The 57,317-nt window shown below is 74.5% G+C and carries 49 protein-coding genes (1 of these 49 running past the window's edge); 24 read left to right on the forward strand and 25 right to left on the reverse strand.

Annotated elements, in window-relative coordinates; all coding sequences use genetic code 11:
- The first annotated feature begins 91 nt into the window (after positions 1-91).
- Positions 92-736: a hypothetical protein gene (locus tag AC3ERT_RS29880; RefSeq protein ID WP_435177902.1), complete on the forward strand. Its 645-nt coding sequence runs from the start codon at positions 92-94 to the stop codon at positions 734-736.
- 11 nt (positions 737-747) lie between these two features.
- Here AC3ERT_RS29880 and AC3ERT_RS29885 read toward each other — a convergent pair whose 3' ends face one another.
- Positions 748-1,998, reverse strand: a complete 1,251-nt coding sequence (locus AC3ERT_RS29885; protein ID WP_435177904.1) for an MFS transporter — start codon at positions 1,996-1,998, stop codon at positions 748-750.
- 84 nt (positions 1,999-2,082) lie between these two features.
- Between AC3ERT_RS29885 and AC3ERT_RS29890 the strand changes: the two genes are divergently transcribed.
- Entirely contained in the window at positions 2,083-2,409 is a 327-nt protein-coding gene (locus tag AC3ERT_RS29890; protein ID WP_435133819.1) for an ArsR/SmtB family transcription factor, read from the forward strand.
- A gap of 82 nt (positions 2,410-2,491) precedes the next feature.
- On the opposite strand, the gene AC3ERT_RS29895 is transcribed toward AC3ERT_RS29890, so the two are convergent.
- The 4 genes from AC3ERT_RS29895 to AC3ERT_RS29910 all read right to left on the reverse strand — a co-directional run bounded on the left by AC3ERT_RS29895 (position 2,492) and on the right by AC3ERT_RS29910 (position 8,326).
- A complete protein-coding gene (locus AC3ERT_RS29895; protein WP_435177906.1) occupies positions 2,492-5,833 on the reverse strand; it encodes an AfsR/SARP family transcriptional regulator in 3,342 nt (1,113 codons plus the stop codon).
- A 315-nt stretch (positions 5,834-6,148) separates the two neighbouring features.
- Positions 6,149-6,550 carry an SH3 domain-containing protein gene (locus AC3ERT_RS29900; protein ID WP_435133825.1) on the reverse strand — a complete coding sequence of 134 codons (402 nt, stop codon included), beginning with the start codon at positions 6,548-6,550 and terminating at the stop codon, positions 6,149-6,151.
- Positions 6,551-6,695: 145 nt separating this feature from the next.
- Positions 6,696-7,316, reverse strand: a complete 621-nt coding sequence (locus AC3ERT_RS29905; protein ID WP_435177908.1) for a hypothetical protein — start codon at positions 7,314-7,316, stop codon at positions 6,696-6,698.
- A 113-nt stretch (positions 7,317-7,429) separates the two neighbouring features.
- Complete coding sequence (locus AC3ERT_RS29910) at positions 7,430-8,326, reverse strand: NADP-dependent oxidoreductase (protein ID WP_335977061.1); 897 nt, start codon at positions 8,324-8,326, stop codon at positions 7,430-7,432.
- A gap of 71 nt (positions 8,327-8,397) precedes the next feature.
- Here AC3ERT_RS29910 and AC3ERT_RS29915 point away from each other — a divergent pair, with 71 nt between their 5' ends.
- Positions 8,398-8,976 (forward strand): TetR/AcrR family transcriptional regulator, encoded by a 579-nt coding sequence (locus AC3ERT_RS29915; protein WP_435133833.1) that lies wholly within the window; start codon positions 8,398-8,400, stop codon positions 8,974-8,976.
- Positions 8,977-8,989: 13 nt separating this feature from the next.
- On the opposite strand, the gene AC3ERT_RS29920 is transcribed toward AC3ERT_RS29915, so the two are convergent.
- Together AC3ERT_RS29920 and AC3ERT_RS29925 are read right to left on the reverse strand one after the other, a co-directional pair.
- Positions 8,990-10,003, reverse strand: a complete 1,014-nt coding sequence (locus tag AC3ERT_RS29920; protein WP_335977056.1) for an SMP-30/gluconolactonase/LRE family protein — start codon at positions 10,001-10,003, stop codon at positions 8,990-8,992.
- Between the two features lie 198 nt (positions 10,004-10,201).
- Positions 10,202-11,056 (reverse strand): NmrA family NAD(P)-binding protein, encoded by an 855-nt coding sequence (locus tag AC3ERT_RS29925; protein WP_435177911.1) that lies wholly within the window; start codon positions 11,054-11,056, stop codon positions 10,202-10,204.
- A gap of 133 nt (positions 11,057-11,189) precedes the next feature.
- Here AC3ERT_RS29925 and AC3ERT_RS29930 point away from each other — a divergent pair, with 133 nt between their 5' ends.
- The 10 genes from AC3ERT_RS29930 to AC3ERT_RS29975 all read left to right on the forward strand — a co-directional run bounded on the left by AC3ERT_RS29930 (position 11,190) and on the right by AC3ERT_RS29975 (position 19,452).
- Entirely contained in the window at positions 11,190-11,588 is a 399-nt protein-coding gene (locus tag AC3ERT_RS29930) for a winged helix-turn-helix transcriptional regulator (RefSeq protein WP_335977563.1), read from the forward strand.
- A gap of 237 nt (positions 11,589-11,825) precedes the next feature.
- Positions 11,826-12,605, forward strand: coding sequence for a VOC family protein (locus tag AC3ERT_RS29935; RefSeq protein WP_335977052.1), 780 nt, complete (start codon positions 11,826-11,828; stop codon positions 12,603-12,605).
- A 159-nt stretch (positions 12,606-12,764) separates the two neighbouring features.
- The gene (locus tag AC3ERT_RS29940; RefSeq protein WP_335977047.1) at positions 12,765-13,646 is read left to right on the forward strand and encodes an ABC transporter ATP-binding protein; all 882 of its coding nucleotides are present in this window, start codon (positions 12,765-12,767) and stop codon (positions 13,644-13,646) included.
- Positions 13,643-14,647 carry an iron-siderophore ABC transporter substrate-binding protein gene (locus tag AC3ERT_RS29945; protein WP_335977044.1) on the forward strand — a complete coding sequence of 335 codons (1,005 nt, stop codon included), beginning with the start codon at positions 13,643-13,645 and terminating at the stop codon, positions 14,645-14,647. Before AC3ERT_RS29940 ends, AC3ERT_RS29945 begins: the two co-directional genes overlap by 4 nt.
- 4 nt (positions 14,648-14,651) lie before the next feature.
- Positions 14,652-16,727 carry an iron ABC transporter permease gene (locus tag AC3ERT_RS29950; RefSeq protein ID WP_435177913.1) on the forward strand — a complete coding sequence of 692 codons (2,076 nt, stop codon included), beginning with the start codon at positions 14,652-14,654 and terminating at the stop codon, positions 16,725-16,727.
- Positions 16,728-16,842: 115 nt separating this feature from the next.
- A complete protein-coding gene (locus AC3ERT_RS29955; RefSeq protein ID WP_435177915.1) occupies positions 16,843-17,325 on the forward strand; it encodes a GNAT family N-acetyltransferase in 483 nt (160 codons plus the stop codon).
- Positions 17,326-17,425: 100 nt separating this feature from the next.
- Positions 17,426-18,310, forward strand: a complete 885-nt coding sequence (locus tag AC3ERT_RS29960) for an FAD-dependent monooxygenase (protein WP_435177917.1) — start codon at positions 17,426-17,428, stop codon at positions 18,308-18,310.
- Positions 18,300-18,686 carry a type II toxin-antitoxin system RelE/ParE family toxin gene (locus AC3ERT_RS29965; protein ID WP_435177919.1) on the forward strand — a complete coding sequence of 129 codons (387 nt, stop codon included), beginning with the start codon at positions 18,300-18,302 and terminating at the stop codon, positions 18,684-18,686. The genes AC3ERT_RS29960 and AC3ERT_RS29965 overlap by 11 nt, the downstream gene beginning before the upstream one ends.
- The gene (locus AC3ERT_RS29970; RefSeq protein WP_435177921.1) at positions 18,683-18,997 is read left to right on the forward strand and encodes a helix-turn-helix domain-containing protein; all 315 of its coding nucleotides are present in this window, start codon (positions 18,683-18,685) and stop codon (positions 18,995-18,997) included. The genes AC3ERT_RS29965 and AC3ERT_RS29970 overlap by 4 nt, the downstream gene beginning before the upstream one ends.
- Positions 18,998-19,047: 50 nt before the next feature.
- A complete protein-coding gene (locus AC3ERT_RS29975) occupies positions 19,048-19,452 on the forward strand; it encodes a hypothetical protein (RefSeq protein ID WP_435177923.1) in 405 nt (134 codons plus the stop codon).
- Between the two features lie 71 nt (positions 19,453-19,523).
- Here AC3ERT_RS29975 and AC3ERT_RS29980 read toward each other — a convergent pair whose 3' ends face one another.
- On the reverse strand, positions 19,524-20,477 hold the full coding sequence (locus AC3ERT_RS29980) for a CPBP family intramembrane glutamic endopeptidase (protein WP_435177925.1): 954 nt from the start codon (positions 20,475-20,477) through the stop codon (positions 19,524-19,526).
- Positions 20,478-20,787: 310 nt separating this feature from the next.
- Between AC3ERT_RS29980 and AC3ERT_RS29985 the strand changes: the two genes are divergently transcribed.
- The 5 genes from AC3ERT_RS29985 (at position 20,788) to AC3ERT_RS30005 (ending at position 26,220) form a co-directional block, all read left to right on the forward strand.
- Complete coding sequence (locus tag AC3ERT_RS29985) at positions 20,788-22,086, forward strand: sensor histidine kinase (RefSeq protein WP_435177927.1); 1,299 nt, start codon at positions 20,788-20,790, stop codon at positions 22,084-22,086.
- On the forward strand, positions 22,083-22,790 hold the full coding sequence (locus tag AC3ERT_RS29990) for a response regulator (RefSeq protein WP_435177929.1): 708 nt from the start codon (positions 22,083-22,085) through the stop codon (positions 22,788-22,790). Before AC3ERT_RS29985 ends, AC3ERT_RS29990 begins: the two co-directional genes overlap by 4 nt.
- Positions 22,791-22,987: 197 nt before the next feature.
- Positions 22,988-24,538 (forward strand): alpha/beta hydrolase, encoded by a 1,551-nt coding sequence (locus AC3ERT_RS29995; protein ID WP_435177931.1) that lies wholly within the window; start codon positions 22,988-22,990, stop codon positions 24,536-24,538.
- Positions 24,539-24,712: 174 nt separating this feature from the next.
- Positions 24,713-25,450: a VOC family protein gene (locus AC3ERT_RS30000; protein ID WP_435177933.1), complete on the forward strand. Its 738-nt coding sequence runs from the start codon at positions 24,713-24,715 to the stop codon at positions 25,448-25,450.
- Positions 25,447-26,220, forward strand: coding sequence for an alpha/beta fold hydrolase (locus tag AC3ERT_RS30005; RefSeq protein WP_435177935.1), 774 nt, complete (start codon positions 25,447-25,449; stop codon positions 26,218-26,220). Before AC3ERT_RS30000 ends, AC3ERT_RS30005 begins: the two co-directional genes overlap by 4 nt.
- A gap of 15 nt (positions 26,221-26,235) precedes the next feature.
- Here the strand turns inward: AC3ERT_RS30005 and AC3ERT_RS30010 are convergent, their stop codons facing one another.
- The 5 genes from AC3ERT_RS30010 to AC3ERT_RS30030 all read right to left on the reverse strand — a co-directional run bounded on the left by AC3ERT_RS30010 (position 26,236) and on the right by AC3ERT_RS30030 (position 31,750).
- Positions 26,236-26,742, reverse strand: a complete 507-nt coding sequence (locus AC3ERT_RS30010; protein WP_435133878.1) for a DinB family protein — start codon at positions 26,740-26,742, stop codon at positions 26,236-26,238.
- 38 nt (positions 26,743-26,780) lie between these two features.
- Positions 26,781-27,359 (reverse strand): GTP-binding protein, encoded by a 579-nt coding sequence (locus AC3ERT_RS30015; RefSeq protein ID WP_435177937.1) that lies wholly within the window; start codon positions 27,357-27,359, stop codon positions 26,781-26,783.
- Positions 27,343-27,759: a DUF742 domain-containing protein gene (locus AC3ERT_RS30020; RefSeq protein WP_335977012.1), complete on the reverse strand. Its 417-nt coding sequence runs from the start codon at positions 27,757-27,759 to the stop codon at positions 27,343-27,345. Before AC3ERT_RS30020 ends, AC3ERT_RS30015 begins: the two co-directional genes overlap by 17 nt.
- A gap of 161 nt (positions 27,760-27,920) precedes the next feature.
- Positions 27,921-28,379 (reverse strand): roadblock/LC7 domain-containing protein, encoded by a 459-nt coding sequence (locus tag AC3ERT_RS30025; protein WP_335977009.1) that lies wholly within the window; start codon positions 28,377-28,379, stop codon positions 27,921-27,923.
- Positions 28,376-31,750 carry a sensor histidine kinase gene (locus AC3ERT_RS30030; RefSeq protein WP_435177939.1) on the reverse strand — a complete coding sequence of 1,125 codons (3,375 nt, stop codon included), beginning with the start codon at positions 31,748-31,750 and terminating at the stop codon, positions 28,376-28,378. The genes AC3ERT_RS30025 and AC3ERT_RS30030 overlap by 4 nt, the downstream gene beginning before the upstream one ends.
- Before the next feature lie 369 nt (positions 31,751-32,119).
- Between AC3ERT_RS30030 and AC3ERT_RS30035 the strand changes: the two genes are divergently transcribed.
- Positions 32,120-33,094, forward strand: coding sequence for an ABC transporter substrate-binding protein (locus AC3ERT_RS30035; RefSeq protein ID WP_435133886.1), 975 nt, complete (start codon positions 32,120-32,122; stop codon positions 33,092-33,094).
- A gap of 200 nt (positions 33,095-33,294) precedes the next feature.
- Positions 33,295-35,031: an aromatic amino acid lyase gene (locus AC3ERT_RS30040; RefSeq protein ID WP_435177941.1), complete on the forward strand. Its 1,737-nt coding sequence runs from the start codon at positions 33,295-33,297 to the stop codon at positions 35,029-35,031.
- A gap of 81 nt (positions 35,032-35,112) precedes the next feature.
- On the opposite strand, the gene AC3ERT_RS30045 is transcribed toward AC3ERT_RS30040, so the two are convergent.
- From AC3ERT_RS30045 to AC3ERT_RS30055, 3 genes are all read right to left on the reverse strand, one after another.
- Positions 35,113-37,167 carry a WD40 repeat domain-containing serine/threonine protein kinase gene (locus AC3ERT_RS30045; RefSeq protein ID WP_435177943.1) on the reverse strand — a complete coding sequence of 685 codons (2,055 nt, stop codon included), beginning with the start codon at positions 37,165-37,167 and terminating at the stop codon, positions 35,113-35,115.
- Between the two features lie 86 nt (positions 37,168-37,253).
- Entirely contained in the window at positions 37,254-38,108 is an 855-nt protein-coding gene (locus AC3ERT_RS30050; RefSeq protein WP_435177945.1) for an EamA family transporter, read from the reverse strand.
- On the reverse strand, positions 38,108-38,995 hold the full coding sequence (locus AC3ERT_RS30055) for a MurR/RpiR family transcriptional regulator (protein ID WP_435177947.1): 888 nt from the start codon (positions 38,993-38,995) through the stop codon (positions 38,108-38,110). The genes AC3ERT_RS30050 and AC3ERT_RS30055 overlap by 1 nt, the downstream gene beginning before the upstream one ends.
- A 24-nt stretch (positions 38,996-39,019) precedes the next feature.
- Between AC3ERT_RS30055 and AC3ERT_RS30060 the strand changes: the two genes are divergently transcribed.
- The gene (locus tag AC3ERT_RS30060) at positions 39,020-39,934 is read left to right on the forward strand and encodes an oxidoreductase (protein WP_435133901.1); all 915 of its coding nucleotides are present in this window, start codon (positions 39,020-39,022) and stop codon (positions 39,932-39,934) included.
- Positions 39,935-39,983: 49 nt separating this feature from the next.
- Here AC3ERT_RS30060 and AC3ERT_RS30065 read toward each other — a convergent pair whose 3' ends face one another.
- On the reverse strand, positions 39,984-41,435 hold the full coding sequence (locus AC3ERT_RS30065) for an MDR family MFS transporter (RefSeq protein ID WP_435177949.1): 1,452 nt from the start codon (positions 41,433-41,435) through the stop codon (positions 39,984-39,986).
- A 72-nt stretch (positions 41,436-41,507) separates the two neighbouring features.
- Between AC3ERT_RS30065 and AC3ERT_RS30070 the strand changes: the two genes are divergently transcribed.
- Both AC3ERT_RS30070 and AC3ERT_RS30075 read left to right on the forward strand, forming a co-directional pair.
- Complete coding sequence (locus AC3ERT_RS30070) at positions 41,508-41,981, forward strand: MarR family winged helix-turn-helix transcriptional regulator (RefSeq protein WP_435177951.1); 474 nt, start codon at positions 41,508-41,510, stop codon at positions 41,979-41,981.
- Positions 41,982-42,201: 220 nt separating this feature from the next.
- The gene (locus tag AC3ERT_RS30075; RefSeq protein ID WP_435177953.1) at positions 42,202-45,612 is read left to right on the forward strand and encodes a glycoside hydrolase family 3 C-terminal domain-containing protein; all 3,411 of its coding nucleotides are present in this window, start codon (positions 42,202-42,204) and stop codon (positions 45,610-45,612) included.
- Positions 45,613-45,727: 115 nt separating this feature from the next.
- On the opposite strand, the gene AC3ERT_RS30080 is transcribed toward AC3ERT_RS30075, so the two are convergent.
- From AC3ERT_RS30080 to murJ, 8 genes are all read right to left on the reverse strand, one after another.
- Complete coding sequence (locus tag AC3ERT_RS30080; RefSeq protein ID WP_435133911.1) at positions 45,728-46,972, reverse strand: cytochrome P450 family protein; 1,245 nt, start codon at positions 46,970-46,972, stop codon at positions 45,728-45,730.
- A gap of 13 nt (positions 46,973-46,985) precedes the next feature.
- Complete coding sequence (locus AC3ERT_RS30085; protein WP_335976979.1) at positions 46,986-48,203, reverse strand: cytochrome P450; 1,218 nt, start codon at positions 48,201-48,203, stop codon at positions 46,986-46,988.
- A 23-nt stretch (positions 48,204-48,226) separates the two neighbouring features.
- The gene (locus AC3ERT_RS30090) at positions 48,227-48,877 is read right to left on the reverse strand and encodes a GTP-binding protein (RefSeq protein WP_335976977.1); all 651 of its coding nucleotides are present in this window, start codon (positions 48,875-48,877) and stop codon (positions 48,227-48,229) included.
- Complete coding sequence (locus tag AC3ERT_RS30095; RefSeq protein ID WP_335976974.1) at positions 48,855-49,208, reverse strand: DUF742 domain-containing protein; 354 nt, start codon at positions 49,206-49,208, stop codon at positions 48,855-48,857. The genes AC3ERT_RS30090 and AC3ERT_RS30095 overlap by 23 nt, the downstream gene beginning before the upstream one ends.
- Positions 49,205-49,639: a roadblock/LC7 domain-containing protein gene (locus tag AC3ERT_RS30100; RefSeq protein ID WP_335976972.1), complete on the reverse strand. Its 435-nt coding sequence runs from the start codon at positions 49,637-49,639 to the stop codon at positions 49,205-49,207. Before AC3ERT_RS30100 ends, AC3ERT_RS30095 begins: the two co-directional genes overlap by 4 nt.
- Before the next feature lies 1 nt (position 49,640).
- Positions 49,641-51,191, reverse strand: a complete 1,551-nt coding sequence (locus AC3ERT_RS30105; protein WP_435177956.1) for an ATP-binding protein — start codon at positions 51,189-51,191, stop codon at positions 49,641-49,643.
- 1,006 nt (positions 51,192-52,197) lie between these two features.
- Positions 52,198-54,615 (reverse strand): phosphatidylglycerol lysyltransferase domain-containing protein, encoded by a 2,418-nt coding sequence (locus AC3ERT_RS30110; protein WP_435177958.1) that lies wholly within the window; start codon positions 54,613-54,615, stop codon positions 52,198-52,200.
- A 157-nt stretch (positions 54,616-54,772) separates the two neighbouring features.
- Complete coding sequence (murJ, locus tag AC3ERT_RS30115) at positions 54,773-56,881, reverse strand: murein biosynthesis integral membrane protein MurJ (protein WP_435177960.1); 2,109 nt, start codon at positions 56,879-56,881, stop codon at positions 54,773-54,775.
- A gap of 341 nt (positions 56,882-57,222) precedes the next feature.
- Between murJ and AC3ERT_RS30120 the strand changes: the two genes are divergently transcribed.
- Positions 57,223-57,317, forward strand: the start of a protein-coding gene (locus AC3ERT_RS30120) for an AfsR/SARP family transcriptional regulator (protein WP_435177962.1). Its footprint extends 907 nt past the window's final position; only the first 95 of its 1,002 coding nucleotides appear in the window; it begins with the start codon at positions 57,223-57,225; its stop codon lies beyond the right edge, outside the window.

A 57,317-nucleotide genomic window follows, 5' to 3' on the forward strand; every position in this document is an offset into this window, starting at 1 on the left:
TCGACCGTGGTAGGAATCCCCGGGCTTTAGCCCGGGGAGCGGAAGTCAATGGCAGCAGCGGCGCCTGCGCTCGTGGGAGCAGCGCACGTACATGGACCGGTACGGCGCCTCGCTGGTGTGGGCCGCGTACGACCTCCAGACCCGGCTGTACAACGTCCTGCACGGCCATGTGATCGACCTGGACCCGTCGCGGGGGAACGGTTTCCTGACGTCGTTCCTGACGCGGGGCAGCGACCGGGACGCGGAGTTCGTCCGGCGCAGCACCGTGTTCGTGCTCGCGGAGTACCTGGGCTGGGTGGAGATCCTGCGCCGGGACGTGCAGTTCCTGGACCTGGGCACCAGCCGGCTCAACTCGCAGGTGACGCTCCAGATCTCCCGGATCGGGTCGAGCCTGTCGAAGATCGACGTGGCGAGCAGCGAACTGCGGCTGTTCCGCGCCCAGCAGCGGGCGGTCGGCGAGCTGATGATCCACCCCGACGGCGAGCCGGGCCGTAGGCGCTGCCTGGGCTACGCCGAGTTCTGCGGGAAGCTGGACCAGGACGCCGCCTTCGCCGGCTGGTTCGGCGTGCTGCTGGCCGATGTGGACCGCCTCGCGGCGGACACCGCGCCCGCCGTGGCCCGACTCCAGGTCGTCCAGCAGCAGTTGGTCGAGCTGATCGACCTGCTCGACCCGAAGCGGATACGGCTGCCGCAGTTCCGGCTGACCTTCGACCGGGCCACCCACCGCATCCGGTGAGGCCCCGCGGGTCAGTCGACCTCGCTCATCCGCGCCGCCTCGGCCGCCGACGCCTGCGTGGGCGTGAGGCGGCCTGCTCGGCGCCCCGGCACGCGCTCGACGGCCACGGCGGACAGGCACAGCAGGGCCGCGAGCACGGAGAAGACCGGGAAGATCGCGGTGGCGCTCCAGACGGTCGCGCCGATGCCGACGAGCAGCGTGGGCGTGATGAGCGCACCGTACGCGAGCAGGTAGAACATGGACATGACGGCCCCGCGCCGTTCGGCGGGGATGCGTGCGGTCAGGTGGCGCAGGGAGCCGCCGAAGGCGAGCCCGTAGGCGCCGCCCTGGAGTGCGACCGTGGCGATGATGACGACGGCGTTGCCGGTCGCGAAGCCGCCCACCCCGGCCAGCATGAGCACGGCGAGCGCCGTGTCGCCGACAAGGGCGACGGTGCGGGCCGGGTGGCGGGCGCTGATGACCTGGGTGAGGGCCGCGGCGAGGGTCACGGCCGCGATGACGACACCGCCGAAGAACGGTCCGTGGACGTGCGCGGCGTCGGCGGCGATCGACGGCTCCAGCGAGAAGCAGACCCCGAGCACGGCCCAGGCGGCGCTGGCGCCGATCACGGCGAAGACGAAGCGCCCGCGGATCTCCCGGGGCACCTGCGGACGGGGGATTCCCAGTGGCGCGGCACCGGCCGAGGGGTGCGGTTCGCGCATCGCCAGGAGGAGGACGAGCAGGACGAGGGCGATGGCCGCGTCGGCGAGGTAGGGCAGGACCAGGGGGTGGAAGCCGGTCTGGGCCAGGCCCGCGGTGCCGAGCGCGGCGACGGCGATGCCGACGTTGAACGCGATGGCGGTGAGGGTCCCGCTGCGGGCGGCCCGCTCGGGGTCCACGTCCAGGAGCGCGGCCCCGCCGACGACGACGATCGTGCCGATCCCCAGGCCGTTGAGCATCCGCGCCACGACGAGGTACCCGGGCCCCGCGGCACCGACGAAGACGGCGAGCCCGGCGAGCAGCAGCAGGACGGCGGCGACGAGGACGGGCCGGCGGCCGTACCGGTCGGACAGGGGCCCGGAGACGAGGATCGCGACGACCGCCACGGCCCCGTACGCGGCGAAGATGACGGTGGTCAGGAAGGGCGGGTAGTGCCACTTGTCGGCGTACAGGGAGTAGAGCGGCGAGGGGATGGCGGAGGTCGCCTGCCCGAGCATGGGCAGGGCGAGGAGGGCCGCGTAGCGCCATGGCTGGGCGCGGCGGCCCGGGGAGAGTGCCTTCACGAGGACTCCAGGGAAGTATGATGTGGGTCGTACTTCGGGGATGCTAGGGAGAAGTACGATGAACGTCAAACTTGGAGCCGTCTGATGCCGTCCTGGGAGATCCCGCCCGACCAGTTGCCGCCCGTCGCCCCCGTCCAGAAACTCCTGCGCGCCCTCGCGGACCCGGTGCGCCTGGAGATGGTCCGCCGCCTGGCGACGCACCCCGCGGCCGAAGCCCCCTGCTCGGACCTCTACGACGGCCTGAACAAGTCCACCGCCACCCACCACTTCAAGGTCCTGGTCGAGGCGGGCGTCCTCCACCCGGTCATGGTCGGCCCGTCCCGCGGGCACCGGCTGCGCCGCTCCACCCTCCAGGAAGCGGCACCGGGCCTGCTGGACGCGCTGATGACCGCCATCGCGCGAGAGGGCTGACGGTCTCGGGACCCGGCGGTACGGCGGGTGCCGGCTGCCTCCCGGCGGCCGCCCGCAGCCTCGGGTGCGGCGGCCCGCGCGGTCAGTCGGCGGCGGGGCAGCCGAGGCGGGTCAGGGCCGCCTCGGCCTCGGCGAGGTCGGCGGGGGCCGCGAGCGCGCGGGCGCGCAGCAGGCGGGCGCGGGCCGCGCCGACGGGCCGGTCGGCCGACGCGTAGCCGCGGGCGGCCCGGTCGGCGATCTCGGCCGCCGCGGCAAGGTCGTCCTGGCGGAGCCGGACCCGGGCCAGCGCGAGGAGCGCGTCGGCGGCGCGGACGACGAACCCGTGCTCCTCGGCGAAGGCGGCGGCCGCCGACGCGTGCACGGAGGCGTCCTGGAGCCGCCCGGCGGCGGCCGCGACCTCCGACAGCCCGGTCCTGGCCCCGGCCTCCACGTACGGCAGGCCGTTCTCCCGGGCGACGGACAGCGCCTGGCGGTAGAAGGGCTCGGCGCCCGACGGCTCGCCGGCGGCGAACCGCACCCGCACCGCGCCCGCGGTGAGCAGGGACTCCGCCTGGACCAGCGGGTCCTGCGTGGTGCCCGCGACCCGCAGCGCGGCCTCCGCCGCCTCCCACGCCAGGTCCCGCGCCCCGCGGTCGCAGTGGATCGCCGCGAGGTGGGAGTGGCAGTCGGCCTGCCACGTCGTGTCGTGCGACGCGCGGACGGCCGGCAGCGCCATGTCCGCGTACCGCAGCGCCTCGTCCAGACGGCCCAACGCGTGTGTCGTACCGACCAGGTTGACCATCGCGCGGGCCCGCTCCTGCTGCCCGTCGGCCAACTCCAGGCTCTTCAATAGGTGTTCGTGCGCCTCCCGGGTGCGGCCGATCGGCAGGCACACCGCGGCGAGGTTCAGGTGCGCGCCGAACTCGCTGTGTGCACGCCCGAGTTCGCGGTTGAGCACCAGCACCTCCCGCAGGCACTCCGCGCTCTCGGCGAGCCGCCCGGCCCGCCACAGGGTCCCGGCGAGGTTGTTGAGCGCGGTCGCCGCGAGGTCCGGCCGTCCGGCCTCCCGCGCCAGCGCCCCCGCCCGCCGGTAGAGCGGCACCGCCTCGGCGGGCCGGCTGGTGTGCATGTGCATGTCGGCCGCGCTGAGAGCGGCCACCGCGCGGGCGCCCGCGTCGCCGTGCGCGGCCGACGCGGTGAGCGCCGCCTCGGCGACGGCCTGCCACTCCGTGACCCGCACGCTGCGCCAGAAGTACCCGCGCAGCCGGTCCGCGAGCAGCCACGCGAAGGCGTACGGCCCCTGGCGCGCGCTGTGTTCGACCGCGGCGACCAGCGCGCCGCGCCGCTCGTCGAGCCAGCCGCGCGCGCCGACCACGTCCCCGTCGTACGCGGGCAGCGGCGCCGCGGGGGTGCCGGCCGGCGCGCACAGGCTGTTCCAGCGCGGCGCGAGGACGCGGACGGTGGCGTCCACCGCGTGGTGGTACCAGGTGAGCAGCCGCTCCAGGGCCGCCGCGCGCTCCGCGGCCGGGTCCTGGTCGGTGGTGCGCTCGGCGGCGTACTCCCGCAGCAGGTCGTGCGCGCGGTAGCGGCCCGGGCCGTCCTCCTCCAGCAGGTGCAGCCCGGCGAGCCCGGTCAGGCAGGCGCGGGTCTCGGCGGCGGGGCGCCCGGCGAGCGCGGCGGCCGCCGCGACGTCCACGGTGCCGCCGGGCACCAGGCCCAGCAGCCGGAACAACCGGGCGGCGGCCGGGTCGAGTTGGTCGTAGGACCAGGACAGCACCGTGCGTACGTCGCTGAGCGGGTCGTCCGCGACGGCCAGCGCGTCCAGGCTGCCGCCCGGCCCGGTGCCGCCCGCCGCCGCGGCCTGCTCGAACTGGGCGGCGAACCCGGCGAGCGTCGCCCCGGGCTGCCGGGAGACCTGCTCCGCGACGATCCGCAGCGGCAGCGGCAGCCGCCCGCACACCCGGGCCAGCCGGGCCGCCGCCTCCGGCTCCGCGGCCGTACGGTCGCCGCCCACGGCGGTGGCCAGCACCGCCGCCGCCTCGCTGTCGGTCAACTCGCCCAGCGGCACCGAGCGGGCGCCGTCGCGGATGACCAGCCCGCTGAGCCGGTTGCGGCTGGTGACGACCGCGCAGCAGCCGGCCCCCGGCAGCAGCGGCCGCACCTGCTGCACGCTGTGCGCGTTGTCCAGGACGACCAGCGCGCGCCGCCCGGCCAGCGACGTCCGCCACAGGGCGCGCCGTTCGTCGGCGTCGGCGGGCATCCGGTCGGGGTCGACGCCGAGTTGGGCCAGCAGCAGGCCCAGCGCGTGGTGCGCGCCGACCGGGGTGTCCGGGCCGAAGCCGTGCAGGTCCACGTAGAGCCGGCCGCCCGGGAAGTGCCGCCCGGCGGTGTGCGCCCAGTGCACGGTGAGCGTGGTCTTGCCCGCGCCGCCGATGCCGTGCACGACGGCGACGGCGGCACGCCCGCTGCCGTCGCCCACGGCGGCCGGAAGCGCGTCGAGCAGGGCGAGTTCGGCCGTGCGGCCCACGAAGCCGTCGGTGCGGGCCGGCAGGAGCGAGGGCGGCGCGGGGGCAGGAGCGGTGGCGGGGCCGGACTCCGGCGCCTGCGGCGGGAGTCGGGTGGGCGAGCCGGTCGGCGCGATCCCCCGGGCGGACCGGGGTCCGGTGTCCTGGCGGAGCAACCGCTCATGGGCGGCGCGCAGTTCGGCCGACGGCAGCGTGCCGAGCTGGTCGTCCAGCAGCCGCCGCACCGCCTCGTACGTCTCCAACGCCTCCGCGAGGCGGCCCGCGGCACCCAGGGCGGTGAGCAGCCGCAGCCACAGGGACTCCCGCAACGGGTGGCGGGAGGTCAACTGCTGCAAGTCGGCGAGGAGTTCGGCCGACGGCTCGCGGTCCAGCCGCAGTTCCAGGTCGGCGCGGCGCTCCACCGCGCCGAGGTACTGCTCGACCAGCGCGGCGGCGTACGCGTCCTCGACGTGCGGGGAGCCGACGTCCGCGAGCGGGGCGCCGCGCCACAGCGCGAGCGCGTCGCACACCAGCCGGTGCGCCGCCGGGACGTCCGCGGCGGGCGAGGCAGGCGAGGCGGCGCCGGGTGCGGGGAGGCCGGGGCACGCGGCCCGGGACGCGTCGAGCAGCCGCTCGAACCGCAGCGCGTCCACCCGGTCCGGCGGCACGTCCAGCCGGTAGCCCGCGGGCGCGGTCCGCACCGACTCCTCACCGAGCAGCGTCCGCAGCCGGTTGACCAGCGTGTACAGGCTGGAGGCCACATGCCGGGGCGGCTGCTGCGCCCAGACGCACTCCACGAGTTCGCCCTTCGCCACGGTACGGCCGGCCCGCAGCGCGAGCGCGGCGAGCAGTGCGCGCTGGCGCATGCTGGGCAGTTCCACCGGGTGGCCGTCCAGGCGCAGCAGGAAAGGGCCGAGTACGGCGATGTCCAACGTGGCCATGGATCTCCTGCCGTACCCCGGTGCGTAGCGCCATGCGGGGCGGACCGGAGCCACGGCGGGGCGGTGGACGCCCGCATGGGACGACCACCTTACGCGGAGCGGGCGCCCGGGCGGGCGCGGTCGGGCGGAGGGCACACGTGGTCGGGCCGAGGGCACGCGGCGAGCCCCCTCCTCCGTCCATGGCGGCGGAGAAGGGGGCGAGGGTCCGGCAGACCCGCCCGCATCGTCACCTGCGGGCGGAACGGGGTGATCGGCCGGGCCCGGCTCGTGCGCGGACCAGGTGCGGCCTCGGGCGCGTACGAGGGGCGCGGCCCGTCAGCAGCCCGGCGGGTTCGGCGACAGCGAGTCGATCAGGATGTTGTCCGGCCAGTACGACCAGCCGTTGACGCCGGTGGCGCGGTCCAGGATGTGGTACCAGTCGCCGGGAGCCTCGCAGTAGATGTACACCGCCTGGCCCTGCTGGCCCTGGCCGAGGATGGTGTAGGCGGTGCTGGGCCCGGAGCGGATGTTGACGCCGCCGGCGGTGAAGAACCCCGTGGTCGTGGTCATCGGCGCCGCCTGCGTCGCGGGCGCCGCGGTGGCGGCGGCCCGCGTCCCGGCGCTCTGCGGGGCGGCCTGCGCGGTGGCGGCGGACAGGCCGCCGAGCGCCAGGACCGCCGTCGCGACGGCCGCCACCGCTGTGGCGCGGCTGCGGAACCGGGTGGTGTGCCGGGTCATCGTTCTCCCTCAGCTTGACGCGGATTCGGACGCCCGGCGGCCCAGGACGACGCGGCAGCCATGACCGCACGACTGCCGTCCCCCGTCCGTCCTGCTCACCGCCGGGCATGCGACCACTCAAGCGGCACGTTCTCTCAGCAGCCTCTCAGGAACCTCTCAGCTCAGCCGTCAGCGCGGCCACCGCCTCCTGCTGCCGGCGGTGCAGCGCGTCCACTGCCCGGCGCAGCCCGCGCAGCCGCCCGTACATACGGCACCTGGCCTGCCAGGGGTGCCACAGCGCCTGGAGCAGGAGCTGGGCGGTGGCCCGCCGGTACTCCTCGCACGCCGTCACCAGGACGTCGAGCGACTCGCCCAGCACGCCGCCGGCCCGCAGGTCCGCCAGCCGGATCGCCTCGCACTGGAGGGCGCGCTCCTCCGCGCCGCCCGCGAAGTCCAGCACCCGGCGCGGCACTCCGGCCGACAGCGCCGCCACCACGAGCCCGGAGAAGGCCGCGCGCAGCGCGCGCTCCGCGTCGGCGCCGTCCTCCAGCACGGCCATGACCCCCAACTCCAGGGACGCAGTGCGCCGTTGGGTGCCGATTCCGCGGCCGACCCGCCCGGTGGGGCGCGGCACCACGTCGCTCACCGCGTCCCGTACCGCGGTGATCTGGTGGAACTGCTGCATGACGTCCGCGCGCAGCCGGCGCCGCTCGTGCACGCGGGACACGTACGTGGTGACCGCCGCCCCCACCACACCGCCTGCCGCCGTGTAGGCCAATCCGGCCAACCCGGCTACTCCTCCCACCCGTTGCCCCCTACTGACGCAGCGTCATGTTCGTGCTGTCGCCGAAGTGGACGGCGGCGGTCGGACGATACTCCGGGCCGCCGGGTGCCGCGGGATCAGACGGTGATGACGCGGCGCCCCCGGGTGTGGCCCGCCTGGCTGTCGACGTGTGCGGCGGCCGCCTCGTCGAGCGGGTACGACCGCGCGACGGGGATGTGCAGCCGGCCGCGCGCGATGAGGTCGGCCGCCTCGGCGAGGGCGTCCGGCACGCTCCCGGCCACCCCGGAGAAGCGGACGCCGTACCGCGGGGCGGTGAGGTCGGCGATGGTGAGCACCGCGCCCGGGTCGCCGGTCAGTTCGACGAGTTCGCGGACCACGCCGGCGCCCGCCAGGTCGAGGGCCGCGTCGACGGGGCGGCCGAGCCGCCGGACCCGCTCGGCCCAGCCGTCGCCGTACGTGATGGCCTCGGCGCCCAGCTCGCGCAGGTAGTCCTGGTTCGCGGCCCCCGCGGTGCCGACCACCGCGATGCCGCGCTCACGGGCGATCTGGAGGACCGCCGAGCCGACGCCGCCCGCCGCCCCGCTGACCAGCAGCGTCTGCCCGGGCTGTATCCCCACCTCGCGCAGGACGCGCAGCGCGGTCTCCACGACCGACGGGTATCCGGCCGCCTCCTCGAAACTCAGGCCCGCGGGCATCCGCGCCCACGCGGACAGCACCGCGAACTCGGCGTAGGTGTCGGTCCCTTCGCCGAACACGTGGTCGCCGACGGCGACGCCCGTCACGCCCGGGCCGACCTCGTCCACCACCCCGGCGGCGTCCAGCCCGACCCCGGCGGGCAGTTCGACCGGGTGCGCGGACAGCTTCTGGCCCTCGCGTATCCGCCAGTCGACGGGGTTCACCCCCGCCGCGCGCACGGCGACGCGCACCTGTTCCGGGCCCGCGTGGGGCTCCTCGGCGTCGATCAGGCGCAGCACTTCGGGACCGCCGAACTCGGCGTGGCTCACTTTCCTCATGCCGCCGACCATAGCACTAACGGTTAGTTTTTTGAAACAGATATTGTTTTGTATCTGCTAAGGTGATCATCATGACCACGCCGCCCGGGCGCCGCGAGCGCAAGAAGGCCGCGACCCGCCAGAAGATCGCGGACACCGCGATGCGGCTCTTCCTGGAGCGGGGATACGACGCGGTGGGCATCCGTGACGTGGCCGCCGAGGCCGATGTCGCCGTGACCACGCTCTTCTCCCACTTCGCCGCCAAAGAGGCGCTGGTCTTCGAGCAGGACACGCAGTTCGAGCAGAGCCTCCTGCGGGCGGTCGGCGAACGGGCCCCGGACGAACCGCTCGTCCCGGCGCTGCGCCGCGAGATCCAGGCGCTGGTGCGGCACTGCACGGCCGACGCCGCCGCCCCGACCTGGCGGATGATCGACTCCTCGCCCGCCCTGCGGGAGTACGAGGAGTCGATGCGGCTGCGGCACGCGGAGTCGCTGGCGGCGGCCATGGCCGCCGACCCCGCCCTGGCCCGGACCCCCACGGCCTGCCGGGCGATCGCCAGGTTCGTGATCGACGCGTACGCGGTGGCGCGTGAGGCGCCCGACCCGCAGGCCGCGGTGGACGAGGTCTTCGTGATGGTCGAGGCGGCCTGGCAGGCGTCCGCCCGCACCTGACCGCGCCGCGGGGTCAGCGCAGCGGCAGGCTCTCGACGGTGAAGTCGGGGCTGGTCTGCGGATCACCGTAGAGGTACGTGTCCATCTGGGAGTTGGTCACCAGCAGCCGTCCGCGGCTGACCGCCACGCCGGTGACGGTGTCGGCCCCGGGGTAGGTGCGGGTGGCGACGACATCGGCCCGGTCGGCGCCCGCGGACAGCCGCAGGGTGTCCACCTCGTTGTCGACGGAGCGCGCGACGTACAGCGTGTTCCCCCGCCGGACGATCCCGTCGGCGCTGGGCAGCGCGGGCGCGGCGATCCGGTGCACCTCGCCGGTGGCGAGGGTGAGCCGGTAGAGCGCGCCGCTGTACCAGTAGCCGATGATCAGCGACCTGCCGTCGGGGCTGGTGACGATGCCGTTGCCGTTGGACTGCCCGGCCACGTAGTCCGGCAGGCGGTAGGCGACCTGGAGCGTGCGCTGGGCGCCGGTGGCGGGGGCGTGCACCTCGGCGGCCGGCACCCGGTAGACCACCGCGCGCAGGGAGTCCGTGAGGTAGACGTCGCCGTTCGGTGCCACGGCCTCGTCGTTGACCAGCGTCTTCTCGCCGGTGTCCGGGACGCGGTAGGAGGAGACGAGCTGCCCGGCGTCGGTGTAGACGAAGAACCGGCCGGTGAACGCGCCGGCGACCAGCAGGCGGTCGCCCGCGGTCTTGATCCCGGTGGCCTGGGTGCGGCCGTCCTGCCCCGCGGGCAGGAAGGGTTCGAGCCTCTTCGCGCCGGGGCTGCCGCGGTAGACGGTGCCGTCGGCGATGCTGCCGGTGTAGACGTGGTGGCGGTCGGCGGCGATGCTCTCGGGGAACGCGTCACTGCCGTCGACCGTGATCGGGTAGGCGGCGGAGGCGTCACCGGGCCGGTGGGCGGGCGCCGCGGCGGCGGGGAACGCGGTGGTGACCAGCGCGGCCGAGGCCGCGGCGAGGGCGCCGAGGGTGAGGGCGCCGCGCCGCCAAGTGGCGGGCGCGACGGCGTGGTTGAGTGTGCGGTGGGACATGGAGGGGGACCTTTCCCCGGCCGTCGCGGCCGGGAGGGAGTGGATACGTCCGGGCGGCCGCACCGAAAGGCGCCGTCCGGGGGAGGGGACCGGCGGGAAGCGCGGCCGGGCAGGTGCCGTCGGTGGGTGCCGTCGGGCAGGCACCCTGGGGCGGGTGGTGCTTACGGGCCCGGGTCCGGCGGGGCGGCGCACGGCGGGTCAGGCCAGTGCGGCGGCGACCGCCTCGGCCGGGGTGGTGGTCGGGCGGCCGATCAGGCGGCGCAAATCGCCGGAGTCGGTGAACAACTCGTCGCGGCCCATGGCCAGATCGGCGTCCACCAGGACCTCCGCCAGTTCGGCGGGCACCCCGGCCTCGACCAGCACCTTCGCGAACACCTCGGGCGCCAGGTCGCGGTAGGCGATCGGCTCCCCGGTGGCGGCCGCGATCACCGCGGCCAGCTCGTCGAGGGTGAACGCCTCGTCGCCGCCCAGTTCGTAGACCTGCCCGGCGTGGCCGTCGGTGCTCAGCGCGACCGCGGCGGCGTCGGCGTAGTCGGCCCGGGTGGCGGCGCTGATCCGGCCCTGCCCGGCCGCCCCGACCAGCGCCCCGGCGGCGCGCACCTGCGGGAGCTGGACGGTGTAGTTCTCCAGGTACCAGCCGTTGCGCAGCAGCACCGTCGGGACGCGCTCGCGCAGGTACTGCTCGGTGGCGTGGTGGGTGGCCGCCAGGATCGTGCCGGAGGTTTCCGCGCGCAGCATGCTCGTGTACGCCACCAGCGACGCGCCCGCCGCCACCGCCGCGTCGACGGCCCGGCGGTGGTTGGCGACGCGCTCGGACGGGGTCGTGGTCGAGACCAGCAGCAGCTTGTCCACGCCCTCGAAGGCCGCGGGCAGGCTCGCCGGGTCGGCGAAGTCGGCCCGGCGCACGGTCACGCCGCGGTCGGCGAGGTCCGCGATCCGGCGGGGGTCGCGGCTGGTCGCCACGATGTCGGCGGCCGGCACCCCGCGGGCCAGCAGCGCTTCCACGGTGAGCCGCCCCAGCTGTCCTGAGGCCGCGGTGACCACGGTCGTCATAGGTCTTCAACTCCTCTCCGACGCGGGCTTTCCGCGCCGAGAAACCCAGGATGACCTGGTCGCTCTCCTTCAGTAAGGAGCCACTTCCGGGTAAGGTGGCCACCTCTGCGAAAGGAACGAGGTGAGGCGCGTGGTGCGCGCAGGCGAGGTGATCGAGCCCACACCGTCCTGGGACCCGTACACGCGGGGCTGCCCGTCGCGTGACCTGCTCGACCAGATCGGCAGCAAGTGGGCGGTGCTCGTGCTCGGCGAGCTGGCCCGGCACGGGGCCTGCCGCTTCACGCGGCTGCGGCAGGCGCTCGCCGGGGTGAGCGAGAAGATGCTCACGCAGACGCTGCGGACGCTGGAGCGGGACGGGCTGGTGCGGCGGACGGTGTACCCGGAGGTGCCGATCCGGGTGGAGTACGAACTGACCGGGCTCGGGCAGACGCTGCGGGAGCCGCTCAAGGCGCTGACGGAGTGGTCGGTGCGGCACGTCGAGGAGGTGCTCGCGGCGCGCGAGGAGTACGACGGGCGCGACGGCGGGCGGTAGCCGTACCGGCCGCCGGTGGTGCCCGGCGGCGGACCGCCTTCCGGGGGGCGTGCCGGCTGCGCCCGCGTGTCGGGGGCCCGGGGGCGGTGGGTGCGGCGGGAGGCTGGGCGCCCGGAGCCGTAGAGCCGTGAGCCGTAGAGCCGTGAGCGGTAGCGGTGAGCGGTGAGCGGTGAAAGCCGTACAGCCGTGGGCCGTACGCGGTGAGCCGTACCGAGGCCGCACCCAGAGAGGGCGAGAATGTCCGAAGTCACCACTCCGTTCGCGACCGGCACCCCGTGCTGGATCGATCTGATGGCACAGGACCAGCAGGCCGCGCTGGACTTCTACCGCGACCTGCTCGGTTGGCAGGGCGAGGTCGGCGGGGAGCAGTTCGGCGGGTACGCGGTCTGCGAGCTGAAGGGTCGGCCGGTCGCCGGGATCGGCCGGGCGATGGCGGCCGAGGGCCAGCCGGTGCCGCCGACCGTGTGGACCGCCTACCTGGCCACGACCGACGCGCAGGCCACCCAGGACGCGATCGTCGGCGCGGGCGGCACCCTCATCGCGCCGGTGATGGACGTCGGCGGCCTCGGGCGGATGCTGATCGCCGCCGACCCGCAGGGCGTCGTCTTCGGCGTGTGGCAGCCCGGCGACTTCTCCGGCGTCGGCATCGCCAACGAGCCCGGCGCGCTGATCTGGAACGACCTGCACACCACCGACGTGCCGGGCGCCACCGCCTTCTACGGCGAGGTGTTCGGCATGGAGATCAGGCCGATGGAGGGCGCGGACGGCTACTGGGAGCTGCGCGCCGGCGACCGGACCGTCGGCGGCGCCACCCAGTTGGACAACGACCCGCCCGGCACCCCCGCGCACTGGCTGTCGTACTTCGCGGTGGACGACGTGGACTCCACCGTGGACGCCCTGGTGCGGGGCGGCGGCAGCGTCCTGCTCCCGCCGTTCGACATGGTCGCGGGCCGGATGTCCGTGGTGGCCGACCCGCAGGGCGCCGCGTTCGCGATGATCAAGCCGAAGCCGATGTAGTACCGCCGTACCGCCGTAGTACCGCCGCACCGCACCGCGGTTTCCCCCAGGCGCCGCCGCTCCGAACTCCGGGAGCGGCGGCGCCTGTTGCGTGGCCGTTCACCGCCGGGAACACCCCCGTTGAACAGCGGAAAGTAAAGTAAGGCTATCCTAATTCACGTGAGAGTTGGGGAAGGGACATCCAGGCCGGCGGCAGCGCCGCCACGGCGGGGGCACGAGCTCGCGGCCGAGGGCGTGACCGTCGCGTACGACGGCGTCGACGTCGTCCACGACGTCGCGATCACCCTGCGGCCGGCCGAGGTCGCCGCGCTCGTCGGGCCGAACGGCAGCGGGAAGTCGACGCTGCTGCGCACCCTCGCGCGCCTCCAGCAGCCGCGCACCGGGTCGTTGACGCTCGACGGCGGCACCGAGGACGCGGCGGACTGCATCGCGCTGTCCGCGCGGGAGTTCGCCCGCAGGATCGCGCTGCTGACCCAGAGCCGGCCCACGCCGAGCGGCCTGACGGTGCGCGACGTCGTGGAGTTCGGCCGCTACCCCTACCGCGGCCGGTGGGGGCGGGCCGACCCCGGCGGCACCGAGGCGGTGGCGCGGGCGCTGGCCCTGACCGGGCTGGAGCAGCTGTCCGGCCGCGGCGTGGACCACCTGTCCGGCGGGCAGCTCCAGCGGGTCTGGCTCGCCGGCTGCCTCGCCCAGGAGACCGGCGTCCTGCTGCTCGACGAGCCGACCACCTACCTCGACCTGCGCTACCAGGTCGAACTCCTCGACCTGATCCGCGACCTCGCCGACGACCACGGCATCGCCGTCGGCGTGGTCCTGCACGACCTCGACCAGGCGGCGGCCGTCGCCGACCGGGTCGCCCTGCTCCACGACGGGCGCATCGTGGCCGACGGCACCCCCGAGGAGGTGCTGACGCCGGACCGCCTCACCGAGGTCTACGGCATCCGGATCACCGTGGACACCGACCCCGCGACCGGCCGGCCGCGCACCCGCGCGATCGGCCGCCACCACGCACGAAGCGAAAGGCACCACACCCCGTCATGAGACGTCTTCCCGCCGCCGCGACCGTATCCACCGCCGTCGCCGCCGCCCTGGTGCTGGCCGGCTGCGGCACCACCGAGAAGTCCGACGACTCCGCGAAGTCCTCGTCGACCGCCGGGAGTTCGACGGCCGCCGCCGGCCCGGTCACGCTCACCGACGCCTCCGGCACCACCGTCCACCTCGACCACCCGGCCACCCGTGTCGTCGCCACCGAGTGGGACGTCGTCGAGGACCTGGTCGCGCTCGGCGTCGCCCCGGCCGGCGTCGCCGACGTCAAGGGCTACACCACCTGGGACAAGGCCGCCCCGCTGACCGGCTCGCCCAAGGACATCGGCACCCGCGGCGAACCCAGCACCGACACCATCGCCGCCCTCACCCCCGACCTCGTGGTGGCCACCACCGACCTGTCGGCGTCCGTGATCAAGCAGCTGCGCAAGGTCTCCACCGTCCTGGTGGTCAAGCCCGCCGACGCCGCCGACCAGATCGGCACGATGACCAAGGGCCTGGACCTGATCGCCAAGGCCACCGGCACCACCGCCAAGGCCACCGAGGTGAAGAACGCCTTCACCGCCAAGGTCGCCGACGGCGCCGCGAAGCTGAAGGCCGCCGGCCTGGCCGGCAAGAAGGTCGCCTTCGCCGACAGCTACGTGGTCTCCAACCAGGTCACCGTCCGCGGCTACACCAGCGGTTCCCTCATCGGCGCCGTCAACGAGGAGTTGGGCCTGAAGAACGCCTGGACCCTCAAGGGCGACAAGGCGTACGGCCTGGCCAGCACCGACGTCGAAGGGCTCACGGGCCTGGGCGACGTCCAGTTCGTGTACGAGCAGAACGACTCCGACGGCGACCCGTTCGCGACCAACCTCGCCAAGAACGCGGTGTGGAAGTCGCTGGCGTTCGTGAAGGCCGGGCAGGTCCACCGGCTGCCCGACGGCATGTGGATGTTCGGCGGCCCGGAGTCGATGGAGGCGTACATCGACGGCCTCGTCGCCGCCCTCACGAAGTAGCGCCGTGGCCGTCACCGAGACAACCGCCACCGCCCCCGCCGCCGGTGCGGCCGCCGCCAGGTCCGGCCTGCCGGCGGCCGCGGCCGCGGCGGGGCTGCTGCTGGTGGTCGCCGCCCTCGCGGTCGTGGACATCACCCAGGGCACCGCCGCCGTCGGCGCCCACGAGGTGTGGAAGGCGCTCACCGGCCAGGCCGACCAGACCGACTCCTCCGTGGTGATCGCCTCGCGGCTGCCGCGGATGGTCGCCGGCGTGCTCGTCGGCGTCGCCCTCGGCAGCGCGGGCGCCGCACTCCAGGCGGTCAGCCGCAATGTGCTGGCCGCCCCCGACACCCTTGCGGTGAACGCCGGTTCCTACCTCGCACTCGGCGTGCTCACCGTCACCGGCGCGTCGATGCCGCTCCTCGCGTCCTCCGGCGTCGCCTTCGTCGGGGGCCTGGCCGCCGCGGCGGTCGTCCTCGGGCTGTCCGGCCTCGGCGCCGGCACCGTACGGCTGGTGCTGGCCGGCAGCGCCCTCGCGCTCGGGTTCGGCGCCGTCACCGACGCGCTGCTGCTGCTCTTCCCGCAGCGCACCAACGGCCTCTACCAGTGGAGCCAGGGCAGCATCAGCCAGAACGGGTTCGGCGGCGTCGACCAGATGGCGCCGGTCGTCGCCGCCGGGCTGCTCGGCCTGCTGCTGGTCGCCCGCCGGATCGACGCGCTCGCCCTCGGCGACGACGCGGCCCGCGGCGTCGGCATCCCGGTCCGCGGCACCCGCATCACCGTCGTGGTGCTCGCCGCGCTGCTGTCGGCCGCCGCCGTGACCCTCGCCGGACCGATCGGCTTCGTCGGGCTGTGCGCGCCCGCGCTGGCCCGGCCGCTCGCCCGCCGGCTGCGCGCCCTCGTCCGGGCCCGGGCCGCCGTGCCCTTCGCCGGGCTGGTCGGTGCCGCGCTCGTCCTCGGCGCCGACGTGCTGCTGCGCGCCATGGTCTCCAAGCAGGTCGCCCCCTCCGTGCCGACCGGCGTCGTCACCAGCATCCTCGGCGCGGTCTTCCTCATCGCGATGGCGATGCGGGCCCGCGAGTCCGGCGGCGCCGCCGAGACCGACCGGATGCGCATCCCCAGCCGGGCCGGCTTCGCGCTGTGCGTGGCGGTGCTCGCCGCCGTCCTGGTCGGCGTGGTCGTCGCGGGCGTGCTGCTCGGCGACACCAAGCTGCTGATGGGCGACGTCACCAACTGGGCGCTGGGGCGCGCCGGCCGCGGCGTCACCTTCGTCCTGGACACCCGGGTGCCGCGGGTGATGGCCGCGCTCCTGGCCGGCGCCGCGCTCGCGCTGTCCGGCACCCTCGTCCAGGCCGTCACCCGCAACCCGCTCGCCGAACCCGGCATCCTCGGGGTCTCCGGGGGCGGCGGGCTCGGCGCGGTGCTGCTGGTGACCTCGGTGCCGGCGGCCGGCGCGTGGAGCATCGCCGGGGCCGCGTTCGGCGGGGCCGCGCTCGCCGCGCTCGTCGTCTTCGGGCTCGCCGCGCGCGGCGGGTTCCGGCAGAACCGGCTGGTCCTGGTCGGCGTCGGGGTGTCCGCGGCCACCACCGCGCTGATCAGCCTCGTCATCGTGCTCACCGACCCCTTCAACGCCACCAAGGCGCTGACCTGGCTGTCCGGTTCGACCTACGGGCGCACTGCCCCCGACCTGCTGCCGGTGGCGGTCGTGCTCGCCGCGGGCACCTGCTACGCCGTCGTACGCCGCCGCGCGCTCGACCTCGTCGCGCTCGACGAGGACACCCCGCACCTCCTCGGACTGCGGCTGGCCCCCACCCGGTTCGGCTTCCTCGCGGTCGCCGTCCTGCTCAGTGCGACCGCCACCGCGGCGGCCGGCACGATCGGCTTCGTCGGCCTCGTCGCCCCGCACGCCGCCCGCGCGCTCGTCGGCCGCCGCCACGTCCGCGTCCTGCCGGTCGCGATGCTCCTCGGCGGCGCCCTGGTCTGCGCCGCCGACCTGCTCGGCCGCACCGTCATCGCCCCCGCGCAGCTCGGCGCGGGCCTCATGACAGCGGTCGTGGGTACGCCGTACTTCATCCGCCTGCTCTTCCGCACCCGTAAGTAGCCCGCCGGGGGAGCCGCCGCACCCGGGTCCGGTGCCCGGGTGCCGTACGGCGGTTCCGTGCGCCGACGGAGCCCGGGCCGCGCCGCTCGGCCGCGTACCTCGTACGGTTCCTGCTGTGACCTCTACGACGGCCGTCTCATTCCGCCGCGCCACCCGCGCCGACCTCCCCGCCATCGTGGCCCTGCTCGCCGACGACGTCCTCGGCAGCACCCGCGAGTCACCCGGCGACCTGTCCCCGTACGAAGCCGCGTTCGCCGAGATCGACCGGGACCCCCAGCACCTCCTGCTCGTCGCCGACCGGGCGGGCGAGGTCGTCGGCACCGCCCAGCTCACCTTCCTGCCCGGCCTGTCCCACCAGGGCGCGACCCGCGCCCAGATCGAGGCCGTCCGGATCGGCAGCGCCGCCCGGGGCACCGGCCTCGGCAGCGCGCTGATCGGCTGGTGCGTGCAGCAGGCGCGTGAACGCGGCTGCTCGGTCGTGCAGTTGACGTCCAACGCCGGCCGCGAGGACGCCCACCGCTTCTACGAACGGCTCGGCTTCCACCCCAGCCACGTCGGCTTCAAACTCCCCCTCGACGGCCCACCCGCCGGGGCATGACGAGCACGCGGGAGCTCTTCCTCCGGCCGTTCCCCCGGTCCGCTCCCTTGACATCGCGGCGGCTTCTTGGCCTTTTCGCCCCTGGTCCATAGTCGGCGCCGTGGACTGTGACGTAGACGTAGTAGTGGCCGGAGGCGGCCCGGTCGGACTGATGCTGGCGTGCGAGCTGCGGCTCGGGGGCGCGCGGGTGACCGTCCTGGAGCGCCTGCCCGACGTGGACCCGACGATCAAGGGCGGGGCGATCACCACGCCCTGCGCCGAGGCGCTCTACCGCCGGGGCATGCTGCCCGCGCTGGCCGAGGTGCAGCGGCGGACGGTGGACCGGTTCCGGGCCTTCATCCGCGCACAGGACGGCGGGAGCGGGGACGGAGCCGCGGGCGGAGACGGGGGCCAAGGGCTCGGGATCGTCGGGCACTTCGCCGGAATCATGCTGCGCGCCGACCTCGTCGACCGTACGGAGCCGGACCTCGGCGACGCCGGACCCGCCGCTGAGATCGCCTTCGTCGCGCAGCAGGACATCGAGCGGCTGCTCGGCCGCCGGGCGGACGTCCTCGGCGTCGACGTGCGCCGGGGAGTGGAAGTGACCGGCTTCGACCCGGACGGCGGCGCCGTCACGGTACGGACCAGCCGCGGGGCGATACGTGCCGGCTGGCTCGTGGGCTGCGACGGCGGTCGCAGCACGGTCCGCAAGCACGCGGGGTTCGCGTTTCCCGGTACCGACCCGGAGACCACCTGCCACCAGGCGGTCGTGGAGATGACCGGCGCCGAGGAGCTGAAGGTCGGCTGGACCGCCACGGACACCGGCGTGTACGCGTACGGGCCGATGCCGGGCCGCATCGTCACCGTCGAGTTCGGCGGCCCGCCGGCCGACCGGGACGCACCGGTCACGAGTGCGGACCTCCAGGCGCGGCCGCGCCGAGTCTCCGGCGGGGCGCGACTGGCCCATAACATCGATGTTATATATCATCGACGTTATGGGCGATGAGTGGTACACGATCGAGATCGAGCCCGAGGTGCGCCTCTGGCTGGCGAACATCCCTGCCCACCACTACGTCGTCACCGAGCAGAAGGTCGACCGGCTGTCGGAGAACCCCACGACGCTCGGCGAGCCGTACACTCGTCATCTCGGCGGCAAGCTCCGTGAGCTGCGCTTCGACCTCGACGGCAACGCCCAGCGCCTCACCTACTGGCTCGCGCCGGGCCGCCGCATCGTGCTCCTGACGGTGTTCCGCAAGACCAGGATGCGCGAGGCGGCGGAGGTGGTGCGAGCCCGGTCCGCTCAGGCCGTCTGCGAGGCAGGCCATGAACCGGCTGCCGAGCACGCCGTCTACAGCCGCGACATCAAGGAGGAACCGCGATGAACCACGCTGAGTGGAAGACCCGCCGCCGCCGTGAGCTGCTGGGCGAGGCCACCGAGGAGAACGCCGATTACGACCGGCTGTACGAAGAGGCCGAACTCGCGCACGATCTCGGGCAGATGGTCTACGACCGGCGGATCGCGCTGGGCCTGTCCCAGGCCGAACTCGCCGACCGCTGCCGCATGAAGCAGCCGCAGATCTCCCGCATCGAGGGCGGCGGCACCGTGCCCACGATTCCCCTCCTGCGGCGCCTGGCCCGGGCGCTCGACGCGGATCTGACGATCAACCTCACCCCGCACGGCAGTGCCGCCTGAAGCGCGGGGCGCGTCGGTGCGGGTTGGTTGTCACGGGATAGCCTCGGGCTGTGACGGACGCCTTCGTCGGTGACGACGTTCACCACCTGGCGTGCGGGATCTGCCCCTCCCGCCGTTTCCCGGTCGGGGAGTTCGACGTGTACGAACGGCCCACCCGGGACTGCCCGTTCGACCCGGCGGACGGGAACCGGTACACCGCGGAACGGGTGCCGGTGTGCGTCCATCCGGAGAAGGTCGGGCTCCCGGCGGGCCGGTACAAGAGCGACGGCACCGCCCCGGCCGTTCAACTCGTCCTGCCCGCCGACGAGTCCGCGCTCGTCCCCTACCTCCACGACGTGCTGTACGGCGCGGCGCCCGTCCTGCTGGAGGACTTGATCAAGCAGGCCCGAGCGGAGATCTCCCGGCACTTCCCGGGCCTGGACGTCACCACGACCCTGCGCCGCGCCCTCAGCTGACCGCTCGGGGTGGTACGGGCGCGGATGAAGGGGCGGGCCGCAGGGCCCGCCCCTTCGGGTTCGGCTTCGGGTCAGTGCTTGCGTGCGGGCCGCGGGCGGAGCCGGCCGCGGCGCTTCGCCATCAGCAGGAAGAGGACGGTGGGGACCAGGCAGACCAGAACCGCGAAGACGCTGGCCTCGGGGCCGAAGCTTCCGCCGGTGAGGGTGTGGGGGCCGGTCACGGTCGCGTGGAGGAGGCCGCCGGTGCGGGTGTCGGAGCCGGAGACGGTGGTGCCGAAGACGCCCTGCTCGGCCAGGTTCCAGCCGAGGTGGATGCCGATGGGCAGCCACAGGGAGCGGGTGGCGGCGTAGACGGCGCCGAACATCAGGCCGGCCTCGACGGCGATGGCCAGGGCGCCGGTGAGGGTCGCGTGCTGGTTGACCAGGTGGAGGCCGCCGAAGGCGAGGCCGGAGACGACGAGCGCTCCCCAGGTGCCGGTCTTCTCCTCCAGGACCCGGAACAGGGCGCCGCGGAAGGCGAGTTCCTCGGTCACCGCCACACAGCTCATCAGGCCCAACGTGGTCAGCGCGCCACCGAACGAGCCCCAGCCGTGGACGTGGTAGCCGCCGGTCATCGCCACCAGCGCGATGGTGACGGCGAACAGGCCGAGCCCGACCAGGAACCCCCGGCGCAGCTCCGGCCGCGCCCTGGCCGGCGCCAGTTCCTCCAGCCGGGTGCGGCCCTCCAGGTAGCGCACCAGCCAGAGGTAGGCGGCCAGCGCGAGACCGCCGGTGGCCACCCCTCCGATCAGGGCGGTCAGCGGTGTGGCGTCGGCGACCTTGTTGATCCCGCCGGCGATCGCGTCCACGCCCAGCATCGCCACGAAGAGCACCGCCAGCCGCACCCAGGTCGACCTCGCCCAGCGGGCCGGGCGGCGGGCGCCGTCCCGCACGGTGGAGGGGGAGGCGGCCGCAGCGGTCGACGCGGTCCCTTGGGGTCCGTGGTCGTCGAGGCGGATCGATGACGGGTGGATGTCGGCCGGCATGGCTGCCTCCTCAGGGGCCGCTCCTGGTGAGCGGTCTGCGCTGTCGATGACGGAAAACTACGGGCGGCGGCACCCTCGGATCGTCACCGCCGGGTGGGCAGTCGGCGCCCCCGCGGGTCCCCCGAGCGAGCTACCGGATGTCCTCCTCCGAGGGACCCCGGCCCCGGCCACCGGGCGCTACGTTCGCCGTGTAAGACTGTCCGGCCCTGCGGGGCCGGACCGGCGGCACCGCGCGGACGGGTCCTGGACCACTTTCCGGCCCCCGGCGACGCCGTTTCAGAGCGGGAACTACCGGACCGGGATGATCACCATGGCAGGGCAAGTGCCAAAAACACCGGCGGGCGTACGCCCGTTGGCCGCCGCGGTCGACCGACTCCGCATGGTGGCGCGGTGGTGGGGGTCGCGCCCGGCGGCGACCAGGGACCGCGAGTTCGCTGTCGTCTTCAGCGTGCTGTCGTTCACCGAGCCGCTCTCCCGGATCGGGGCGCGGTTCGGCGACCTGCCCACGCACGGCGCCTCGGTGGCGAGCGTGCTGCTGACCCTGGGGCAGACCCTGCCGCTGGTGGTGCGCACCCGCTGGCCGGCCATCTGCCTCGCGGTGGCGGGGAGTTCGTTCGCGGTCCACGAGTCCCTCGGCTGCCCGCCGACCGTCGGCGGCCTGGGGCTGTACATCGCGCTGTACTCGGTGGGCGCCCTCCAGCCGCGCCTGCGGCGGGTGGTGCCGGCGCTGGCGACCGGCGGTTACGTGGTCTTCAGCGTCGTGCTGCACGCGCTGGGGTCGCCCGAGGGGCTCACCGACTACGTTCTGTTCTACTTGGCGCTGGCCGCGGTCTGGGGCCTGGGGCTGCTGGTCCGGGGGCGGCGGGCGCAGGAGGCCGAGCGCCGGCGGCTGTCCGCCGAAGCCGCCGTCGCTGCCGAACGGCACCGGCTGGCCCGGGAGTTGCACGATGTGGTGACCCACCATGTGACCGCGATGGTGGTGCAGGCGGGAGCGGCCCAGTACCTCACCGGGGCGCCGGACCGCGTCGGCGAGGCCCTGGCCGCCATCAACGGCACCGGCCGCCGCGCCCTGGCCGAACTCCGTTTTCTGCTGGGCGTGTTGGAGGCGACCGGTGACGCGGACCCCCGAGCGCGTACGCCGGTGCCGGGCCGGGTGCCCGATCTGGTGGAGCAGACCCGAGCAGGCGGCCAGCCGGTCGAACTGGTCGAGGACGGAGAGCAGCCGGCCATGGCCATAGGCGCCCGGCTGACGGCCTACCGCGTCGTACAGGAATCCCTCACCAACGCGGTGAAGTACGCGGCGGGCCGGCCCACGCTGGTGCGGCTGACCCACACCGCCGACTGGACGGACGTCGAGGTCACCACGGCCGGGACCGCCGACGGCGTGCCCCCGTCCGCGGCGGTACGGGCGGGCGGCCCGCACCTCTCCGGCGGTCGGGGGCTGACCGGGCTGCGGGAGCGGGTGGAGATGCTGGGCGGGGAGTTCGCGGCAGGGCCGGGGCCGGACGGGTTCCGCGTGTGTGCGCGGATTCCCACCGGGAGCTCGTTGCCCGGCCGGCGCGGTGGGCAACCGGCCGAAGCACAGTGCGATCAGAAGGAGGCGTCATGAGTGTGCCGGCCGCGGTGACCCGGGTGCTGGTCTGCGAGGACCAGGGGCTGGTGCGTGCCGGCTTCGTCACCATTCTCGACTCCCAGCCCGACATCGAGGTGGTGGGCGAGGCGGTGGACGGCAGGGCGGCGATCCGGCAGGCGGAGCATCTGAAGCCCGACGTGGTGGTGATGGACATCCGGATGCCGCTGCTCGACGGGATCGAAGCCACCCGCCACCTGGCCGGCCCGGAGTCGGCAAGTCCCGCGCGCATCCTGGTGGTCACCACCTTCAACGTGGACGAGTACGTCTACGAGGCGCTGCGCGCCGGCGCCAGCGGCTTCATGCTCAAGGACGCCCCGCCGCCCGAACTGATCAACGCGGTCCGCACCGTGGCCCGTGGCGAGTCCCTGCTGGCCCCCGCGGTCACCCGCGCCCTGATCGGCCGCTTCGCCGAACGGGTCCGCCCCTCGGCCGCCGCCGCTTCCCCCGAGCGCGACCGGCTCAAGGTCCTCACCCCCCGCGAGCAGGAGGTGCTGCTGCTGATCAGCGAGGGACTGTCGAACGCGGAGATCGCCGCCGCGCTGGTGATCAGCCACGAGACGGTGAAGACCTACGTCTCCCGCATCCTCACCAAGCTGGACCTCCGCGATCGCGTCCAGGCGGTCGTCCTGGCGTACCGGGCGGGGCTGGCCGGGGGTGGCCAGCGGCACTGGCGGAGCTGACAGCCGCCTTCGTCCCCCGTGCGAGCGACCCCAGGTGTCCACCCCGGGGTGAAGCCCAGGACCCGCCTCCTCTTGTTGACTCTCGGACTGTCAACACAGCGGCCGGACAGGACAGTTCGGCCGAATCGAGCGCGGGGAGGAATGTCATGACGGGCAGCAGCGGGAGGTCGGGGTCCGCCAGGGGGCGGCGGTTGGCCGTGGCTCTTGTGGTTTCGGCGCTGGCCGGGGGCGGGCTCACAGCGTGCGGCGGAGGCGGCGACGGCAGCAGCTCCCTCGGCACGCCGAAGCCCGAGTCGGCGGCCGCCTCGGGCAGCGCCCGGATCGCGTGGGGCCCGTGCCCGGCCCCGGCCGAGGGCATCAAGCGGAACCCCCAGCTGACCTGTGGCGATCTGCGGGTGCCGCTGGACTACCGGAATCCCGGCGGCGCCACCATCAGCGTGGAGGTCTCCCGGCTCGCCACGGCCAAGAGCGGCAAGCAGCGCGGCGTGCTGGTGCTCAACCCAGGCGGGCCGGCCCTGGGCGGCATCGACATGCCGGACACCATGGCGCCGACCCTGCCGAAGTCCGTGCTCGACCGCTACGACCTGATCGGCTTCGACCCGCGCGGCGTCGAGCACAGCACCCCGCAGAGCTGCGGCCTGAAAGACCCGGGAGTGCCGAGTCTCTTCCCCTACCCTGCCTCGGACGGCTCGATCACCGGGAACGTGGCCCTGGCCGAGGCCGACGCCAAGAAGTGCGCGGACACCGCGGGTGAGGACCTGAAGTACTACAACACCGCCAACACCGCCCGCGACATCGACCGCATCCGCCAGGCGCTCGGTGAGAAGAAGATCTCCTATTGGGGCCAGTCCTACGGCACGTACCTCGGCGCGGTCTACCGCACCCTCTTCCAGGGCCACACCGACCGGATGATCCTGGAGGGCAACGTCGACCCGGACAAGGTGTGGTACGACGAGGTCGCGGACACCTGGGGCAAGGGGATGGCCGACCGGTTCCCCGACGCGGCCCGGGTCGCGGCGGCGCAGAACGACACGTTGGGCCTGGGCTCCACCGTCTCGGAGGTGACCGACTCCTACCTGGCCCTGGCCGACCGGCTGGACCGGAAGCCGGCGGCGGTGCCCGGGGCGTCGCTGTCACTGGACGGGCCGCTGCTGCGGAACATCACCTACGGCATGCTGCTGCACAACGAGACGCTCGCGCCGCTGACGCAGTTCTGGAAGGCCGCGGCGGACCTGGCGGACGGCGGTGTGACGGATGCCGACAAGGCGGTGCTCACGCAGGTCTTCGCGGACACCCCGGGGTCACCGGGGGTGCCGGCGGACAACCAGGCGACGATGTTCCTCGCGCTCACCTGCGGCGATGCGGAGTGGCCGCATGACCTCGACGGCTACGCGACGCGTACCGCCGCGGATCGGAAGGCGTGGCCGTTGACTGCCGGGATGCCGGCGAACGTGTGGACGTGCGCGTACTGGAAGAAGCCTGTCGAGGCTCCGGTGAAGGTGACGGACGGGGGGCCGCGCAACACGCTGATCCTGCAGAACCGGAGGGACAACGCCACGCCGTGGGAGAGCGGGGTGGCACTCCATCACGTTCTGGACAGGAGCTCGGCATTTGTCGGGGTCGACAACGGCGGGCACTACGTCTACAACGCGGGCTCCACGTGCGCGGACAAGGCGGCGGTGGAGTTCCTGGACGCGGGGCGGTTGCCTCAGAAGGACGTCTACTGCACTGACGTGACGCAGAAGTAGGCCGGGTCCTCCCCGGGGAGGTATCGCGGCCGTGTCGATGAACGCGCGGCCGGGGCGCGGATAACCCGGGTGCGGGCGGTCGGGGCGGTGGCTAGGGTGCGGGGGCGGGGCGGGAACGGCGTTCCGCGCGGCCACGGCCGGCCTGCCCCCGCGCATCGGAGACGTACTGCCGTCATGACGTCACAGCTCCTCGCCCTGAGTATCGACGCGACCGCGCCGGAGCGGCTGGCCCGCTTCTGGTCCGCCCTGCTGGGGTGGGAACCGGAGGAGGGCGGGGACGGCACCGTACTGGTGCCCGGCGACGACACCGGCTTCCTGCTGCGCTTCCTGCCGACGAAGGAACCCAAGGACGGCCAGAACCGGGCGCACTTCGACCTGACGAGCAGCTCCCCGGACGAGCAACGGCGCACCGTGGCACGGGCCTTGGAGCTCGGCGGGCGGCATACGGACGTGGGGCAGCGGCCCGAGGAGACGCATGTGGTCCTCGCCGACCCCGAGGGCAACGAGTTCTGCGTGATCGCCGCCGGCAACACCTTCCTCGCGGACTGCGGCTTCGTCGGCGCCCTGGCCGGCGACGGCACCCGGGAGGTGGGGTACTTCTGGAGCCGGGCACTGGACTGGCCGCTGGTGTGGGACCAGGGCGAGGAGACCGCGGTCCGCTCACCCCGCGGCGGCCCGAAACTCACCTGGGGCGGCCCGCCGCTGATGCCGCGCTCCGGCCGGGACCGGGTGAGGTTCGAACTGGTCGCGGGGGAGGGCGAGGAGTTGGACGCGGAGGTCGGGCGCCTGCTCTCGCTGGGCGCGACCCGGGGCCGTACCACCGCGGCCGAGCCCGGGTGGGTGGACCTCCTCGACCCCGACGGCAACGAGTTCCGGGTGCGCGCGGACCGCGGGAAGCAGGCCGGCGCATGACCCTCGCCCATGACGTGACCGGCGACGGCCCCGCGCTGGTGCTGCTGCACTCCGGCGTGTGCGACCGCCGCATGTGGGACCCGCAGTGGCCGGTGCTGGCCGGCGCCGGATACCGGGTCGTACGCTGCGACTTTCGCGGCTTCGGGGCGTCCCCGCTGACCGGCGGGCCCCACAACGACCCCGAGGACGTCCTCGCGCTGATGGACACCCTCGGCATCGCCCGCGCCGCGCTGCTCGGCTCTTCCTACGGCGGCCACGTCGCCCTGGAGATCGCCGCGCGCCACCCCGAGCGGGTGGCCGCGCTCGCCCTGCTGTGCGCCGGGCAGCCGGGGTACGAACCCAGCGCGGAACTCCGCGCGTTCGGCGAGCGGGAGGACGCGCTGCTCGCCGCCGGCGACGTGGCCGGCGCCGTCGAGCTGAACGTGGCGACCTGGCTGGGGCCCGAGGCGGACGAGCCGGCCCGTACGGCGCTGCGCACCATGCAGCGCCGCGCCTTCGACGTCCAGCTCGCCGCGCCTGACGGCGCCGGGCGGCGCGAGGTGCCGGTCGACCTCGCGGCGGTGGCGGCGCCGTGCCTGGCGGTGTCCGGCGGGCAGGACCTCGCCGACTTCCGCGCGATCGCGGCGGGGCTGCCGCAGGTGCTGCGCGGCGCGGACGTCCGGCACGTGGAACTGCCCTGGGCCGGGCACTTCCCCGGGATGGAGCGGCCGGCCGAGACCGCGGAGCTGGTGGCCGGCTTCCTCAACGAGGTGTACCCGGCAACGGGTTGAGCAGGAACGGGCGGCTCAGTCGCCGGTGGTGCCGTCGGCCATCTCCCGCAGGATGTCGATGTGGCCGTTGTGCCGCGAGGTCTCCTCGATGAGGTGCATGAGCACCCAGCCGAGCGTGACATGGGTGCCGTCCCGCACCGGGCGCTTGGCGATGGCGGACAGCTCCGTCGCGGCCACCAGCTCCCGGTAGCGGGCGCTCTGCTCCTCGTACGCGGCCACCAGCTCCGCGAGCGGCGTCTGCGCGCCCACCCGCATCTCCCGGTCCGGGTCCTCGTCCGTCCAGGGCGCCTGCGTGTCCTCCTCGCCGAGGAAGATGACCTGCATCCACCAGTACTCCACCCACCGCAGATGGCTCAGCAGCCCGCCGAGCGTCATCAGCGGCGACCCAGGCAGCGGTGCCCGGGCCGCGTCCTGCGCGGACACCCCCGCGCACTTGGCCACCGCGGTGGCCCGGGCGTAGTCCAGAAACGTGGTCAGCATCGTCCGCTCGTCGAAACGCGCGGGCATGTCCGTTCTGCTCATCCCCCCATCCAACCACCCGCGCCCGCGGCCGCGCGCGGTCAGTTCTCGGCGCGGGTGAGGGCCACGTCCAGGACGACGAGGAGGGCGTCGCGGACCGAGCCGCGCTCGCGGGCGTCGAAGGCGATGACGGGGACGTGCGCGCCGACGTCGAGGGCCCAGCGGACCTCGTCGAGGGAGTGCTCCACGCGCCCGTCGAAAGCGTTGACGGCGACCGCGAACGGTATCTGGCGGTGCTCGAAGTAGTCGACGGCGGCGTAGCAGTCGTCGAGCCGCCGGGTGTCCACGATCACCAGGCCGCCGAGGGCACCCTCCACCAGGTCGTCCCACATGAAGCCGAACCGCTCCTGGCCCGGGGTGCCGAAGAGGTACAGCTTCAGACCGGCGTCGATGGTGATGCAGCCGAAGTCCATCGCCACGGTGGTCGTGGTCTTGTACGGGGTGTGGCTGAGGTCGTCGACCCCGGCCGCGACCTCGGTGATGGCCGCTTCGGTGGTGAGCGGGCTGATCTCCGAGATGGAGCCGACCGCGGTCGTCTTGCCGACCCCGAACCCGCCGGCCACCACCATCTTCACCGGCAGCGGTGCGGTGCCGCCGGGCGCCTCAGTAGGCGGTGTCATGGAGCGTCCCCCGGGAATCGGGGATGGTGCGGAGACCATCAATAACCCTTCGCAATACGGAAACGTCGCGGCCGATGTCGGCCTTCGGCACGTACACCGAGAGGTGGCCGCCGGCCGAAAGGTCCTCGGCCAGCACCCGGACCACGTTCAGGTGCAGATGCAGCCGTGCCGCGATCTCGGCCACCGACTGCGGCCGGCGGCAGGACGCCACGATGTCGTGGCGCTCGAACGACATCAGGTTGAGCCGTTCCAACCCGGTGGCGGTCGCCACGAGTTGGGTCTCGACCGGCATCGGCGGCACGGCTCCGGTCCCGGCGTCCGTGCCGGCCACCCGGCCGGCGGTCACCAGGAACGGCCGTACGGCGGGTGCCCGGCCGACCGGTTCGTCACCGGCGCCCATGGGCCTGCACCTCCTCGTCGTGAGCCGCCGGCGTGTCCCCGGCGGGGGCGGCACGCGCGGCCGCGCTTACGTCAACTGCCCGCACGGCGGCCACCCGTGCGTCGACCACCCGCACGGCGCCGGTCCGTACGAGGACACCCCATACGGGAACGGCCGTTACGTCAACGGCGCGACGGCAGGCCGACCGAGTTCTTCAACTCCAGCACCAGCTCGGGGTTGAGCGCGGCCCCGGCCCGGTTGGCGAACACCGTCATCTCGTAGGCGATGTTCCCGAGCTTGGCCTCCTTGGAGGTCACCACGCCCAGGACGGCGCCGCTGCCGATCGCGGAGACCAGGATGTGGCCCTGCGCCAGGTCGATGATCACCTTGTTCAGCGGGCCGAGTCCGTAGCTGCCGGCGGCGCCCGCCGCGAGGCTGGTCATGCCGGAGACGATCGCGGCCAGCCGCTCGGAGTCCGCCGAGTCGCGCAGTTGGGACACCGCGATGAGCAGGCCGTCGGAGGAGACGGCGATGGCGTCGACCACCCCCGCGGTCTCCGTGGCGAAACGGTTCAGCAGCCAGGTGAAATCGGCTGCGGCGGCCCGCAGATCGTCGGGCCGGCCACCTGTCGGCGTTGTCACTCTTCGGCTCCTTCCGGGAACCCCGTGGTCGGTGTGGTGTGGCGGCTGTGGCCGGTGTCGGCCGCCGCGCTGTCGCGGTTGGCCCGCTCGACCGCGGCCTCGAACTCGTCCAGCTCGAAGCGGACCTGCTCGGCGTCGGCGGCGGGGCGGTGGGCGGTGGGGGAGGGGGCGGGGCCGGCACCGGCGGCCGCGCCGAGCGTGGCGTGGAGGGTCGCGCCCTTCACCCGGCGCCGCAGCGGGCGCGGCGCGCCCCGGTCGACCGGCGAGGAGCCGGACGGACCGGACGGACCGGACGAGGGTGACGACGGGGCGGACGGTGCCGTGGGGAACGTCGGCGACATCGGCGACGCGGGGGGACGCGGGGAGTGGGGACCGGTGGCGGCCATGGGCGGCAGCGGTGCCGCCGACGGCCGGGGTTGGGGCTGCTGGGGCTGCTGCGGACGGGGTTGGGACTGCGGCTGGGCCGGCCGGCCGGCGGGCGCGCCCGGACGGTTCGCACCGGACCCGGCACCGGGTACGGCGCCAGGCGCGGCCCCGGCCCCGGCTCCGGAGCGGCGCGGCAGGTTCGGAGCCCCCATCACCCCGTCTACGCCCATCCCGTACCCCAGGACCGGGCCGCCGCCCGGCTGCACCCGCGCGGACGGCACGGCGGCGGAGCTGATCGCCGCGGTGCGCTGCGGCACCCGGCGCGGCAGCGGCGCGGGCCCGCCCTCGCGCGGTGCCTCCTCGCGGGGCGCCGACGGGCGCGGCTCAGGCCGGTGCTGCTCAGGCCGGTGCGGCTGCTCGCCGCGGAAGGGCTCCTCGCGGGGGGCCTGTTCGCGCGGCGCGTCACCGCGGAAGTCGTCCTCGCGCGGCGGCGCGGCGTGCCGCCCGCCGCCGCGGCGCGACTCGGCCGGCGGGGCCGGGTGCTCGCGGCCGTCGGTCAACTGCGGCATCCGGGAGGCGTGGCGGGGCGTGCGCGCGGCCCGCTCGCCGCGCTCGGCCAGGTCGCCGCGCTCCAGCTCCGCGGCCCGGCCCCCGTACGGCAGGTCCCCGTACGCGGGGCCGGCCTGGTACGCCTCGCCCTGCGGCCGGCCGTTGCCGTAGGCGCCGCTGGCGTAGGCCCCGCCGCCGTACGCGCCGTTGCCGTAGGGGGCGCTGTCGTACGTACCGCTGGGCTGCGGCTCCTCGCGGTAGGGCCGGACCTCGCGCGGGCTGTTGTCGTACGGGGCGACCTCGTACGACCTGCCGCCGCGCGGCTCGCGTCCGGCGCCGCTCGGGTGCTCGAAACCGGCTCGCCCGCCGGCTCGCCCAGCAGCTCGGCCGTCTGCTCCGATGCCGGCTCCCGCCCCGGCCTGCGCGCCGGAGGGCTGCTGCGACTCGGCGTAGGGGCTGGCCGACAGCAGCTGCGCCGCCGGGATCGCGACCTGCGCGGTGACGCCGCCGCCCTGGGTGCGGGTCAGCACGACCCGCACGCCCCAGCGCCGGGCCAGGCTGCCGACCACGAACAGGCCGAGCACCTTGGTCGGCACCAGGTCGAGGCGCTCGCGGCGCACCAGCCGGGCGTTCTCCTCGGCGAGCCGGTCCGCGCTCATGCCCAGGCCGTGGTCGGCGATCTCGACCACCGCGCCGTCCGCGCGGGCGCCCACGACCACCTCGACGGGGCTGCGGGCGGGGGAGAACGCGACCGCGTTCTCCAGGAGTTCGGCGAGCATCAGCGTCAGGTCGGCGATGATGTCCGGCGCGACGGTGACCTCGGTCTCGGCGTGCAGGACGACCCGCTCGTAGCCCTCGATCTGGCCGAGCGAGGCGCGCACCACGTTGGTCAGCGGGGTGGGCTCGGTCTCCGAGCCGGACTCGCGGATGTCGGCGAGCAGCATCAGGCTGTCGGCGTTGCGCTGGAGGCGGACCGCGAGGTGGTCGATGCGGTAGAGCCGCTCCAGCAGCGCGGGGTCGGTCTCGCCGCGCTCGATCGCGTCGATCAGCGAGAGCTGGCGGGCGGTGAGGTTGCTGACGCGGCGGCCGACGTTGCCGAACATCTCGGCGGTGTTGCGGCGGCTGAGCACCTGGCGTTCCAGCAGCGCGGCCGCGGTGGTCTGCACCCGGTTGAACGCCGCGGCCAGGTCGCCGATCTCGTCGCGGGCGGTGGCCGGCATCTCGCGCAGCAGCGCCGGGCTGTCGTCCGACGCGTCGTCGTCGGCGACCCGGGCCAGTTCGCGCCCGGCGACCTCGGCGACCTCCGCGGCCACCCCGGTCAGCGCCTGCACCGGCCGGATGACCGAGCGGCGGATCGCGACCGACAGCGCCAGCCACAGTGCGAAGGCGACCAGCGCGGCGGCCAGCAGCCAGGCCGCCCGGTACCAGGCGTTGCTGGACGCGCTGTCGGCCCGGTCGGCGATCTGGCCGATGAGCGAGTTGGTGACGCGCAGCCGGCTCTCGGCCTGCTGCTGGTACTGCGGGTACGCCTTGAGGGCGGAGGTGAACGCGGCCTTGATCGCGCCCGGGCCGTTGGCCACCAGGGTGCTCGGGTCCACCTGGAGGCCCGCGTACTGCTGCGAGATGGTGTTCCAGGCCGTGCCCTGCTCGATCGCGCCCAGCTCGGACGCCTGCCGCGCGGTGGCGTACCGGCCGAACCGGGCCGCCTCGGTGGTGTAGACCTGCTCGGCGCCGACCGCGCTGACGAACTCGATGAGCGCGTTCGCGTCGCCGGTCTGGGCGGAGAACACGCTGGTCTCGAAGGAGCTGTGCGAGGCCTCGGCGCGCAGCAGCGAGTCGAGCAGGTTGCCGGTGCGGGACGTGGACAGGTTGGTGTCGGTGTCCAGGCCCAGGCCGTCGATCAGGTCGTCGATCACCGAGGTGTACGCCGGGTCGATGTTGTCGGCCGGCAGGTAGCTCTGCTCGACGGTGCTGCGCAGGCTGCTCAGGCCCGCGATCTCCTTGAGGACCTGGCTCTCGGCGGACGGCAGTCGCGACCCGAACGCCTTGCGGACCGCGGTGACCTGGCGGTCCACCGCGCTCTGGGCGCCGCGGTAGGCGGTCAGCGAGGGCCGGGAGCCGTTGGTGGCGGACTCGTAGCGGACTGACAGCAGCAGTGCCTGCTGGTGCTCGGACTCGACCCGGTCGACCAGCGTGGCGACCTGGCGGCTGCTGCGGACCAGCTGGGCCGCGGAGCCCGCGTCCCTGGCCTGCCCGACCAATCCGTAGATCACATAGCCGAGCAGCAGGGCGATCACTACGAGCGGAACGCCGAGCAGGACGTCGAGCTTGCGGCGGAAGGGCCGGCGGTCGGCGAACCGGGCGAGTGCGGATGTTCGCGGTGAACGGCCCCCTGGTGCCGGGACATCCGGTACCGGATGCTCCTGCTCCGGTCCGTTCGCTCCGTTCGCGGACACGACGCGCCCTCCTCCGTGACTTCGACCACCCGGAGCACTCTAGCTGTGTGGAAGTGGCCGAAAAACTTCCCGTGCCAGTCCGGGAATGGTCGCCAACTGCCCGGAGACTACCTCGTCTTGCGGTACGGCAACTGGCCGGCAGATCAAGATCCTGTTACGCACGTACCCGCCCTAGTCGGCAGAAAATCGACTTTGTCGCAGGTCAGCGCGGTGCGCTCCGACCGCCCGGCCGGCCGCCGCGGTCGCGCCGATGCCAATCAGTGACCAGGGTTCGCTTGACTGCGACGGAAGCTGCTGGATTGGATCGTCGGCAGGCATGTTTCGAACACCGTTGATCATCTTTCGAACACCGAGGCGGAAGCGGAAACCGTGACAACTCGCGAGAACAGCACCTGGACCAGCCCGAGCTACCGCCGACTTGCCGCGGTGGCGGCGGTCGCTGCCGTGGCGGCGCCACTGCTGGCAGGCTGTTCCTCCTCGTCGGACAGCGGCAGCGGCGGCGACCCGCTGGCCGGGAAGAAGGCGTCCGGCGGCACCGTGGTCGTCGGCTCCAACAACTTCGCCGAGAGCACCGTGCTCGCCTACATCTACGGCGAGACGCTCAAGGCCAAGGGCATCAAGGTCAGCTACAAGCTCAACATCGGCACCCGCGAGACCACCTACGGGATGCTGAAGAACGGCACGCTCACGGTGCTGCCGGAGTTCAACGGCGCCCTGCTGTCGTACCTGAACCCGAAGGCGGTGGCGAAGACCGCGGCCGAGACCGACGCCGCGATCACCGCCAAGCTCGACCCGAAGCTGGCCGTGCTCTCCGACTCCCCGGCGCAGGACAAGGACTCGGTGACGGTCAACGCCGCCACCGCGAAGAAGTACCACCTGACCGGGTCGTCCTCGATCGCCGACCTCGCCGCGATCAGCAAGGACATCGTGATCGGCGGCTCGCCGGAGTTCCAGACCCGGCAGCAGGGCCTGGTGGGCCTGAAGTCCGAGTACAACGTGGTGCCCAAGTCGTTCAAGGCGCTGGACGCCGGCGGCCCGCTCACCGAGTCGGCGCTGAAGAACAACAACGTCCAGGCCGCGGACATCTTCACCACGGACCCGACGATCACCGCCGAGAAGTTCGTCACGCTCCAGGACCCGAAGAACCTCTTCGGCTTCGGCAACGTGCTGCCGCTGTACTACAAGACCGGGCTGAACCAGACCGGGATCGACGCGCTCAACAACGTGTCGGCGAAGCTCGACACCGCGAAGCTGCTCGACCTCGACACCCAGGTGCAGACGGAGAAGAAGGACCCGCTGGCCGTCGCGCAGGCGTGGCTGAAGTCCATCGGCATCACCAGCTGAACCGGGCGCCGCACCACCCGGGCCGCCGGCCGAGTCGCCGGCCGTCCCGGGCCCCGGGGTCCCGCTACCACGGAACCCCGGGGGGCGGCGCGCGACGCGCCGAAGGCCCGGCGTAGCATCTCGACGCGCACGGTCGATCCGGCCGTGCGGCACGCGAGTTCACCCTCCACCTCTCAGCACGGGCCCCGCCGGAGGCGACCATGGGAACACCCCCTGAGTCGTCGTCGCACCGCGGCCACGAGGCTTCCCCCGCGCCCCGGCGCGCGGGTGCGGCGCCCGGAAACGCGGTCCTCGACGGCTTCGGCCTCGACGCCGACGGCGTCGCGCTCCTCGCCGACGGCGTGACCGAGCCCGCCGTCCCGGCCGAGGCGTACGCCCGGGCCGAGCGCTCCTGGCACACCGCCCGCCGGCTCGCCGCCTCCGGCCGGATCTACGGCCGCGACACCGGCGTCGGCGCCAACCGGATGGTCTTCCTCAGCGACGAGGACAAGGACGAGCAGGACCTGCGGCTGCTGCGCAGCCACGCCGGGGGCGTCGGCGCGCTGCTGCCGGCCCGCGAGGTCCGCGCGATGCTCGCGGTCCGCGCCAACCAGGTGCTCGCCGGCGGCTCCGGACTGCAACCCGCGCTGGTGCGGGCGATGGTCGAGGCGCTGCGGCTGCATGTGCACCCGGCGGTCAACGAGTTCGGGGCGGTGGGCACCGGCGACCTGACGGCACTGGCGCAGACCGGGCTGACGCTCATCGGTGAACGGCCCTGGCTGGCCGACCCGGTGGGGCCGCTCGGCCCGGAACTGGACCCGATCGGGCCGGAGGCCGGCGCGGGTGCGGACGGCGGCGCCGGTGCGTACGGCGGCGGTTCGCCGGACGGCGCGGGTGCGTACGACCAGGCGCCGGTGGGGGTGCACGCCGATCCGTACCCCGGCGGCGGGCCGCTGGTGCCGCCGCGGACCAGCGCGACCGCGCCCGGACCCGCGCCCGTCGCCCTCCAGCGCGGCGACGGCCTCGCCCTGATGAGCAGCAACGCCCTGGCGCTCGGCCAGGCCGCGCTGGTCTGCCACGACATCGACGTGCTGCTGCGCGCCTCGCACGCGGTCGCCGCGCTCTCGCTGGCCGCGGTCGGCGGTTCCCTGGAGGCGTACGCCGCGCCGGTGCACGCGCTGCGCCCGTACGCCGGGACCCGGCACGCCGCCGCCGAGGTGCGCCGGCTGCTCGGGCAGCCGGACCGGCCGCAGGTGCCGGGTCGGCGCATCCAGGACCCGTACGGCTTCCGGGCGTTCCCGCAGGTGCACGGGCCCGCGCTGGAGTCGGTCGGGGCGCTGCGCCGGGTGGTCGGCGTCGAGATCAACTGCCCGCCGGAGAACCCGCTGATCAGCGAGGACGGCGGGCCGGACGGCGGGCCCGCGGTCCACCACCACGGCGGGTTCTTCGCCGCGCCGCTCGGCCTCGGGCTCGACCAGCTCGCGCTGTCGGTGCTCCAGACCGCGCGGCTGTCCGCCGCGCGCCTCGGGCACCTCGGCGACCCCGACATCACCGGGCTGCGGCCCTTCCTCGCCGACGGCCCGGCCGCCAGTTCGGGGATCATGATCCTGGAGTACAGCGCCAACTCCGCGCTCGCGGAGCTGCGGGCCGCCGCGTCCGCGCCCGCCTCGGCCGGGCACGCCGTCATCTCCCGCGGGCTGGAGGAGGCGGCGAGCTTCGCCTCGCAGGCGGCGCGGCAGGCGCTGCGCGCGGCGGGCGCCTACCGGCTGGTGCTGGCCTGCGAACTCGTCGCGGCTGTACGGGCGTTGCGTACCCAGCCGTCGGCGCTGCTCGCCGCGGACGCGCCGGTCCGCGCGGTGCTGGACTCGCCCGGGCTGCCGTCGGCGCCGGGGGACCGCGCGCTCACCGCCGACGTGACCGCGGCCACGCTCCTGCTGCCCGCGCTCGCGGCGCTGTGACCGCGGCGCTCTGACCGCGGGCTGCCCCAGCGGGCTCCGCCGGCTCTGATCGCCTGCTCCGACCGCCGGTAGGGCCCGGGTTCAGCCCACGTCCCACAGCCGTACCGTCCTGCTCGCGAGCGCGACCGTCTTCCCGTCGGGGCTGAACGCGAGGGACCGGACCCCGCCCGGGTGGCCCTTGCTCGTGGCCATCACGGCGTAGGTGGGGAGGTTCCACAGCCAGGCGGTGCCGTCGCTCATACCCCCGGCGAGCGCCTTGCCGTCGGGGCTGTAGGCGACCGCGTTCGGGGCGCCGGAGGGGGTGGTGACGGTGGTGACCACCGAGCGGCCGGCCAGGTCCCACACCGTGGTGCCGTTGTCGGACAGGGTGCTGCCGCCGCCTGCGAGGTTCCTGCCGTCGGGGCTGAAGGCGACGGAGGCCATGGTGGCGACGAGGCCGGTCTTCCCGCTGACGAGGAGCGCCGTGTAGTCGAGGGTGCGGCCGGGGTGGGCGGTGACCTTCCACAGGCCCACCTGGTAGTCGCGGCTGTCGAAGGCGCCGCTGGCCAGGGTCCGGCCGTCGGGGGAGAAGGCCAGCGAGTCCAGGATGACGCCGTCCCCGGTGAGCAGGGTGCGGAACGCGCCGGACGGCAGGTCCCACAGGGCCGGGTACAGGGTGCCCGAGGTGGCCAGCGTCTTCCCGTCTGGGCTGATCGCCAGGTGCTCCACCGTGTCCCCCGGGGACAGGGTGGAGAACGCGGTGCGGGTGGCGACGTGCCACAGCCGCACCGTGCTGTCCTCGCCTCCGGTGGCCAGCATGGTCCCGTCGGGGCTGAACGCCACGGCCTTCACGGCGCCGGTGTGGCCGGTGAGCGTGGCCGTACGGCGGGTGGCGACGTCCCACAGGCGTACGGCGTGGTCGTCGCAGCCGCCCGCGAGGGTCCTGCCGTCGGGGCTGAACGCGATCGAGTTCACGCCGCCCTGGTAACTGGTGAAGTCCGCGGCGCTGCCTGTCGCGGTGGACTTGGCGCCGGGGGCGGGGGTGGACTTGGCGTCGGTGCCGCCGTGGTGGCCGCCGGGGACCAGGAGCGCGGCGGTGGTCGCGCCCGCGGCGGCCACGGCGAGGCCGGCGGCGCCGAGCAGGAGGGCGCGGCGGCGGGTGGCGGGCGGGGCCGGGGGGTTGGTGACCGGGGGCGGGACCAGGGCGGTTTCGGTGGTGAGGTCGGAGGCGGGGGCCGGAGATGCGGTGGGAGGGTGCGCCGGGGTGGCCGGTGCGGTGGGCGTCGGGTCGGCGGGGGCGGTGGGCGTCGGGTCGGCGGGGGCCGGGACGGCGTCCTCCGTGCCGGCGAGGTCGCGCAGGCGGCGCCCCAGGGTCGCGGCGCCGGGGCGCTGCTCGGGGTCCTTGGCCAGCGCGGCCAGGATGAGCGGCGCCAACGGCCCCGCCTCGCGCGGCGCTTCGGGTTCGCGGGTCAGCACGGCGGCGATGACGGCGGTCAACGTCGGCCCGTCGAACGGCGGGTGGCCCTCGACGGCCGTGTACAGCGTCGCCGCCAGCGCCCACACGTCGCTCGCCGGTCCGCCCGGCCCGCCCTCCAACTGCTCGGGCGCCATGTACTGCGGGGTGCCCACCATGGTGTGCGTGCGGGTCAGCCGGGTCGTGGCGTCCAGGATGCGGGAGATGCCGAAGTCCGTGAGGACCGCGCCCTGCGCGGCCAGCAGCACGTTGTCCGGTTTCAGGTCGCGGTGCACCACGCCCGCGGCGTGCGCGTGCGCCAGTGCCTCGGCCATCCGCGCGCCGACCGCCGCCACCCGGTGCCGGTCGAGCCGTCCCTCGCGCCGGACCGCGTCGCCCAGCGACCCGCCCCGGACGAACTCCATGACGATCCAGGGGACCTCGTCGTCCTCCACCGCGTCGTGCACGGTCACGATGCCCTCGTGGCTCAGCCGCGCCGCCGTCCGCGCCTCCGCCGTCGCCCGCCGGATCAGCGCCTGCCGCTCGTCCTCCGCCAACTGCGGTGCCAGCACCACTTCCTTGACGGCCACCTCGCGCCCGAGCACCTCGTCCAGGCCGCGCCACACCCGCCCCATCCCGCCCCGCCCGACCACCTCGACCAGCCGGTACCGCCCCGCCACCACGCTCCCCGCCCGCTCCGTCACGCCCGCCACCCTAGCCCCGCCCCCACGCCCCAACCACTCCCCGAACAGCGCGGGCTCGCGGGCGTGTTGGGCGCCGCCCCCGGCCGTCAGAGGCTGAGGGCCGCGATGCCGGCCAGGACGATGGCGGCGCCCAGGATGCGGCGGGCGAGGTCGCCCTCGTGGAAGAGGCGCCAGGCGAGGAAGGAGCCGAGGACGATGGAGGACTCGCGCAGCGGGGCGACGAGGGCGACGGGCGCGGTGCGCATCGCGGTGAGGACGAGGATGTAGGCGAGCGGCGAGAACACCGCGACCGTCAGGATCGGTCCGGTGTCGGTGCGCAGGGCGGCCGGTATCCGCTCCCGGCGGCGCAGCGCCCGGGGGGTGAGGACCAGGCTCTGCAACAGGAACGTGCCGGTGAAGTACGTGACGGGCGCGATCGACGCGACCGCGTAGCCGTCCCAGAGGGTGTACGCGGCGATCGTGGCACCGGTGGCCGCGCCCCACAGCACGCCCCCGCGGGGGTCGGCCCCGCCGCCGCGGAACGGGTTGCCGGTCACGACGGCCACCCCGGCCACCACCACGGCCGCGCCGAGCACCGCGACCGCGGTGGGCCGCTCCCCGAGCAGGAGGATCGCGAAGCACATCGTCAGCACCGGCCCGGTGCCGCGGGCCACGGGGTAGACCACGCCGAGTTCGTAGCGGTCGTAACCGGTCTGGAGCGTCAGCGAGTACACCGCGTGCAGTCCGGCCGAGACCAGGCAGGTGGCCCCGAGCCGCCAAGTGGCGTGCTGCGCACCGGTGATGAGGGGGACGGCCCCGATCGGTACGCACAGCAGGGTCGCGGCGCAGGTGTAGGCCCACACGAACACGGCGGTGTCGCCCCGCTTGTACTTCGACACCGTGTTCCACACCGCGTGGGCGGCGGCCGCGACGAGGACGATCGATATCGTGCCCGGGCGCATCAGGAGATGTCGGGGAGGTCGATGCCGGCGCGGTCGGCCAGGCGGCGGCGCTCGGGGTCGCGCAGGGCGAGCGCGGCGGCGAGGGCGTCGACGGTGACGAGGTGGGCGAGGCGGCTGCCCGCGGCGGCCATCTGCGCGGGCAGCGGCGAGCCGCCGACGACGAGGGCGACGTCCGCGAGGGACGCCAGTGGCGTGCCGTAGTGGTCGGTGATCGCGATCAGCGTGGCGTCGCCGGAGTTGGCGGCGTCGGCGACGGCGACCGTGGAGGAGGTGCGGCCGGTGGCGCTGACCGCGATGACGACGTCGCCGGCGTGCAGCAGGCGCGTGGCGATCATCGCCGACTCGTGGTCGGCGATGCCGGTGGCCCGCGCGCCGAGCGCGCGCAGCCGGAAGACGGCGTCCGCGGCGACCGCGGCGGAGGTGCCCGCGCCCACGACGAGGACCTGGCCGGCCGCCCGCACCGCGTCGGCCGCCGCGTCCACGGCGGCCGGGTCCAGGGCGCCGGCGAGCGCGGTCAGCGCGTCGTGGCCGGTGCGGACTGCTGCCTCGACCACCGCGGCGGGGGTGGCGTCCTCGGTGAGCGCGGCGGAGGGCGCGAAGAACTCGGTGGTGCCGCGGGCGCGGGCGATCTCCAACTTGAGTTCGGTGAAGCCCTGGTAGCCGATCGCGCGGGCGGCGCGGACCACGCTCGGGGCGGACACCCCGGCGCGTGCGGCGACCTGCGCGGTGGTGCCGGTGCCGACGAACAGCGGGTCGGCGAGGAGGAGTTCGACCACCTTCGCCTCGCTCGCGGGCAGGGCGCCGCTGCGCGCCCGTACGGTGCCGAGCCAGCGGGTGAGCGGGTCGTCCGCCCGCGACGAAACATCGTTACCTCTTTTGTCGTCCACGTGTAACAGAGTAACGTGGCGGTCATGGCTCAGACCGGCGATCCCCAGCACCCGCCCACCGGCCCGGCCGTCGCCGTGGTCGGCCCCGGGGCGATCGGCACCACCGTCGCGGCGGCCCTGCACGAGGCCGGCCGCACCCCGGCGCTCTACGGCCGCACACCCCGCGCGCACCTCGAACTGCGGGACGAGGACGGCTTGGTGGCCGTGCCCGGCCCGGTGCGCACCGACCCGGCACACGCCGAACCGGTCGGCCTGGTGCTGCTGGCAGTCAAGTCCACCCAGGTCGCCGCCGCGGCACCGTGGCTGGCGGCGCTGTGCGCACCGGGCACCGTGGTCTGCGCGCTCCAGAACGGCGTCGAGCAGGAAGCGGCGATCTCCCCGTACGCGCCCGGCTGCCCGGTGCTGCCCTCGGTCGTGTGGTTCCCGGCCGAGGCCCAGCCGGACGGCGCGGTGCGGCTGCGGGGCCAGGCGCGCCTGACGCTGCCGGACGTGCCCGCGGCCCGCGTGGTCGTCGACGCGCTGCACGGCACCCGGTGCCTGGTCGACCTCGCCGCGGACTTCACCTCCGTGGCCTGGCGCAAACTGCTCCAGAACGCGGGTGCGGGGCTGATGGTCCTGGCCGGGCGCCGCGCCGGCATGTACGCCCGCGCCGACATCGCCCGGCTGACGGCGGACTACCTGCGCGAGTGCCTGCGGGTCGCCCGGGCCGAGGGCGCGGTGCTCGGCGACGAGGTGCCGCAGGAGATCGTCGACGCGTTCCGGGCGTTCCCGCCGGACCTGGGCACCTCCATCCTCGCCGACCGCGAGGCCGGCCGCCCGCTCGAGTGGGACATCCGCAACGGCGTCATCCCGCGCCGCGCCCGCGCCCACGGCATCCCCACCCCGATCAGCGACGTCCTCGTCCCGCTGCTGGCCGCCGCGAGCGACGGCCCCGGGTGACCGCGGCCGCACCGACTCCGGTCCGGCGGCCGGCGGTACGTCGCGACGGTCAGCCCGACTGCCGTGCGGGGCGCGGGGCCTGACGCGGCGCCATGGTCGCGGCGGCGTCCGCGTCGCGGACGGCGAGCGCGACCGGAAGGGCCAGCAGCGACACGGCCGCGGCCACGAGGAACGCGGCGTGGTACGCGCCCAGGTCCGCGGCGGCGCGGCCCGCGCTGCCGCCCCGCGCCGGACCCGTGGCCGCGAGCACGCTGCTGAGGAGCGCCACCCCGACGGCGCCGCCGAGCTGCTTGCCCGCGTTGAAGAGCGAGGACGCCCGCCCGGTCCGCTCCTTGGAGACCGTGGCCATCGACGCGGCCTGGCTGGGGATGAACACGAAGGAGACGCCCAGGCCCAGGCCGAGCATGGCCAGCAGCACCGGCACGGTGCCGCTCCCGGTGGCGGCGCCGGTGCCGACCCCGGTCATCGAGGCCAGCGTGCCCGCCATGACCAGCAGCCCGGCGGCCGCGATCCGACGCGGTCCGAAGCGCCGGTAGAGCACGCGGGTCACCAGCTGGCCACCGGCCATGACGCCGAGCGCGGACGGGAACACCGTCAGGCCCGCGCGCACCGCGGACAGGCCGAGCGCGTCCTGGAAGAACAGCGAGGCCAGGAACAGCGCGCCGAGGTAGGCGACCGAGCCGAGGCCGTACAGGCCCGTCGCGCAGGCGAACATGCGGTTGCCGAACAGCCGCAGGTCGACCAGCGGGTGCGCCGCCCGCGACTCGACGAGGACCAGCGCCGCCAGCAGCGCCGCGCCCGCGCCGGCCGCGGCCAGGACGGGTGCGGCCGTCCATCCCCGCGACGGCCCCTCGCAGATGCCGTACATGACCGAGCCCAGCCCCAGCCCGGACAGCAGCAGGCCCTTGACGTCCAGCCGCCCGGGGCGGGCGGGGACGTGGCCGGCGAGGGCCGCGACGCCGTACGCCAACGTCGCCGCGCCGATCGGCACGTTGACGAAGAACGCCAGCCGCCAGGATGCGTAGGTCGTGAACACCCCGCCCAGGATCGGGCCCAGCGCCGGTGCCAGCGCGGTGACCAGCGCCAGGACACCGGAGATCCGGACCCGCTCGGCCGGCGGGTGGACCCGGAAGAGCATCGCCAGCCCGACCGGGGTCATCACCGCGCCGCCGACGCCCTGCAGGACGCGGAACGCGACCAGCTCGTCCAGGCCGGTGGAGATCCCGCACAGGGCCGAGGCGAGCGTGAACAGGCCGATCGCGCCCAGCAGCGCTCGCTTGCCGCCGATCAGGTCACCGAGCCAGCCGGAGGCGGGGATGAACACCGCCAGGCTCACCAGGTAGGCGATCGAGACCAGGCCGACGCTGCCGGCGCGGGCGTGCAGGTCGCTGCCGATCGTGGGCAGGGCGACGTTGACGATCGTGGTGTCCATGACGGCCATGAACATGGCGGCGACGTAGACCGTCGCCACGACGGGCTTCTGATCCAGGCGGAGGCTCATGGAAAAACGCTAGCACTATCACTGACATACTCAACTATTGATGATGCCAGCGATATGGGCTAGGGTGGCGATGTGATCACGGCGTCAGACCTTCCGATCCCGGTCCCGGACGACCACGGCGACGACGCCGCGGCCGAGGCGTGGCAGCGCATCCGCGCGATCAGCCACAATCCGGCCGCGATGGCGGCCTTCCACCAGATCGTCCAGGAGACGGGGCTGCCGCTGGCGCCCCTACGGGCGCTGCTCGTCCTCCCGCTCGACGAGCCGGTCCCGATGCGGCAGCTCGCCAAGCGGCTGGGCTGCGACAACTCCTACGTGACCTCGCTGGTCGACGCGCTCGAACGGCGCGGGCTGGCCACGCGCCAACAGCACCCCACCGACCGGCGGATCAAGGTGATCGTCCTGACCGACGAGGGCCGTGCGCTCACCCGCCGCGCCCAACTCGCCGACGCCACCCCGCCCGGCTCGTTCGCCGGTCTGACCCCCGCCGAGGTCACCACGCTCCGCGACCTCCTGCGCAAGATCACTCCGTCGCAGCCGGCCTGACGCGGCGACAGCGGCGGCTGGGCCGCGGGCCGCCGCGTTGTGCGGGTCTGTTCACTTCCTTGACGCTGCCATGCGTCGGGCGCACACTTCCAGGCGTTTGCGTTCATCCTGTGAAACCTGTGGACCCTGTGAACGCGGACACAGCGCGACTCGGTACCCGCAGATGGCCCGGTCGTAAGCGGTCGGGGCATCGTTCCCACCTGGGAGAAATCGTATGCGCATGGCTCGACTCGCGGTCGCCGCTGCGACCGCCGCGGTCGCTCTGACCGTACCGATGGCGATGCCGGCGGCCGTCGCCGCAGGACACCCGCAGGACGCCGCCACCGCGCGGCCCTGGCTCAACGCCCACCTGCCCCTGGAGAAGCGCGTCGACCTGCTGCTGGCACAGCTGACCAACGCCGAGAAGGCGTCGCTGATGACGGCGGTCGCCAAGCCGAGCGGCTCGCACGCGACCGGCTACATCCCGGGCGTCGACCGGCTCGGCATCCCCGGGATGCAGTTCACCGACGGGCCGAGCGGGGTCCGCGACGGGCAGCCGGCGACCGCGCTGCCCGCCCCGGTGTCGCTGGCCGCGTCCTTCGACACCGAACTGGCCGAGCGGTACGGCGCGGTGATGGGCACCGAGGCCAGGTCCCGCGGCTACCAGGTGATCTACGGCCCGATGGTGAACATCGTGCGCACCCCGCTGGGCGGCCGCGACTTCGAGACGCTCGGTGAGGACCCCGAACTCGCCGGCGACATCGCCAGTTCCGAGATCGGCGGCATCCAGGACCAGGGCGTGGCCGCGCAGGTCAAGCACTACGCGGGCAACAACCAGGAGAACGCCCGCACCACGTCCAGCTCGGACATCGACGAGCGCACCCTGCACGAGATCTACCTGCCCGCGTTCGAGAAGGCGGTCAAGGACGGCCACGTCTGGTCGCTGATGTGCGCGTACAACAAGGTCAACGGCACCTACGCGTGCGAGAACGCGCAGATCCTGCGGGAGATCCTGCTCGACGAGTGGAAGTACGACGGGGTGGTGGACACCGACTACCCCGCCAACCACAGCACCGTCGCGGCCGCGAACGCCGGCCTGGACCAGGAGTTCGCCGGCACCACGTACTTCGCCCAGCTGCCCGCGGCCGTCGCCGCCGGGCAGGTGCCGCAGTCGGTGCTGGACGACGCGGCCCGCCGCATCCTGCGGCTGGAGTTCCGCACCGGGCAGTTCGACCCGAAGGCGCCGGTCACGGCCGACCTCGACGCGGACAGCGCGTTCGCCCGCACCGCCGCGGAGGACGGCAGCGTGCTGCTGAAGAACAGCGGCTCGGTGCTCCCGCTGGACACCGGCAAGCTCGGCTCGCTCGCCGTGATCGGCCCGAACGCCGACACCGCGGTCACCGGGGGCGGCGGCAGCTCGGCGGTCACCCCGTACAAGACGGTCGACCCGCTGAGCGGGCTGACCGCGCGGCTGGGCAGCGGCGTGGACATCACCTCGGTCAAGGCCGGGCACGGCAGCGGGTATCCGGCGATCCCGGCGTCCGCGCTGACCGGGCTGAAAGGCGAGTACTTCGCCAACACCACGCTCAGCGGCACCCCGGCCCTCACCCGCAGCGACACCGACATCGACTTCGACTGGGGCAACGGCTCCCCGGGCGACGGCATCCCCGCCGACGGGTTCTCGGCCCGCTGGACCGGTACGGTCACCGCGCCGGCCACCGCCGCCTACACCTTCGCCGCGACGAGCGACGACGGCAGCCGGATCTACCTCGACGGCAAGCTGATCGTCGACAACTGGGGCGACCACGGCGCCCAGACGGCCACCAGCAGCCCGGTCCAGCTGACCGCGGGCGAGCCGCACACCCTGCGCGTGGAGTACTACGAGAACGCCGGCGGCGCGTCGGTGAGCGTCGGCTGGGCGGCCCCGGGCCTGCCCGACCCCTCGATCCAGGCCGCGGTCGCCGCCGCGAAGAGCGCGGACGCCGCCGTCGTGGTGGTCGGCGACTACTCCAGCGAGGGGTCGGACCGCACCACGCTGGCGCTGCCCGGCAACGAGAACGACCTGATCGAGGCGGTCGCCGCCGCCAACCCGAAGACCGTCGTGGTGCTGCGGGCCGGCGCCCCGGTGCTGATGCCGTGGCTCGCGGACGTGCCCGCGGTGCTCGACATGTGGTACCCGGGCCAGGAGGACGGCAACGCGCTGGCCGCCCTGCTCACCGGCGACGCCTCGCCCGGCGGCCGGCTGCCCGTCAGCTTCCCGGCCACCGACACCCAGACCGCGGTTGCCGCCGCCCCCGGCCGCTACCCGGCGGTGAACGGCGTCTACGACTACAGCGAGCAGCTCGACGTCGGCTACCGCTGGTACCAGGACGAGGACCAGACCCCGCTGTTCCCGTTCGGCTACGGCCTGACGTACACCACGTTCCGCCTCTCGCACCTGTCCGTGCTCTCGCCCGGCGCGGGCACGCTCACCGCGGGCAGCGGCACCACCGACCCGGTGCGCCTGAGCGTGGACGTCACCAACACCGGCAAGCGCGCCGGCGCCGAGGTGGTGCAGGTCTACCTCGGGCACCCCAAGGGCTCGGGCGAACCCCCCAAGGAGCTGAAGACCTTCGCGAAGGTGCGGTTGGCGCCCGGCCAGACCAAGCGGGTCCAGCTCACCCTGGGCGCCGACGCGCTGCGGGTGTGGGACAGCGCCCACCACGACTGGACCGTGCAGGACGGCAGCTACCCGGTGTACGTCGGCGAGTCCTCCGCCGACACCCCGCTCAGCGCGTCCCTGACGGTCCACCGCACCGCCGGTGTCCAGGCCACCGCCGTCACCGCCGCGGCGACCACCGGGGCGGGCAGCACCGCCACGGTGCGGCAGACCTTCACCAACACCGGTGACACCGCGGTACGCGGCGCGCGGCTCGCGCTGACCGTGCCGGCCGGGTGGACCGCCGCGCCCGCCGCCGGCAGCACCACGTCGTACCCGACCGTGGCCGCGCACTCCGCGGTCAGCACCTCCTGGACCGTGACCGCGCCCGCGGACGCGGCCGCCGGGACCGCCACCCTCACCGGCAAGGCGGCGTACACCCTGGACGGGCGGCAGACCCGCACCGGCACCGCCACCACCGTGGTGCCCTACCGCACCCTCGCGGCCGCGTACGACAACGAGGGGATCAGCGCCGACAGCGACCCGTCGACCGGGAACCTCGACCCGGGCGGCTACAGCTACTCCGCCACCCAGCTCGCGGCGGTCGGCTACACCCCCGGCGCCACCGTCACCGCCGACGGGCTGGACTACACCTGGCCGGACACCCAGCCCGGCCAACCGGACAACGTGGCGGCGAACGGGCAGGTCATCGAGGTCCTGCTCGGCGCCGGGGTCGGCTCCGCGCACTCCGGCACGGTCACCGTCACCTACACCGACGGCACCAGCACGGAGTTGAGCGTGGACTTCCCCGACTGGTACGCCAACGCGGCCGGCGGCAACAGCCGGCTGGCGGTGACGACCGCGAACTGGAACCGCCCGGCCACCGACACCATCGGCGCGCACGCGGTGAGCCTGTACACCACCGGGGGCGCCCTCGACGCCTCGAAGACGGTGGCCACGGTGACGCTGCCCGCCGACTCCGGCATCCACGTGTTCGCGCTCTCCGTGGGCTGAGCGTCTCCGCGCGTTGAGCCGGCATCGCGGGGCCGAGCCGGCTTCGCGGGGCTGAGGCACCGCAACGGCCCAACGGCGGCGGGCCGTCCGGGAGTTCCGGGCGGCCCGCCGCTGCTCAGCCGGCCGGGCCCAGCACCACCGGAAGCGTCTGGTGGCCGTTGGTGATCAGGGACGGCACCCGCGGCAGCGCCCCCAGCGGCGTCGCGAGCCGGGCGCCGGGGAAGCGGGCGAAGAACGCGCGCAGCGCGACCTCCGCCTCCAGCCGGGCCAGCGGCGCACCGAGGCAGAAGTGCACGCCGTGGCCGAAGGCGAGGTGTTCCGGGCCGGGCGCGCTGCGGGTGACGTCGAACTCCCCGGCGCTCTCGCCGTGCCAGTCCGGGTGCCGGTTGGCGGCACCGTACGCGGCGAGGATCGGCTCACCGGCGGCGATCACCTGACCGTCGGGCAGCGGTATGTCGCGCACCGCGAACCGCATCGGCAGGTTCTTCACCGCCGGCTCCAGCCGCAGCGTCTCCTCCACCACCGACGACCAGTCGGCGCCGCCGGAGCGGACCAGGTCCAGCTGGTCGGGGTGGGTCAGCAGCGCGGCGATCGCCTGGTCGAGCAGGTTGACGGTGGTCTCGTAGCCGGCGCTGATCATCAGCAGCAGCGTGTCGCGCAGCTCGGTCTCGTCCAGCGCGGAGCCGTCGCCCTCGTCGTCGCGCGCGGCGATGAGCAGCGAGGTCATGTCGTCGCCGGGCGCGGTGCGCTTCGCGGCGATCAGGTCGTCCAGCACCCCGTACAGGCGGACGGTGTTGGCCATCGCCTCCTCGGGGCTGAGCGTGGTGGAGAAGACCCCGTCCACCACGGTACGGAAGTCCGCCTGCTGCTCCTCGGGCAGACCCATCAGGTGGCTGATCACCCGGATCGGCAGCGGGTAGGCGAAGTGCTCGCGCAGGTCGACCGGTTCGCCGGGGGCTTCGTCGGCGAGCGTGCCCAGGCCGTCGAGCAGGTCGGTGACGATCTGCTCCACGCGCGCGCCGAGCGCGGATATCCGGCGGGCGGTGAACGCGGGCGCCACCAGCCGGCGCAGCCTGCGGTGGTCGCCGCCGTACGCGGTGAACATGTTGTGCACCGACACCCACAGCGCCAACGGCCAGGTCGCGACGGCGTGTTCGTACGCGGGCCAGTGCTGCCGGGCGTCCTTGGAGACGTCCGGCCCGGTCAGCAGCTGCTTGAGCAGCACCGGGTCGGTGACGGCCCAGGCCGGCACCCCCAGGACGTCGACGCGGGCGGCCGGGCCCTGCGCGCGCAGCTTCTCGTGCTCGGAGTCCGGGTCGGAGCCGGTGGGGTCCAATACGAACGGGGTGGACTGGGACACGGCGGTGCTCCGTTCAGCTCGGGGAGGCGGGCGGTGCGGGGACGGGCGGGAAGGTGACCGGCAGCGCGGTCAGCGCGCGGTGCCAGGGGCCCGGCCGCCAGGTCAACTCCTCGGCGGGCACGGCCAGATCCATCTCCGGCAGCGCGTCGAGCAGGTGGACCAGCGCGGTCTCGGCGATCAGGTAGGCGTGCGACTTGGCCGGGCAGGCGTGCGGGCCGTTGCTCCACGCCAGGTGCGCGCGGTTGCCGACCCGCCGGGTGGGCGCGGCGCCGATCGCCGGGTCGTTGTTCGCGGCGGACATGCAGATCACGACCGGCTGGTGCGCGGGCAGCAGCACCCCTTCGACGTCCACCGTCCGCGGCGGGTACGACACGCAGTACGACGCCATCGGCGGGTCGGTGAAGAGCAGTTCGTCCAGCGCGTCGCGCACCGACAGGCTGCCCGCGTGCAGGTCGCCGGAGAACCGGTCGTCGGTGAGCAGCAGCCGCAGCGTGTTGGTGATCAGATTGGTGGTCGGCTCGATGCCCGCGCCGTAGAGCGTGACCAGCTGGTGGTCCATCTCCTCGTCGGTCAGCTCCGCGGGGTGCCCGATCAGCCAGCTGGTGATGTCCGCGCCGGGCGCCTCGCGCTTGCCGGACGTCAGGTCGCGCAGCGCCTGCCCGAGCAGGAGGTTGCCGGCGGCGGCGTCCACGCCCTCGAAGATCGCGGCCATGCCCGCGGCGACCCGCTGCCCGATCTCCGGGGGGCAGCCCAGCATCTCGTTGAGCACCCGGAACGCGATCGGCCAGGCGTACTGCGTGAGCAGGTCGGCGTGCCCGGTGGGGCTGAACGCGCCGATCGTCTCGGCGGCGACCTGCTCCACGGTGGCCCGCAACTGGTGCTGGTTGACCCGGTCCAGGCTCGCGGTGTTCGCCCCGCGGTAGCGGTGGTGCTCCGCGCCGGAGGAGCGCAGCGCGTTCGGCCGCCACTCCATCATCGGCTTCACCGGGCAGTCGTCGGGCACGTCGCGCTGCCACACCCGCGGGTCGGCCGGGAAGCGCTGCGGGTCGTTGAGGATGCGCAGCGCCTGCGCGTACCCGATGACGAGGGTCGCCGGGACGCCGGGGGCCAGCTCCACCGGCACCAGCGGGCCGAACTCCGCCCGCATCCGGGCGTAGGCGCCGTGCGGGTCGGCGGCGAACTCCTCGGTGTGCAGCGGCACGCGCCGGCCGGGCGCGGCAGGGGCCGGCACAGGGCCGGTGTACGGCGGGGACGTCACGGGCTCGGCTCCAGTTCGCGGGAGTTCAGGTACTCGACGAGCGTGATCAGCGCGCCCACACAGGACTGCCGGTCCCGCGCGTCGCACGTGGTCAGCGGTGTCGTCTCGGCCAGGTCGAGGGCCTGGCGGACCTCGTCCAGCGGGTAGTCGACGCCGTCCTCGAAGCGGTTGACGGCCACCGCGTACGGGGTGTCGTACTCCTCCAGCAGGTCCAGCACGTCGTGGCAGCGGTCCAGGTCCCGGGTGTCGACCAGCACCAGCGCGCCCAGCGCGCCGTCGGCCAGCCCCTCCCACAGCGGCTTGAAGCGGACCTGGCCGGGGGTGCCGAACAGGTACAGCACCAGGCTCTCGTTGAGGTGCAGCCGGCCGAAGTCCATGGCGACGGTGGTGGTGGTCTTCTCCGGGGTGCCGCGCAGGTCGTCCACGCCGAGGCTCGCCTCGGTCATGGCCTCGTCCATCCGCAGCACCAGCGGCGCCACGGTGCCCACCAGCGTGGTCTTGCCGACCCCGAACGGGCCGGTGACCAGCAGCTTCGCCGAGCGGGTGATGGTGGGCGGCAGATAGTCGAAACCCGGTGGGGCAGCGGAGTCGCCGGGCGGGCCGGCCGCCTTCGACCGGTCGGTGTCAGGCGATGGAGCGGAGGCCATGCAGTACTTCCTTCAGCAGTTCGGTGGACGGCGCGTCGGCGCGGGTGCGCCGCACCGGCGCGGCGAGGTGGCCGGAGTCGATCAGGCCGGAGACCAGAATCCTGACCACCGACGGCGGCAGCTCCAGCGCGGCGGCGATCTCCGCCACCGCGACCACGCCGCCCCGGCAGAGGGCGAACACCCGGCGGGCGTCAGGGGCCAGGCCCTGGGGCGGGGCGGCGGGCGCGGCGATCACCAGGGACTCCAGGCGCACGTCGCGCGAGGGGCGGCTGCGCCCGCCGGCGCGGACGTAGGGCCGGACCAGGTCCGGGTCCCGCCGCGGTCCGCTCACCGCGCCCTGCCGCCCTCGCCGACGGGTCGGCGCTCCCTGCTGGCCAGTTCGTGGCCGACCCGCTGCGCCAGCGCGTTCATCCGCTCGCTGATCAGGCCGATGTCGCTGTCCGGCGCGGCGCACACCGCGAGCAGCGAGTTCTCCGCGGCGGCCGAGGCCAGCCCGATCCACTGGTCGGTCTCGATCAGGTGCTGGCGCACCGCGTTGGGCTCGCCGCGGCGGCCGGTGACCTCCGCCCAGGCCAGGCCCGCCGCCCGCAGCGCCGCGGTGACGGCCGCCAGCTTGTCGCCGGTGTCCTTGTCGACGGTCTTGGTGTACGAGCTGAGCAGGCCGTCGGAGGTCATGTGGACGGCGAACCGCACGCCCGGGCACGTGCCGAGGTGCTCGTCGAGCAGCCAGCCCAGCGCGTTGTCGTCGTGAGTCTTGAGCATGTCAGGAACCGCCCTTCGAAGTGGCCGACGAGTGCTGCGACGGGTCCGGTCCGGCGGTCTCCCGCGCGCCGGCGTCCCGTACGGGCTCCTGCTCCGCCGGGACCTGCTCCGACCGGGTGTGCGCCGACGGCTCCCGCTCCTGCTGCTCCGACAGCGCCCGGCCGCGCCGCGACCCGTCGGCCCACGCGGCGGCGATGTCGGGCCGCCCTGGCCTCGCCTCAGCCGGGGGCGTCGGGGGCTCGGCCGCCGGTGCGGGCTGCGGCCGGCGCCGCCGCCGGGTCAACCCGCCGGGGGTGGTGGCCGGTTGGTCGGCGGCGGCCGGGACGGTCCGCGCCTCGGCGCGGCGCGGCGCGGGCGCCTCGTACGGCTGCGGGTCCTGCGCGGCCTGCGCCGGCACGTAGGGCTGAGCGGCGGTGCGGACCGGCAGGTGCCCGCCCGGCTGCTCGACCGGGAGCGTGGTCAGCAGCGCGGCCGGTACGAAGACCAGCGCGCGGGTGCCGCCGAACAGGTTGGGCGCCTCCAGGTCGATCCGGAAGCCGTAGCGCGCCGAGAGCTGCGCGGCGACCCGGAAGCCGGTCTGCGGGTAGGCGCCGAGGGCGTGGATGTCCAGCGGCTGCCGGCCGCTGAGGATCTCCCGGGCCCGCTCCAGCTGTTCGGGGCTCATCTGCAACCCGGCGTCGTCCACGACCACCGTCACGCCGTTGTGCCCGGTGCGGAAGGAGACCTCCGCGTAGGAGGTCGGCGGGGCGTAGCGGACGGCGTTGTCGAGCAGGATCGCCAGGGTGTGCACCAGCGCCTCGACCGCGCGCGGCACCACCGCCCGGTCCAGCTCCTGGGTGCGCACCCGGTCGTAGTTCTGGATGCGGCCCATCGCGGCGCGGGCGATGTCGGTGAACTCGGTGGCCGGCAGGCGGCGGCCGAGGGTGCCGCCGGACAGCACCATGTAGCCCTGGGCGATGCGCAGCATCTGCTGGGCGGTGTGGTCGATCGCCATCAGCGTCTCGTACGCGTCGTCGCCGTCGTGGCGGCGCACGCCGACGCTGACCTCCTCGGCGAGTTCGGAGCCGAGGCTGACCAGGGCGGAGGCGAAGGTGAGCACCGCGGCGCGGGTCGCGTCGCGGGCGTCCTCGTGGGCCTGCGCCACCTGCTGCTCCGCGGTGTCCTGCGCGTCGCGCCGGGTCCGGCGGACCAGTGCGGTGTGCCGGGAGACCAGGTCCTCGACGTGCTGGGCGAGCGGGGTGCCGGCCAGCGGCTCGGGCAGCACGAACTCGACCTCGCGCTCCTCGCCCGGCTCCAGGGCCGCGGCGGTGGCCTCGGCCAGCCCGGAGCCGGCCAGGTAGCCCAGCGCGTCCTCCACCGCCCGCTGCCGGGCGGCCAGTTGGCGTACGCGTTCCTGCTCGGCCCGCAGCGCGGACCGGGTCAGGGCGTGTTCCTGCTCGGCCCGGGCCAGCCCGGTGCGGGCCTTCCGGCGGAACCGCAGGGCCGTGCCGCCGCCGGCCAGGGCGAGCGCCAGCAGCAGCGCGGCGGCCGCCTCCTGTATCAACGTGGTCATCAGATCCTCATCGGGAATGAGAGTTAAGGACACGGCGCGACGCCCGGCCGCGGGCGGTGGCGGGGTCGGGGGACGCTGACAGGTGGCGACGGCGGCGGGCGGGCCCGGTGCCATACGGGCGGGCGCGCCGGCCGGTGGCCGGAATGCGCGGACGTGATGTCCCGGCGGACCGGCCGCGCGGGGCGGTCGGTGCGGGAAGGTGCCGTGCTGGATTCGAAGGTGCCTGGCCGATTTCGGACGGCCCTGGTGCGGCCACTTCGCGATCATATACAGCCGGCTGAACGGCGCCAAGTCGCTGCAATTGCACGCCGTGCGGAGGTGCGGGAGAACGCGGCGGAATCGGGGGAGTCGTTCGATCGGGCAACCGAATCCTCCACTTCTCCGGGGGTGTTGCGGTGGCCCGCGAGGGTGGTGGGGGCGGGCGCGCCGAGCGGGCGCACGGGCTCACGACCGGCGTCGCGGGCGATCGCGGTCAGGTACGGGGCGAGAGCCTACCGTGACCGGTGGCCGGGCGTCTCGGAGTACGGCAGTGGCGGCACCTTTCGGGTGCGGCCCGCCCCCGCGGCGCCGATCACCCCTGGTGGCCCGGGCCAAGGGCTTCGCCGGGTGTATTCAACACGGTTCACTGGAAAGGGAGTTGATGTTCCGTCACCTTGACGGTGCGTTCGACGGCGCCGCTTCCGGTGCGTGCGCGGCCGCGTTTTCGGAAATGACCCGGACGGCTGCCGTCGGCATGTGCGGCCGCCCCCGCCACCCCGCGCGGCCCGGCCCCGCCGTGCCCGCCAAGCCCGCGGTCCGGGCGCGGACCGGGCGCCCATCGGGCGCGGAGCGGGCGCGGACCGGCCGGCCGGCGCCGCTCGCGACCCGAATTCCCTTTCTCCGCCGCCACATTCCGGTGTTTCTCCGCGCCGCCCGACGTGTCGGCTCCCGAATTCCGCCCGGCCCATGACCTGAAAACATCCCGAAAACATGACCTGAAAACATGAACTGAAGAACCGCCCGCCGGTCAGGAATGGTGCGGCGTGAGGGCGGCGCTGAGGCGGAGGGATTCGGTGTAGGCCGCGGCGGCGATGACGCGGGGGAGCTCGGCTCGGCGCTCGTACAGCAGATGGCGGGCCGACCAGTGCGGGCCGTAGGCGGCGTAGGCCGGATCGCCGCCCTCGGGGGCGAGGTTGAGGGACACCCGGGTCACCCCGGCCAGCGGCGACGCACCGGTGTGGGCCCGCGAGAGCACCTCGGTCAGCGCGAGGTCGACCGGGCCCTGCCCGGACTCCTGGTCGTGCCGCAGCAGCGACAGCGTCAGCCCGTCGGCGCCCCAGGGGACGAACACCAGCAGCGCGCAGGTCCGGCCGTGCCGGTCCACGCACTCCGCGACCACGCAGTCCGGGTCGGCCGGGTCGCCGAGCCGCCCCAACTGCACACCGCCCGCCGCCCGCCCGTGCCGCCGCCAGGCGTCGGCGAGCTGCCGCAGCCGGACCCACTCCGGCTCGGCGACGTCCCGCTGGCGGCGCACCACCACCCCGTAGCCGGCGGCGGCCATCGCCTGCCGGACCCGGGCCGGTCCCGGCGGCAGCGCGCCGACCGGCACCACGGGTTCCGATCCGGAGTCCATGCCGTGCAGTCCGGCCGCGGTGTAGACGCCCGCGGCGCCGTCGCCGGCGTGCGCGACCGCTGCCACCCAGGCGTGCGCGCGAGCGGTGGCGAGCCAGTGCGCGACGGCCGCGGGCCAGGCGGCGGGCGGCCCCACCGGGTCGCCCGCGGCGAGCGTGACCCCGTTCACCACCCGGTGCACGATCGCCGCCTGCCGCCCCGGCGCCCAGCACACCGCGCGGTCCCGGCGCAGCGCGAAGTACCCGAAGGAGTCCCGGCCGCCGTCGGCCCGCAGCAGTTCCCGCAGCCGCCGCTCGTCGGCCGGCTGCAACCGGTCCCGGCCGCGCGGCGCGCGCAGGAACGCCAGCACCACGAGCAGCAGCAGCGCCACGCTGATCAGGTTGATCAGCACGTCCGCCCACCACGGCACCCTGATCCCGGGGTGGTCGAAGATCGCCGACAGCGTCAGCGTGCGCACCACCGCGTACCGGGCGCTGGGGCCCCAACGGGACGGCGGGTCCTGGTCGGTGGCGTGCACCAGCAGCGTCCCGGCGCCGACCGCGACGGCCGCGCCCACCACCAGGCTGAGCAGCCCCACGGCGACGTTGCGCCGCTCGCCGCGGACGTTGAAGACCGGGCGCGAGACCAGCAGCGCGCACAGCAGCAGCAACGTCAGCCCGACGGCCAGCCAGTTGACGGCGTGCCGGTGCGCGCCGGGCACCGCGGCCATGGAGACCGCGATCGCCACCGTGTACGCGGCCGCCGCCGCCGTGGTGAGCAGCCACGCCGCCCGCTTGCGCCGCCGCAGGCTCACCGACAGCACGAACGCCAGCGCGGCGCCGGTGAACCCGGGCCCGACCAGGAACGCGGTGACGTACTCGCCGCCGGTGGCCGCCCGCACCCGGTCCCGCAGCGGCCCGGCCAGCCCGGTGACCAGGTCCACCACGCCCGCCAGCCGCAGGTACCACACGGCGGCGGCCGCGCCGGGCGCGCGCAGCGGCCGCAGCACCCGGGCGAGCAGCACCTCCAGCCGGGACGGCGGCACCTCCACCACGGTCGGCACCACCGGCGCCCGCCCGGCCCGCTTCGCCAGCGACACCGGGGTCGGCGCCCCGGCCACCGCGTCCATCACCGCGGTCTTCGCGGCCATCACGCGCCGCCGGGCGCCTTCCTCGCGCCGTTCGGCCCGGGCCATCCGGCGCGGCCGGGCGGCGTAGCGCCAGCGCGCCCACGGGCTGTGCGGCCGGGCCAGCCGCAGCGCGCCCACCACCGCGAGCAGCGGCACCATCACGCCCAGCAGCCCGGTCCACACCTTGCCCTTGAGCAGGCACAGCACCACGAACCCCAGCAGCACCGCGGCCACCACGTACGACCCGTAGGACCGGCCGCCGACGTACCCGCCGAGCGGCGCCTCGCCGGCCACCAGCAGCCCGATCACCGCGACCGCGAGGATCACCGCGTCGACCGACCGGCGGCCCTCCTCCTTCCAGTACACGTCCTCCAGGTGCAGCACGAGCGCGAACTCGTCGAGCACCAGGCCGCAGCCCATCCCGAAGACCACCGCGAGCACGTCGTGCGCCACCGGCCCGCCGGCCACCCCGAACGCGCCCACCCCGCCGACGATCATCATCACCTGGCCGAACACCACGTGGTGGATGTGCATCCCGCCGGGCTGCACGTTCCCCGGCCACCAGGACACCTGCCGGCGGATCATCCGGGTGCTGAACCTGATGAACAGGAACGAGCAGACCAGCCCGCCCAGCAGCAGGAACAGCTGCTCGCGCCCGGCGCCCGAGGTCTGCGTGCCGTGCGCGCGGCCGAACCAGTACGTCATGGCCCCAGGGTGCGTCCCGCGGCCGCGGCGCCGACCGGGACGCGCGGGACGGCTCGGCACGCTTGCCGCATATGGGGCACGTTGTATGACGATCCGACGGGCGATCCGCCGGGCGCGGGCGGGAGCGGGCCGGGATGCGCGCCGGACGCGGGCGGGGTCAGCGGCCCAGGCGGCCGCGCACCATCCCCAGCAGCGCGTTCAGCTCCTCGATCCGCATCCGCTTCGCGATCGCCAGGAAGAGCCCGACCTGCACCACGAGCCCGACCAGCAGCGCCCCGGCCGCGCCCACCAGCCCGCCGCCCAGCGCGCTCTCGGTGGCGCGGGCGAGGAAGTAGCCGAGCACCGAGGGGATCAGCGCGGCAGCCACCAGTCGGCTGTAGGTGCGGCGGATGCGCGGGCCGTCCAGCGTGCCGATCCGGCGCCGCAGCCGCGGCAGCGCCACCAGCAGCCCGACGAAGTAGGCGACGCCGTAGCCGAACGCCATGCCGATCACCGCCCGCTGCGGCGGCAGCAGCAGGTACGACAGCCCCGCGACCGCCGCGTTGACCGCCGCGATCCACACCGTGTTGAAGAACGGCGTGCGGGTGTCCTCGTAGGCGTAGAAGCCGCGCAGCGTGACGTACTGCGCCGAGTACGGGATCAGGCCGAGGGCGAACGCGGCGAGCATGTAGCCCACCGAGCGGCCGCCGTTGGCGCCGGTGCCGTAGATCAGCGCGCCGATCCAGGGGCCCAGGGACAGGAAGAGGAAGGCGGCGGGCACGATCGCCACCGCCGAGGTGCGCAGCCCGTGCGAGATGTCCGCGCGCACCGCGGCCGCGTCTCCGTCGGAGGCCGCGCGCGAGATCCGGGGCAGCACCGCGCTCATCACCGAGACGGTGATCACCGCCTGCGGCAGCTGCCAGATGGTCTGGGCGCTGGTGTACGCCGCCAGGCCGGTGCCGCTGGCGAAGCCGTGCGCGGCCGCCGACTTCTCCGCGGCGGTGGCGAGTTGGGTGACCACGATCAGCCCGGCCTGGTTGGCGAGCACGAACAGGAAGGTCCAGCGGGCGAGTTTGGCCGCGTGGCCCAGGCCGTGGCCGCGCCAGTCGAACCGCGGGCGGTAGCGCAGCCCCGACTTGCGCAGGTAGGGGATCATCGACAGGGCCTGTACCACCAGGCCGAGCAGGGTGCCCACGCCCAGCAGCCGCACGCCCTGCGGGGATATGGTGCCCGGGCTCACCGCGGTGTGGCCGAAGCTGCCGAACACCCAGATGTACATGCCGAAGGTGAAGATCACCACGACGTTGTTGAGCACCGGGGTCCACATCATCGCGCCGAACCGCTCCCGCGCGTTGAGGATCTGCCCGGCCACCACGTGCACGCCCATGAAGAAGATCGTCGGCAGGCAGTAGCGCGCCATCTCCACGGTGACGTGCGCGCTGGAGGGGGTGGACATCAGCGACGGCGACAGCAGCCGCACCAGCTGCGGCGCGGCCAGCACCATCACCAGCACCACCCCGCCGAGCGCGGTGATCACCAGCGTCAGCAGCCGGTTGGCGTACGCCTCGCCGCCGTCGGCGTCGTTCTTCATGCTGCGGATGAGCTGCGGCACGAACACCGCGTTGAGCGCGCCGCCGCCGACCAGGAAATACACCATCGTCGGCAGCGTGTAGGCGACCTGGTAGGAGTCGCCCATCACGCCCTGGCCGATCGCGGCGGCGATCATCATGTTGCGGACGAAGCCGGTGCCGCGGGAGACCATCGTGCCCAGCGCCATCACGGCGCTCGAGCCGAGCACCGAGCCCTTGCGGGTGCCGCCGGCGGCCTGCCCGCGCCCCGCCTCGGGCGGCGGCGCCCGGTCGACGTCGATCACCGGGAACGTCCCCGTCGCCTCCGCCGCCACGTCGCCGCTGGCGCTGCCGTAGACGTTCGGGGCGTAGTAGAGGGAGTAGTCGGCGTCGTCGTCGCGGTACTCGCCGCGGTACTGGTCCCGGTACAGGTGGGCGTACGGGTCCGCGGCCGGCGGGCCCTGCTGCGGCACGGAGGTGTAGCCGTAGGGGCCGTACTGCTCCTGGCCGTACTGCTGGCGGCCGTAGGGCTGTTCGTCCTGCTGGTACTGGTCGTGGTCGTACTGCTGGTACTGCTGGTACGGCTGCTCGTACGGGCCGGGCGGCTGCTCGCCGTACTGCGGCTCGGCGTACTGCGGCTCGCCGTACTGCGGGTACTCGCCGTACGGGCCTTCGCCGTGCAGGTCACGCCGACCGTCGCCGCCGTCCGGCGTGCTCATAGGACTCTCCGCTTCCGCTGCGCCAGGGCGCGGTCGACACCCCCGGTCCGCCACCCGTACGGCATACCTTCTCATCCGCGGCGGCGGCCCGTGCGCATCCGGCCGATCACATGGCCGCGGGCCGGGGCCTGAGTGGTCGGTACTCACCCCGGACGGGACGCGGGAGCAGGGCGGGGCAGCGTCGGGCGCCGCGCGGGGGCTGGTCGGCACCCCTGGCGCGCGGTCCCAGCCGCGCGCCCGGCGCGGCTTTGAGTACCGCCCACTCAGGTCCGCGCCCGGGTGCGCGTGCTGAGCTGTAAGGGACCGGGAAACCTGGGCCGCACCGAGGGGTGGAGGACGTCATGCAGGTCAGAATCCTGGGTCCCGCCGAGATCTACGACGACGCGCGAGGGCGGCGGGTCCGGCTGAACAGCCCCAAGCAGCGCATGCTGCTCGG

The sequence above is a fragment of the Actinacidiphila sp. bgisy145 genome (assembly GCF_057708125.1).

Bases quoted from the DNA above. Each gene is read 5' to 3' on its own strand.
- AC3ERT_RS30110 (WP_435177958.1), bottom strand. From the start codon at position 54,615: ATGACGTACTGGTTCGGCCGCGCGCACGGCACGCAGACCTCGGGCGCC.
- AC3ERT_RS30090 (WP_335976977.1), bottom strand. From the start codon at position 48,877: ATGGCCTCCGCTCCATCGCCTGACACCGACCGGTCGAAGGCGGCCGGC.
- AC3ERT_RS29985 (WP_435177927.1), top strand. From the start codon at position 20,788: ATGGCAGGGCAAGTGCCAAAAACACCGGCGGGCGTACGCCCGTTGGCC.
- AC3ERT_RS29980 (WP_435177925.1), bottom strand. From the start codon at position 20,477: ATGCCGGCCGACATCCACCCGTCATCGATCCGCCTCGACGACCACGGA.
- AC3ERT_RS29965 (WP_435177919.1), top strand. From the start codon at position 18,300: ATGGGCGATGAGTGGTACACGATCGAGATCGAGCCCGAGGTGCGCCTC.
- AC3ERT_RS29915 (WP_435133833.1), top strand. From the start codon at position 8,398: ATGACCACGCCGCCCGGGCGCCGCGAGCGCAAGAAGGCCGCGACCCGC.
- AC3ERT_RS29880 (WP_435177902.1), top strand. From the start codon at position 92: ATGGACCGGTACGGCGCCTCGCTGGTGTGGGCCGCGTACGACCTCCAG.
- AC3ERT_RS30040 (WP_435177941.1), top strand. From the start codon at position 33,295: ATGGGAACACCCCCTGAGTCGTCGTCGCACCGCGGCCACGAGGCTTCC.
- AC3ERT_RS30100 (WP_335976972.1), bottom strand. From the start codon at position 49,639: ATGCTCAAGACTCACGACGACAACGCGCTGGGCTGGCTGCTCGACGAG.
- AC3ERT_RS29925 (WP_435177911.1), bottom strand. From the start codon at position 11,056: ATGACGACCGTGGTCACCGCGGCCTCAGGACAGCTGGGGCGGCTCACC.
- AC3ERT_RS30015 (WP_435177937.1), bottom strand. From the start codon at position 27,359: ATGACACCGCCTACTGAGGCGCCCGGCGGCACCGCACCGCTGCCGGTG.
- AC3ERT_RS29970 (WP_435177921.1), top strand. From the start codon at position 18,683: ATGAACCACGCTGAGTGGAAGACCCGCCGCCGCCGTGAGCTGCTGGGC.
- AC3ERT_RS30020 (WP_335977012.1), bottom strand. From the start codon at position 27,759: ATGGGCGCCGGTGACGAACCGGTCGGCCGGGCACCCGCCGTACGGCCG.
- AC3ERT_RS30105 (WP_435177956.1), bottom strand. From the start codon at position 51,191: ATGACCACGTTGATACAGGAGGCGGCCGCCGCGCTGCTGCTGGCGCTC.
- AC3ERT_RS30075 (WP_435177953.1), top strand. From the start codon at position 42,202: ATGGCTCGACTCGCGGTCGCCGCTGCGACCGCCGCGGTCGCTCTGACC.
- AC3ERT_RS30010 (WP_435133878.1), bottom strand. From the start codon at position 26,742: ATGAGCAGAACGGACATGCCCGCGCGTTTCGACGAGCGGACGATGCTG.
- AC3ERT_RS30050 (WP_435177945.1), bottom strand. From the start codon at position 38,108: ATGCGCCCGGGCACGATATCGATCGTCCTCGTCGCGGCCGCCGCCCAC.
- AC3ERT_RS30065 (WP_435177949.1), bottom strand. From the start codon at position 41,435: ATGAGCCTCCGCCTGGATCAGAAGCCCGTCGTGGCGACGGTCTACGTC.
- AC3ERT_RS30005 (WP_435177935.1), top strand. From the start codon at position 25,447: ATGACCCTCGCCCATGACGTGACCGGCGACGGCCCCGCGCTGGTGCTG.
- AC3ERT_RS30000 (WP_435177933.1), top strand. From the start codon at position 24,713: ATGACGTCACAGCTCCTCGCCCTGAGTATCGACGCGACCGCGCCGGAG.
- AC3ERT_RS29920 (WP_335977056.1), bottom strand. From the start codon at position 10,003: ATGTCCCACCGCACACTCAACCACGCCGTCGCGCCCGCCACTTGGCGG.
- AC3ERT_RS29910 (WP_335977061.1), bottom strand. From the start codon at position 8,326: ATGAGGAAAGTGAGCCACGCCGAGTTCGGCGGTCCCGAAGTGCTGCGC.
- AC3ERT_RS29895 (WP_435177906.1), bottom strand. From the start codon at position 5,833: ATGGCCACGTTGGACATCGCCGTACTCGGCCCTTTCCTGCTGCGCCTG.
- murJ (WP_435177960.1), bottom strand. From the start codon at position 56,881: ATGAGCACGCCGGACGGCGGCGACGGTCGGCGTGACCTGCACGGCGAA.
- AC3ERT_RS29890 (WP_435133819.1), top strand. From the start codon at position 2,083: ATGCCGTCCTGGGAGATCCCGCCCGACCAGTTGCCGCCCGTCGCCCCC.
- AC3ERT_RS30060 (WP_435133901.1), top strand. From the start codon at position 39,020: ATGGCTCAGACCGGCGATCCCCAGCACCCGCCCACCGGCCCGGCCGTC.
- AC3ERT_RS29945 (WP_335977044.1), top strand. From the start codon at position 13,643: ATGAGACGTCTTCCCGCCGCCGCGACCGTATCCACCGCCGTCGCCGCC.
- AC3ERT_RS29935 (WP_335977052.1), top strand. From the start codon at position 11,826: ATGTCCGAAGTCACCACTCCGTTCGCGACCGGCACCCCGTGCTGGATC.
- AC3ERT_RS29990 (WP_435177929.1), top strand. From the start codon at position 22,083: ATGAGTGTGCCGGCCGCGGTGACCCGGGTGCTGGTCTGCGAGGACCAG.
- AC3ERT_RS29900 (WP_435133825.1), bottom strand. From the start codon at position 6,550: ATGACCCGGCACACCACCCGGTTCCGCAGCCGCGCCACAGCGGTGGCG.